This is a genomic window from Actomonas aquatica (assembly GCF_019679435.2).
Taxonomy (GTDB): domain Bacteria; phylum Verrucomicrobiota; class Verrucomicrobiia; order Opitutales; family Opitutaceae; genus Actomonas; species Actomonas aquatica.
Window position 1 is genome coordinate 1,210,322 of the sequence record NZ_CP139781.1, and the last position, 57,671, is coordinate 1,267,992.

The 57,671-nt window shown below is 63.6% G+C and carries 41 protein-coding genes (2 of these 41 running past the window's edge); 21 read left to right on the plus strand and 20 right to left on the minus strand.

Features of this window, described 5'->3' with window-relative positions:
- Positions 1–1,917, minus strand: the 5' portion of a protein-coding gene (locus K1X11_RS04590; protein ID WP_221031771.1) for a 7TM-DISM domain-containing protein. Its footprint begins 1,503 nt before the window's first position; 1,917 of the gene's 3,420 nt are visible here — the first part of the coding sequence; its start codon is at positions 1,915–1,917; its stop codon lies off the left edge, out of view.
- Positions 1,918–2,096: 179 nt separating this feature from the next.
- On the opposite strand from K1X11_RS04590, the gene K1X11_RS04595 reads away from it, so the two are divergent.
- The 6 genes from K1X11_RS04595 (at position 2,097) to K1X11_RS04620 (ending at position 18,494) form a co-directional block, all read left to right on the plus strand.
- Positions 2,097–4,517, plus strand: a complete 2,421-nt coding sequence (locus K1X11_RS04595) for a TonB-dependent receptor (RefSeq protein ID WP_221031772.1) — start codon at positions 2,097–2,099, stop codon at positions 4,515–4,517.
- 343 nt (positions 4,518–4,860) lie between these two features.
- Positions 4,861–11,733 (plus strand): YDG domain-containing protein, encoded by a 6,873-nt coding sequence (locus K1X11_RS04600; protein ID WP_221031773.1) that lies wholly within the window; start codon positions 4,861–4,863, stop codon positions 11,731–11,733.
- Positions 11,734–11,756: 23 nt separating this feature from the next.
- A complete protein-coding gene (locus K1X11_RS04605; protein ID WP_221031774.1) occupies positions 11,757–13,973 on the plus strand; it encodes a hypothetical protein in 2,217 nt (738 codons plus the stop codon).
- A 309-nt stretch (positions 13,974–14,282) separates the two neighbouring features.
- Positions 14,283–16,187: an ATP-binding protein gene (locus tag K1X11_RS04610; RefSeq protein ID WP_221031775.1), complete on the plus strand. Its 1,905-nt coding sequence runs from the start codon at positions 14,283–14,285 to the stop codon at positions 16,185–16,187.
- 109 nt (positions 16,188–16,296) lie between these two features.
- A complete protein-coding gene (locus tag K1X11_RS04615) occupies positions 16,297–17,340 on the plus strand; it encodes an ROK family protein (RefSeq protein WP_221031776.1) in 1,044 nt (347 codons plus the stop codon).
- Positions 17,341–17,426: 86 nt separating this feature from the next.
- Positions 17,427–18,494 carry a D-alanyl-D-alanine carboxypeptidase family protein gene (locus K1X11_RS04620; protein ID WP_324726094.1) on the plus strand — a complete coding sequence of 356 codons (1,068 nt, stop codon included), beginning with the start codon at positions 17,427–17,429 and terminating at the stop codon, positions 18,492–18,494.
- Between the two features lie 141 nt (positions 18,495–18,635).
- Here K1X11_RS04620 and K1X11_RS04625 read toward each other — a convergent pair whose 3' ends face one another.
- Both K1X11_RS04625 and K1X11_RS04630 read right to left on the minus strand, forming a co-directional pair.
- Positions 18,636–19,031 (minus strand): hypothetical protein, encoded by a 396-nt coding sequence (locus tag K1X11_RS04625; protein WP_221031778.1) that lies wholly within the window; start codon positions 19,029–19,031, stop codon positions 18,636–18,638.
- Positions 19,032–19,100: 69 nt separating this feature from the next.
- Positions 19,101–20,894 carry a right-handed parallel beta-helix repeat-containing protein gene (locus tag K1X11_RS04630; protein WP_221031779.1) on the minus strand — a complete coding sequence of 598 codons (1,794 nt, stop codon included), beginning with the start codon at positions 20,892–20,894 and terminating at the stop codon, positions 19,101–19,103.
- A 151-nt stretch (positions 20,895–21,045) separates the two neighbouring features.
- On the opposite strand from K1X11_RS04630, the gene K1X11_RS04635 reads away from it, so the two are divergent.
- On the plus strand, positions 21,046–21,537 hold the full coding sequence (locus K1X11_RS04635; protein ID WP_221031780.1) for an RDD family protein: 492 nt from the start codon (positions 21,046–21,048) through the stop codon (positions 21,535–21,537).
- Between the two features lie 85 nt (positions 21,538–21,622).
- On the opposite strand, the gene K1X11_RS04640 is transcribed toward K1X11_RS04635, so the two are convergent.
- Positions 21,623–23,554 carry a YjhG/YagF family D-xylonate dehydratase gene (locus tag K1X11_RS04640; protein ID WP_221031781.1) on the minus strand — a complete coding sequence of 644 codons (1,932 nt, stop codon included), beginning with the start codon at positions 23,552–23,554 and terminating at the stop codon, positions 21,623–21,625.
- A gap of 34 nt (positions 23,555–23,588) precedes the next feature.
- Entirely contained in the window at positions 23,589–24,428 is an 840-nt protein-coding gene (locus K1X11_RS04645) for a fumarylacetoacetate hydrolase family protein (protein WP_221031782.1), read from the minus strand.
- 263 nt (positions 24,429–24,691) lie between these two features.
- On the opposite strand from K1X11_RS04645, the gene K1X11_RS04650 reads away from it, so the two are divergent.
- The gene (locus K1X11_RS04650; RefSeq protein WP_221031783.1) at positions 24,692–25,132 is read left to right on the plus strand and encodes an ExbD/TolR family protein; all 441 of its coding nucleotides are present in this window, start codon (positions 24,692–24,694) and stop codon (positions 25,130–25,132) included.
- Positions 25,133–25,235: 103 nt separating this feature from the next.
- Here the strand turns inward: K1X11_RS04650 and bshA are convergent, their stop codons facing one another.
- The 6 genes from bshA to K1X11_RS04680 are packed head-to-tail and all read right to left on the minus strand — an operon-like array spanning position 25,236 to position 30,643.
- Positions 25,236–26,372: an N-acetyl-alpha-D-glucosaminyl L-malate synthase BshA gene (gene bshA / locus K1X11_RS04655; protein WP_221031784.1), complete on the minus strand. Its 1,137-nt coding sequence runs from the start codon at positions 26,370–26,372 to the stop codon at positions 25,236–25,238.
- A gap of 16 nt (positions 26,373–26,388) precedes the next feature.
- Positions 26,389–27,114: a PIG-L deacetylase family protein gene (locus K1X11_RS04660; protein ID WP_221031785.1), complete on the minus strand. Its 726-nt coding sequence runs from the start codon at positions 27,112–27,114 to the stop codon at positions 26,389–26,391.
- Entirely contained in the window at positions 27,095–27,874 is a 780-nt protein-coding gene (locus K1X11_RS04665; RefSeq protein WP_221031786.1) for a hypothetical protein, read from the minus strand. Before K1X11_RS04665 ends, K1X11_RS04660 begins: the two co-directional genes overlap by 20 nt.
- Positions 27,871–29,574 (minus strand): sodium:solute symporter family protein, encoded by a 1,704-nt coding sequence (locus K1X11_RS04670; protein WP_221031787.1) that lies wholly within the window; start codon positions 29,572–29,574, stop codon positions 27,871–27,873. Before K1X11_RS04670 ends, K1X11_RS04665 begins: the two co-directional genes overlap by 4 nt.
- Positions 29,571–29,738 (minus strand): hypothetical protein, encoded by a 168-nt coding sequence (locus tag K1X11_RS04675; RefSeq protein WP_221031788.1) that lies wholly within the window; start codon positions 29,736–29,738, stop codon positions 29,571–29,573. The genes K1X11_RS04670 and K1X11_RS04675 overlap by 4 nt, the downstream gene beginning before the upstream one ends.
- A gap of 35 nt (positions 29,739–29,773) precedes the next feature.
- Positions 29,774–30,643: a DUF2911 domain-containing protein gene (locus K1X11_RS04680; RefSeq protein ID WP_221031789.1), complete on the minus strand. Its 870-nt coding sequence runs from the start codon at positions 30,641–30,643 to the stop codon at positions 29,774–29,776.
- 228 nt (positions 30,644–30,871) lie between these two features.
- Here K1X11_RS04680 and cls point away from each other — a divergent pair, with 228 nt between their 5' ends.
- Positions 30,872–32,311 carry a cardiolipin synthase gene (gene cls / locus K1X11_RS04685; protein WP_221031790.1) on the plus strand — a complete coding sequence of 480 codons (1,440 nt, stop codon included), beginning with the start codon at positions 30,872–30,874 and terminating at the stop codon, positions 32,309–32,311.
- Between the two features lie 62 nt (positions 32,312–32,373).
- On the opposite strand, the gene K1X11_RS04690 is transcribed toward cls, so the two are convergent.
- From K1X11_RS04690 to K1X11_RS04700, 3 genes are all read right to left on the minus strand, one after another.
- Positions 32,374–33,522, minus strand: coding sequence for a fatty acid desaturase (locus K1X11_RS04690; protein ID WP_221031791.1), 1,149 nt, complete (start codon positions 33,520–33,522; stop codon positions 32,374–32,376).
- 271 nt (positions 33,523–33,793) lie between these two features.
- A complete protein-coding gene (gene cimA, locus K1X11_RS04695) occupies positions 33,794–35,368 on the minus strand; it encodes a citramalate synthase (RefSeq protein WP_221031792.1) in 1,575 nt (524 codons plus the stop codon).
- 241 nt (positions 35,369–35,609) lie between these two features.
- Positions 35,610–37,280 carry a divalent metal cation transporter gene (locus K1X11_RS04700; protein ID WP_221031793.1) on the minus strand — a complete coding sequence of 557 codons (1,671 nt, stop codon included), beginning with the start codon at positions 37,278–37,280 and terminating at the stop codon, positions 35,610–35,612.
- 470 nt (positions 37,281–37,750) lie between these two features.
- On the opposite strand from K1X11_RS04700, the gene K1X11_RS04705 reads away from it, so the two are divergent.
- Positions 37,751–38,809, plus strand: a complete 1,059-nt coding sequence (locus K1X11_RS04705; protein ID WP_221031794.1) for a hypothetical protein — start codon at positions 37,751–37,753, stop codon at positions 38,807–38,809.
- A gap of 11 nt (positions 38,810–38,820) precedes the next feature.
- On the opposite strand, the gene priA is transcribed toward K1X11_RS04705, so the two are convergent.
- Positions 38,821–41,058, minus strand: coding sequence for a replication restart helicase PriA (gene priA / locus K1X11_RS04710; RefSeq protein ID WP_221031795.1), 2,238 nt, complete (start codon positions 41,056–41,058; stop codon positions 38,821–38,823).
- Positions 41,059–41,163: 105 nt separating this feature from the next.
- Here priA and K1X11_RS04715 point away from each other — a divergent pair, with 105 nt between their 5' ends.
- From K1X11_RS04715 to nadA, 3 genes are read left to right on the plus strand one after another with little or no spacing between them, the layout of a single operon-like run.
- A complete protein-coding gene (locus K1X11_RS04715) occupies positions 41,164–41,643 on the plus strand; it encodes a Fur family transcriptional regulator (RefSeq protein ID WP_324726096.1) in 480 nt (159 codons plus the stop codon).
- 41 nt (positions 41,644–41,684) lie between these two features.
- Positions 41,685–42,050 (plus strand): TPR end-of-group domain-containing protein, encoded by a 366-nt coding sequence (locus K1X11_RS04720; protein WP_221031796.1) that lies wholly within the window; start codon positions 41,685–41,687, stop codon positions 42,048–42,050.
- Positions 42,051–42,107: 57 nt separating this feature from the next.
- A complete protein-coding gene (gene nadA, locus K1X11_RS04725; protein ID WP_221031797.1) occupies positions 42,108–43,091 on the plus strand; it encodes a quinolinate synthase NadA in 984 nt (327 codons plus the stop codon).
- A gap of 410 nt (positions 43,092–43,501) precedes the next feature.
- Here the strand turns inward: nadA and K1X11_RS04730 are convergent, their stop codons facing one another.
- Both K1X11_RS04730 and hemW read right to left on the minus strand, forming a co-directional pair.
- Positions 43,502–44,533 carry a M23 family metallopeptidase gene (locus tag K1X11_RS04730; protein WP_221031798.1) on the minus strand — a complete coding sequence of 344 codons (1,032 nt, stop codon included), beginning with the start codon at positions 44,531–44,533 and terminating at the stop codon, positions 43,502–43,504.
- 41 nt (positions 44,534–44,574) lie between these two features.
- On the minus strand, positions 44,575–45,750 hold the full coding sequence (hemW, locus tag K1X11_RS04735) for a radical SAM family heme chaperone HemW (RefSeq protein ID WP_221031799.1): 1,176 nt from the start codon (positions 45,748–45,750) through the stop codon (positions 44,575–44,577).
- Positions 45,751–45,813: 63 nt separating this feature from the next.
- Between hemW and K1X11_RS04740 the strand changes: the two genes are divergently transcribed.
- On the plus strand, positions 45,814–46,731 hold the full coding sequence (locus K1X11_RS04740; protein ID WP_221031800.1) for an IPT/TIG domain-containing protein: 918 nt from the start codon (positions 45,814–45,816) through the stop codon (positions 46,729–46,731).
- Between the two features lie 58 nt (positions 46,732–46,789).
- On the opposite strand, the gene K1X11_RS04745 is transcribed toward K1X11_RS04740, so the two are convergent.
- Both K1X11_RS04745 and K1X11_RS04750 read right to left on the minus strand, forming a co-directional pair.
- Entirely contained in the window at positions 46,790–47,713 is a 924-nt protein-coding gene (locus K1X11_RS04745; RefSeq protein ID WP_221031801.1) for an endonuclease/exonuclease/phosphatase family protein, read from the minus strand.
- Positions 47,710–48,954: a M48 family metallopeptidase gene (locus K1X11_RS04750; protein ID WP_221031802.1), complete on the minus strand. Its 1,245-nt coding sequence runs from the start codon at positions 48,952–48,954 to the stop codon at positions 47,710–47,712. Before K1X11_RS04750 ends, K1X11_RS04745 begins: the two co-directional genes overlap by 4 nt.
- A gap of 162 nt (positions 48,955–49,116) precedes the next feature.
- Here K1X11_RS04750 and K1X11_RS04755 point away from each other — a divergent pair, with 162 nt between their 5' ends.
- Both K1X11_RS04755 and K1X11_RS04760 read left to right on the plus strand, forming a co-directional pair.
- Entirely contained in the window at positions 49,117–50,403 is a 1,287-nt protein-coding gene (locus K1X11_RS04755) for an MFS transporter (RefSeq protein WP_225919546.1), read from the plus strand.
- Entirely contained in the window at positions 50,400–51,617 is a 1,218-nt protein-coding gene (locus K1X11_RS04760) for an aspartyl protease family protein (RefSeq protein ID WP_221031804.1), read from the plus strand. The genes K1X11_RS04755 and K1X11_RS04760 overlap by 4 nt, the downstream gene beginning before the upstream one ends.
- Here the strand turns inward: K1X11_RS04760 and K1X11_RS04765 are convergent, their stop codons facing one another.
- On the minus strand, positions 51,618–52,877 hold the full coding sequence (locus K1X11_RS04765) for an RsmB/NOP family class I SAM-dependent RNA methyltransferase (RefSeq protein ID WP_324726098.1): 1,260 nt from the start codon (positions 52,875–52,877) through the stop codon (positions 51,618–51,620).
- A 253-nt stretch (positions 52,878–53,130) separates the two neighbouring features.
- Between K1X11_RS04765 and greA the strand changes: the two genes are divergently transcribed.
- The 5 genes from greA to K1X11_RS04790 all read left to right on the plus strand — a co-directional run.
- Positions 53,131–54,909 (plus strand): transcription elongation factor GreA, encoded by a 1,779-nt coding sequence (gene greA / locus K1X11_RS04770; protein WP_225919547.1) that lies wholly within the window; start codon positions 53,131–53,133, stop codon positions 54,907–54,909.
- A gap of 132 nt (positions 54,910–55,041) precedes the next feature.
- Positions 55,042–55,983: an ArsR/SmtB family transcription factor gene (locus tag K1X11_RS04775; RefSeq protein ID WP_221031807.1), complete on the plus strand. Its 942-nt coding sequence runs from the start codon at positions 55,042–55,044 to the stop codon at positions 55,981–55,983.
- 327 nt (positions 55,984–56,310) lie between these two features.
- The gene (locus tag K1X11_RS04780; RefSeq protein ID WP_221031808.1) at positions 56,311–56,538 is read left to right on the plus strand and encodes a hypothetical protein; all 228 of its coding nucleotides are present in this window, start codon (positions 56,311–56,313) and stop codon (positions 56,536–56,538) included.
- A gap of 21 nt (positions 56,539–56,559) precedes the next feature.
- Complete coding sequence (locus K1X11_RS04785; RefSeq protein ID WP_221031809.1) at positions 56,560–57,051, plus strand: nuclear transport factor 2 family protein; 492 nt, start codon at positions 56,560–56,562, stop codon at positions 57,049–57,051.
- A 60-nt stretch (positions 57,052–57,111) separates the two neighbouring features.
- Positions 57,112–57,671 carry the 5' portion of a TetR/AcrR family transcriptional regulator gene (locus tag K1X11_RS04790; RefSeq protein ID WP_221031810.1) on the plus strand. Its footprint extends 22 nt past the window's final position, so the window shows 560 of its 582 coding nt (coding positions 1–560); the start codon lies at positions 57,112–57,114; its stop codon lies beyond the right edge, outside the window.

Genomic DNA, 57,671 nt, shown 5'->3' on the forward strand with positions numbered 1-57,671 from the left:
GCTTTCCAACGTGAGTTGGCTGCCGTGCAATCGCACCAGCTGCTGACTGATCGCGAGCCCCAACCCCGTGCCGCCATAGTTGCGGGAGATCGACCCGTCGGCCTGCACAAACGGCTGGAAAACCTCCGCCTGCTTGTCGGGCGCGATTCCGATACCCGTATCACTCACTCGGATGCGGATTTGGGTTCCCTCCGCTGTGGCTGATACCGTGACGGAGCCTTGATGGGTGAACTTGATCGCGTTTCCGACCAAGTTGAAGAGCACCTGCTGAACACGATCTTCGTCGGCGTGCACCATCATCGGAGCCGCCGGCAGCTCGCTCCGCAGCACGACGGGTTTCACCCCGATGGCCGTTTCCGTGAGCCGACAGGCCAGACGGATCGGGCCCCGCAAATCGAAGTCCCGCTGATTCAGACGCAGGTCCTGATTCTTCATCCGCGAAAAGTCGAGGATGTCGCCCACCAGATGAGACAGCCGTTGCGCGCTCGTGATGATGAGATCGAGGTTACGCCGCTGTTCGGCCGAACTCAGCGGCGCCGCATCGTCTTCCATCGTTTGGCACAGCCCGATGATTCCATGCAGCGGTGTGCGCAGTTCGTGCGAGGTATTGGCCAGAAAATCATCCTTCAGCTGCGACGCCCGCTGGAGCTCTCCCACCAAGGTATCCTGAATCTCCAGCTTCTCCGCCTGGATGCGTTCCTTCTCCAAGCGCAGCACCTTGTAACGACTGGTGAAACCAAAAGAGAAAAACAGTGCTTCGGCCCATCCGCCCGCCAGCGAATAGAAATCGAGTCCGTTGATCGGGGCCTCGCCGTAGGCAAGGCGGATGTTGTTGAACAACGCACTCAGTAGCATCGCCCCACCGCCCATCAACGCATACCGCGCCGGTTCATAGCCCTGCCGCGTCCGCAGCACCGACGCGGTCACCCCGACGGTCAACGCCAGCACCAAGCATAGCAAACTCGCTTGGATCTGCACCCCGTAGGGGAATAGCCACGACACCAACACGCCGCCCGCCAAGGCATAGGTGCCCCAGCGCAGCACCCGGTCCATACGCGGCAGAGCTTGCCGTGAATCGAGCACGGCCCGAAAAGCCTGGAGCAGAAACAGACTCGCCAACAACCACACCCGCGGCAGCTCGTTGTTCACCGGATAGGACCAATTCCCCCACAGATAGTAGTTCCCCCAGCCACTCACCATCAGGTAACCCATGATCGCCGAGAGCACCATCAAGGTGTAATGGAGGTGCCCCATCTCGCGCAGGACGATCGCTTGAAAAATACCGTAAGCCGCCAGGATCCCGAGCAGCCCGTAGGTGATCCCCCACAACGCGTGCTCCGATTGAATGCCTTGGAGAAATCCCGCCGGTTGATACAGCACCAGCGGCACCACCATCGCCCCACCGTGGGACTGCACCCGCAGGTAGAAGGTCCGCTCGGTCCCCGACGGCACCTCCACCGGGAACACAAAATGCGGATGCGCTATCGGCCGGTCCGACAGCGGCAACACATCCCCCACCCGCTGCACCGTATAACTTCCGTCGCGCTGCGGCTGGAAGAAATCGATCTGGTCCATGGTCGAAAACGGATAATCCAGCAGCCACTCCGTCCGCACTCCGCCCGGGTTCGAAAGACTGAACCGAATCCAATAAACCGCATTCGTGAACCCCCGACTCAGCAGACGCTTCGCCACGGGCTCAAAGCGCACCCGCTGCTCGGGCGACCTGACGTCTTCCAGGCTCAGCTGACCCTCGACATCGATCAGCACCTCACTATGCGGCCCCAGCAAAACCCCATCGGCGGCCGTGGTTAAATCCAGCGCTGGAGTTTGGGCCTGTCCGGCGACCGGCAAGAGCGACCAAAAGAATACAAACCAAACAAACGGCGCGCATCGCCGACAAAATCCGAGGAGGGGCATGAGTAGCGTAACGATGCTGCGAAAATTGGTGGCGGCTTAACGCAGGCAAGAAATTGCTCCGCAATGGCCAAAGGTTTGCGCAAAAACCGACCTCGTCGCGCACATTGCAATGTGATGGCGTGGAAATAGTTGGGGAACAACTTGCCACGCAATATCTGCACAGGAGGATCGCCCCCCGCATGAAATGGAAAACCGGTTTAGTCAGCCTCTGGATCGCGGGAGCCGCCCCCCTTGTCGGGCAATCGCTACCCGCGACCGAACTGGCTTCCCTTGAAGTGACCGCCCGCCAACACGGCCACTCCACCGCCACCCTGCCGGCCAGCCTGCAGTCCTTCGATGAGGCCTTTCTGCACGACTTTGGTCTCGACTCGCTGAGTCGCACGCTGGCCTTCGTGCCCGGCGCCTCCGTGCAGGAACAGAGTGCGCTCTTCCCGGGATTCTCGATCCGCGGCATCACCTCGGACGAAGGCGACGCCTTCTTCACGCCCCGGGTTTCGGTCTTCCAAGACGGTATCGCCATTTCGGATACCCGCGGCGCGCTGGTCGAGTTGTTCGACCTCCAGGGCGTCGAAGTGCTGAAAGGCCCGCAGAGCGTGCAGTTTGGCCGCTCCGCCAGTTCCGGCGCGATTCACCTGCTCCAAAACCAACCCGAGTTCGCCCACTCCGGCTCGCTGTCGGTCGGCGCTGGCCACCTCGACGCGATCGAAGTCACCGCCGTCGCCAACCTGGAACTCGTCCCCGATCAACTGACCAACCGCTTCGCCCTTCGTCGCGTTCGCCACGACGGCTACGTCGAAAATCTCGCCGGCGGTGACCTCTTCGCTCAAGACACGCTGGCGCTACGCAACTCCCTGCGTTGGCGACCCTCCGCCCGCTGGGACCTCACCCTCGTCGGCAACTACCAGAAGGACACGCCCTCCGCCGTCGCCTTCAAACAACTCCGCTTTCCCACCATCGAAGGTTTCACCGGTCCCTTCGGCGCGCCCCAACTCAACCGCGCCGAGGCCCTGCACAACTCTCGCGAGATCGCCAGCCTCGCCCTCACGGCCACCGGACAGCTCGGCGACGCCCTCACCCTCACCAGCATCACCGGCTGGCGTCGCTTCAACACCCGCCGCGAACTCGACGCCGATGGCTCCCAAGCCCTCGCCTTTGAACTCACCGACTTCGGCCATCACCGCCAATACAGCCAGGAGCTGCGCCTCGACTACGCGCCACCCGAAGTTCCATGGCGCGCCATGATCGGCGCCGAAGCCTACTGGAGTGAACGCCGCATCGAGGATGTCTTTCTCACCAACGAGCAGGAGTTCTGGCCCCTGCTGCGCCCACTCCTGCGCCGCAACCTCAGCGACCGCGTGCGCCTCGGCCTCATCGACGCCGGCGTGGCCCCCGACCTCGCCGCCGCACAGGCCACTGGTCTCGCCCAACTCGCCCTGCCCGCGGCCGAGGATGTTCCCATGATCGCCGCCGATGGCACGGTCCAGCGGGTGACTCACCTGCCGTTGAGCCTCGCCAACTTGCAATTTGCGCCGCCGCCCCTGAGCGGCTTCGCCGGCCTCGCCGGGCTGCCTCTCTCGAACAGCCTCCACCACGAAAGCTACGTCAACGAGAGTGACCGCGCCATCCGCGATCTCTTCGGCAGCTTCACTTGGGCCGCGCCGTCCGGGCTCGAGTTCGACCTCGGTGCCCGGTGGAGCGCGGAGGACATCGAAACCCGTTACCACGTCGATCCCGGCAACACCCCCAGCGTGCTCGGCTTCATCCCCATCGTCACCGAACAGCCGGCCTACCCCAACGCCTTCTTCCCGGTCCAATCCGAACAGACCGCAACCGAGACCGTCCACTCCGTCACCGGCCAAGCCAGCGTGTCCTACGCCTGGACCGACCGCCAACGCACCTACTTCACGGTCTCGCGCGGCGTGCGTCCGCCCGTGCTGCGCATCGACGAGAACGGCTTCACGCGCTTACAGCCCGAGCGACTCCAGCACTACGAACTGGGCTACAAGGGGCGTTTCTGGGACGAGCGCCTCCAGCTCGACGCCGCGCTCTTCGCCCTCACTTACGAGAATTTCCAAACCTTCGAAGTCGAGAACGCCCGCCGCCGCACGGTCGACGCCGGCCGGGCTCAATCTCGCGGGGTTGAACTGACCGCTCAGAGCCAGCTCACGCCGACGCTCTGGGGCATCCTGAGCTACGGCTACACCCGCTTCCGGTTCAACGACACCGGCACGGCCGGCGGCACTCAGCTCTTCGCCGGCAACACCTCCCGGCTCACGCCCGAGCAAACCGCCTCCGTCGGTCTGCGGTGGACGCGCCCCACGAGCTGGGGCACCTGGACTTTCAGTCCGGCTTGGACCTGGCAAAGCCGGGTCTATTTCGAAAACAGCAACGACCCCGCACTGATGCAATCTGCTTACGGCTTGGCCACCGCCCAGCTCTACTGGAACCGCGAGGCCTGGCAGGTCACCGCCTGGATCGAAAACGCCTTCGACGAGGCTTACCTACTCGACGCTGGCAACATCGGCAACGACCTCGGCGTGCCCACCTACGTGCCCGGCCCCGGCCGCCGCTTCGGCCTGCGGCTCACGCGGACGTTCTAAGCGTCCGCTCGAATGATGCATTTTGCCCACCGCCAAACTGCGCCCGATAGCCTAGGGTGTTTAACTCATTACGTTTAGGGCTAAGCACTTAGCCCATTTGTTCCCGATTTATACCCGGGATTCCAGTTGAGCGTCGCCGCCATTCCGCAGAGCTAGCGGGCAATAACGCGTTCTCTCGTGGCCACCTTCCGATCGCCGCAATCCCGGGCCGTCGTCCACGACGCAGCCTGGCCGGGACCAACCAACCGCCACGCACGACCCTCGCCACCTGCACTCTCCTCCCGGATCCACCGACTTCCGATCTGCCCCCCCCGCAATCCGCTTTCCCGACAACACCTTTCCGATGCACTTCTCTCTTACCGGTCTCCTCTCCTGCTTGCGCCGCCCGGCACTCCCGTTCATCGCCACCGCCGCGCTCTTCGCCACGATCCTCCCCGGTCGAGCCAACGCCCAAACAGACCCTTATGTCTTCGCTTATCAAACGGAATTCTACGTCGAGGGCGGTTACCAGGTGCTGATCTATGGATTCAACTTGGCCAACGCGACTTCGGTCCGGATCGGGGACTTCGAAGGCACGATTCTCACGGATTCCGACACCCCCAATTCCGATCAATATCTGAACTGCGTATTCTACTACGACAACGCCCCGGCCCACATCGAGTTTCCCTACTTTAACCAATACATCTATGTAGAGACCGAGACTGGTTCCGGCCAATCGTTCTACGCCATCTTCGCCATCCCCCTGCCACTAGATTCCCCCCCCGAAATCACGGTTTCCGGCAATGAAATCGAAATCCCCTCCGGCGACACCACCCCGTCGCTCGAGGACCATTCCGACTTCGGCGAACAGGCCGTTTCCAGCGGTTCCGTCGCGCGAACCTACAGCATTCGCAACGTTAGCTACTTCTCTATCACGTTGGACGGAACGCCCACCGTCGCCCTGAGCGGCGATCATTCGGGTGACTTTGAAGTGGTTGCTCAACCCTCGGATACCGAACTCTCCCGCAATGAGATCGTCTCCTTCACCGTCCTCTTCGATCCCTCCGAGGTTGGACTGAGAACCGCCACGATCTCCATCGATTACGGCGATGTTGACGGGACACCATTCTCCTTCGCGATCCAGGGCACCGGCACAGGTGCCTCAAACTCGGTCTCTTCAGTCACGACTCCCGCCGATGGCACTTACAAGGCTGGCGACACCCTCTCCTTCACCGTGAATTACAGCGGACCGGTCGATGTCACCGGCACGCCGTTGCTCGACTTCACCCTCGGCACCGCCGAACGCTCAGCCAGCTACACCGCCGGCTCCGGCACTGCCTCCCTTACCTTCACCTACACCATTGCCCAAGGCGACGACACCACCGCCGGCCTCTCTGTGTCGTCCTCCCTCGACCTGAACGACGGCTCCATCGCATCGAGCGGCGAAACCGCCACGGTCAGCCTCGACCTCCCCGCCACCGACCCGGCCTCAGTGGTCGTCGATACGATCGCCCCGTCGGCTCCCTCGGCCCCAATTCTGAACGGCGTCTCCGACTCCGGGCCTCCGCCGCCTGACGGCGTGACGAGCTTCACTTCACTCATCTTCACTGGCACGGCCGAGAGTGGCACCGTCGTGAAGCTTTATGATACCGACGGCACTACGGAGATCGGATCTGTTACTGCCTCCAACGGTTTCTGGTCGATCACCACGTCCCCCCTCAGCGAGGGAGACCACACCGTCACCGCGCGCGCCATCGATGCCGCGGGCAACGTATCCGCCGCATCCGGCTCGCGGACGGTTACCGTCGACCTCACTCCGCCGCAGCTGATCAGTGCAACGACCATCGAGCTAAACGTCGGAGCGGTTTCCCTCTATACCTTCAGAACCCCCGACCGCCGGACCACCTACACCATCGACGAAGCCTTGCCGGCAGGACTTTCTCTAACTGGCGCGAACGGTGCGTTGACCGGGACCCCTACCGCCGAAGGGACCTTTAACGTCACGGTCAATATGACGGACGGTGCGGGCCACTCAGGCAGCGAAACCGTCACCATCAACATCGGTCCTCCTGATACGGTGGCCCCTAGGGTTGTTTCGGTCGCGCTGGAAGGTGATCCCCAACCCGGCGCTCAGGAGATCACCTACAAAGTCGTATTTTCCGAGCCGGTTCTCAATGTGAACCTCGAAGACTTCGACATCGATCGCCTCTCCGGCTTCGCCGTTGGATTCATCACTCAAGCAATCGAAAACGACGACCACACTGAGGTGCTGGTGCGCGCGACTTTGAACGGCAACCTCTACGGCGAACACCCTGGCAACATGGTGCTGTCTTTCGACGAGGATCGACTCAACATCACTGACCGCTCAGGTAATCCCCTAGCCGATTACGACGAATCCACCGTCCCCAGCTTTACCAGCAACCTCACCGTCGAAACGACCACTGGCGAGGTCAGCCTGATTTTGGATGCAGATGACATTCCAGACTCTGCCCCCTTCCAGTTGAATACCGCGTCCCTCGGATTGCTGATCCCGCAGATCCCGCAGATCTACCCCGATAGGAATCCGGTTCGTCTCAAATTCACCTTCTCGGGGCTGAACCTGAATGAGCCAATGCATACCCCTCCCCCGCAGATGCAGTGGGCGAATATGCCGTTTACCTGCGACTTGCTGGTGCTGCCCAATGACAGTGCCGAATACAAGCGGGTTGTGACTTTCACAGGGACCTTCACCTTGGGAGCACAACCGATCTTAACTCCCGGGGACACTGGCATCTCATACTCCGCCAATCTCCTGAACTTCCAGGCAATTACCGCGTCGGAATCAAAGATCGGTAACGTCAATACGTTCCTTCTCACGTTCAAGTTGAACCTGGCGTCGGTCGGTATAGTGAACTCGCTGAACATCACGGAGTGGGCGCGGATCCGTTACCCCGTTTCGCCGATTCGTATCAATGAAGTCAAATACCGTGAAGACGGATCCGACCTCGTGGAATTTCTCGAATTTTACGACGGCGGAATCGGCAATACCACGACCCGCTACGTCGACTTCTACTTCGATTATTACCTCCCGGACGGCCCGATCGACATCGTCACCAACGACGAAGGCTATTTCGTGGTTGGCCAGAGCAGTGTCGCCAATGTGGATAATACGCTCTTCGACGTAGTATCTATCAACGGCAGCACTCTCCGGACGGTATTCTCCGCCGACAATCCCTCCGGAAACAACATCCTGCTCGAGTATGTCGGCGAACTCTATCCCCTGCCGGTAAGCCAGAGCTACAGCCTCCAGAAGGCCGCCTACACGAACGCAGTGGAAAGCTCTGGAGTCGATTTCTACCTCGCCCCTCCCACGCCTGGAGCTCCCAACTCAATCTTCGTAAGCGGAGATCAGTTCGGTTTGCCGGAAAACTCCACCACAGCATCCTTTGACGTGGATGCTTTTGGTGGGGACCCCGAGGACATTGAGGCCGGTGTCACCTACGCCATCACCGGCGGCGCAGACGCGGCCGCGTTCTCCATCAACACCACGACCGGTGTCGTCTCGCTCACGACGTCCCTCGACTTCGAGCAACCATCCGACGCCGATACCGACAACGTTTACGTGCTTGAAGTGACCGCCTCCCGTGCCGCACCGCTGAGCGATACCCACACCCAAACGATTAGCGTCACCGTCACCGACGTCGACGACACCGCTCCGGACGCGCCGTCGGATCTCGCTCTCACCGCCGCCAGCGACAGCGGCACCTCCGACACCGACCGTATCACCAACGACACGACACCGACCTTCACCGGCACCGCCGAGGCCGGTTCGACCGTTCGCCTCTACGATACCGATGGCACCACCGAACTCGGTTCCGCCACCGCCACCGATGGCACGTGGTCCATCACGGCGTCCGCCCTCACCGATGGGATCCACACGGTGTCCGCCACCGCGACGGATGCTGCCGGCAACACCTCCGATGCTTCGTCCGGTCTGAGCCTCACCATCGATACCGCCGGCCCCACGATCTCCAACCTCAGTCTCGCCAGCCTGACCTACGGCCAGGAGGTCAACTATGAGATCATGGCCGCCGGCGCGATCGGCTTTGGGGCGACTTCGGCTCTCCCCACCGGCACCAGCTTGAATCCGACCACCGGCGCCCTCTCCGGCGCCCCCACCGCCGTGGGTAACCTGACCTCGACCTTCGAGGTCAGTGACGCCGCCGGCAACACTGCCGAACGCTCCATCACCTTCACCGTCAATCCGGCGTCACTCTCCATCACCGGTCTGACCGCCGCCAACAAAACCTACGACGGCACCACTTCCACCACCCTCAGTGGCAGCGCCAGTTTGGTCGGTGTCATCGGCTCCGATGAAGTGCAGCTCGACGGCACCGCCGCCCTCGCCGACTTCGTTTCGCCTACTGTCGGCACGGCCAAAACCGTATCCGTCGCAGGCTTCACCCTCACCGGCATCGCCGCGGCCAACTACAGCCTGAACCAACCCACCGGTCTCACCGCCGACATCACCGTCCAGACGCTCACCGTCACGGGCATCGTCGCGGAAGACAAAGCCTACGACCGTTCGGTTACTGCCACCCTCGACGTCGACGCCGCTGAGTTGGTCGGCGTGATTGACTCCGACGAGGTTGAACTCCTCACCGGCAACGCCGAGGGGACCTTCGCCTCCTACCTGGTCGGCACCGACATCGCCGTGTCCATCGGCGGACTCGGCCTCACCGGCCCCGACGCGGGCAACTATGCCCTCACCCTGCCCTCCACGGTCGCCGACATCACCCCGGCCCCCGCGTGGTTCCAAGGTATCGTGGCGGAAAACAAGACCTACGACGGCTCTGAAATCGCTACCCTCAACACCTCCAACGGACTCATCTACGGCATCGCCACCGAAGATGGTTTTGACGTCTCCGTCGACGAAAGCGCGGTTACCGTGACCTTTGCCGACGCCAATATCGGCACCGACAAACCCGTCACCGTTTCCGGCTACGCTCTCACCGGTGCTGCCGCGGCCAACTACGCGCTCGAACAGCCGTCCGATCTCACCGCCGACATCACCCCGGCGGAACTCTCGATCACTGGCGTCACCGCCGCCAACAAGACCTACGACAGCACGACCGCCGTCACCCTCAACGCCGATACCCCCGCGCTTGTTGGCATCGTCGACGACGAAGACGTCACCCTTGCGGGCACCGCCGCCGGCGCATTCGCCGACGCCGACATCGGCACCGCCAAGCCGATCATCATCACCGGCTACAGCCTCGCCGGCGAAGACATCGCCAACTACGTCCTCAGCGAAACCGTCGTCACCGCCAACATCACTCCCGCCGAGATTTCACTCTCGGGATTGATCGCCACCAATCGTCCCTACGACGCCACCATCCACGCACCGATCGATGACACGGAACTGCAGCTCATCGGCGTGCAAGGCTCCGACGAAATCGGTCTCGATACCTCCGCCTTCACCGCCTCGTTCAACGATGCCGACGTGGGCGACGGCAAAGCCGTGATCCTCGACGGTCTCGCCCTCACCGGTTCGGCCGCCGGTAACTACACGCTCACCTACCCGTCCGATCTCGCCGCGAGCATTCTGCCGGCGCAGATCTCCGTGGAAGGCGTAGTCGCCCGCAACAAGGTTTACGATGGCAGCTCCGTCGCCTCCGCCGACTTCAGTTCCATCAGCCTGACCGGCATTATTGGCTCCGAGGACGTGCTGCTCAACTCCGCCAGTGCCACCGCCATCTTTGATGCGCCGATGGTGGGGGCCGATCGCACCGTCACCTTCTCCGGCCTGTTCCTGGATGGACGCGATTCACCTAACTACGTTCTCGTCTCTCCGGCCACCACCGCCGACATCACCCCGGCCACGCTAACCGTCTCCGGCGTCACCGCCACGACCAAGACCTACGACGCCACCACCACCGCGAGTCTCAGCTTTGAGACCGCAACGCTCAACGGCATCGTCCCGGGTGACGACGTTGCCCTGGTCACGTCATCCGCCACCGGCACCTTCGGCAGCGCCACCCTCGGCAGCGACCTCACCGTCTCTGTCACCGGCCTCTCCCTTATTGGCAGCGACGCCGGCAACTACCTGCTCACCGCGCCCACCGCCACCGCCAGCATCACCGCCGCCGAACTCACCCTTCCCGGTCTCGTGGTCGGCGACAAAACCTACGACGCCACCACCACCGCTTCGCTCGCCGGCTCCGACTTCGGCCTGACCGGCATCCAAGGCGACGATGATGTGCAACTCACCGACGGCACCGCCACCGCGACATTCGCCGATAAGCAGGTGGGCACCGGCAAACCCATCACCGTCAACGCCACCCTCACCGGCGCCGACGCGGCCAACTACACGCTCACCCTGCCCTCCGAGCTCACCGCCGACATCGCGCCGGCCGAACTCACCCTGCCCGGGCTGGCTATCACCGCCAAGACCTACGACGGCACTACGTCCGCCACCCTCGACAGCTCCGCGGGTAGCCTCACCGGCATCCAAGGCGATGACGACGTCGCGGCCGACTACAGCGGCGTCATCGCGACCTACGACACCGCCATCGTTGGCACCGCCAAATCCGTCGACCTCTCCGGTCTCGATCTCACTGGGACCGACGCCTCCAACTACACGCTCACCGCGCCTACGCTCACCGGCGACGTCACCGCTGCCCTGATCACCGTATCCGCCGATAAGATACGACGGCCCTACGGCGACCCGAACCCGTCCCTCACTTTCACCTACTCCGGCTTCGTGACCGGCGAGGACGAAAGTGTGGTCTCCGGTGAACCCGTGCTCGCGACCGATGCCACCCGCGTCAGCGCCATCGGTAGCTACGACATCACCATTGAGGTGACGCCCCTCTCCGCCACGAACTACGTCTTCACCGGCGAGGGATCTGGCCTCACCATCACCCCCGGTTACCACTTCGCCGATACCGATCGCGACTACACCATCGGTCTCTCCGAACTCCTGCGCGTCATCGAACTCTACAACTACCGCGAGGGCTCCCGTCGTCTCGGTGCCTATCGCTCCAACGACGACAACACCGATCGCTACGAGCAAGGCGACGGTGATCGAATACTACCACACACCGCGGACACCAACGCCGACGGCCAACTGAGCCTCCTGGAGCTCACCCGCGTTATCGAACTCTACAACACCCGCGACGGCGCCACTCGCACCGGCACCTACCACTACGTCGGCGACTCCGAAGACGGTTTCGCCCCCGGCCCGGACCGCGAATGAACCCTCGATCAGGAATCCTCATCATGAAACGCCTCTCCCTGCTCCCGTTCCTGCTCAGCGCGGTCCTGGCCTTCGCCGATACTTCGGTCGATCAACCCACCACGCCCACCGCTACCTTGGAACTCACCGCCGATTCGCCCAACACCTCCACCGGCGGCGGCACCCTCACCTTCACCGCCAGCGCGGCCGACTACCCGGCCGATACCACCGCCATCGCCTGGGCGGTCACCATCCCGGCCGGTTGGACTTACGCCGGCGGTGACAACGAGCCCAGCATCACGCCGACCCGCGGTGACCTCGTGCTCCTGGAATGGGCCTATATCAACATTCCGGATACGGACGCGGTCTTCACCTTCTCGGTCGATTACCCGGCCGACATCCTCGACGAAAGCACGATCACCGCCGAGGTGATCGTGCGCGCCGCCTCCGCCTCCGACTACGCCGTGCTCGACGTCGATCCGTTGTCCTTCGACCCCGCGCCTTATCTCGATCAGCCCATCAGCTTCCCGGCGATCGCCACCAAGCGCGCCAACGACGCCAGCTTCCAACTGAGCGCCACCTCGCCTTCCGGACTGCCCATCACCTACACCGTGGTCTCCGGTCCCGCGCTCATTTCCGGCAACACCGTCACCCTCACCGGCGCGACCGGCACCGTCGTCATCCGCGCCAACCAAGGTGGTGACCTCTACTACAAGCCCGCCACCACCGCCACGCAGTCCTTCGAAGTCGTGCAATCGGGCTCCTTGGTTTACTTTGGCCAATCCAGCGACGGCACCGAATTCGCCGCCGAGATCCCCGCCGGCGACAAAGCCGGCACCGTCCTCGGCTTCATCGAATCGATCGGCCAATACTACATCCTCACCTTCCGCGTGGCCGCCGATGACTCGATCATCGTGGTCGACCTGCAGATCGTGGACAACCCGGTCATCGACGCGACCACCCTCGCGCAATACTCCCTGCGCCGCCGCGCGGCCGGCGACGAACCGGCCGCCGACGAGCACACCTACACCTTCACCGGCACCCTCAACGGCAGCGTGCTCAACCTGCAAATCGCCGAGCTGGGCATCACCATGACCGCGCAGGTCGAACCCGCCGAAGGTCCTACCGCCAACCTCGCCGGCCTCTACGAGGCGTCCTCACTCAACTCCGCCAACGGCACCACCTCCTCCATCGTCGGCACCACCGGCAAGGTCTACGTGCTCGCCGTCACCCCGACCATCGTCACCGGTGGATCCGGCACCATCGCCAGCGCCGGCACCTTCGACTTTAGCACCAACGAATCTCTGCGCATCGTCGGTAACGTCGACGCCCCCAGCACCTCCGTCACGGGCACCTTGGTCTTCTCCGACGGCAGCGAAGATCCCTTCGCCGGTCTCTCCACCGAAACCGTGCGCACGGACCGCATGATCAACCTCTCTACCCGCGCCTACGTGAACGGCTCGCCGCTCATCACCGGCTTCGTCATCGGCGGTGATCAACCCAAACGCGTGCTCCTGCGCGCCGTCGGTCCCACCCTCGCCGACTACGGCATCGACAACCCGGTCGCCGATCCGCGCATCACCCTCTTCGACGCCGCCGGCTCCGAGCTCATGTCCTCCGACACCTGGTCCGATGACGCCAACGCCGCCATGGCCGCCACCGTCACCGGCGCCTTCCCGCTACCCGAGGGCAGCCTCGACGCCGCCCTCGTCACCGAACTCGCCCCGGGCGTCTACACCCTGCACGTCAACCACACCGGCGCGGGTGGCATCGCCATCGCCGAAATCTACGACGCGGCCGAGAATCCAAATTCTGAATACCAACGCCTCGTTAACATCTCCTCCCGCGGTGATGTCACCGGCGGCGAAGGCGTGCTCATCGGCGGGTTCATCGTCACCGGCAACAGCCCCAAGCGTGTCCTCGTCCGCGGCATCGGCCCCGGCCTCGCTGCCCAAGGCGTCTCCGGTGTGCTCATGGACCCGCAGGTAAAGGTCTACAACGCCGACCGCCAGGTCGTCGCCGCCAACGACAACTGGCAGACCGCTACCCCGGTCTTCGCCGGCCAACGCACCGCCACCGCGACCGAGATCACCACAGCCAACAGCACCCTCGGCGCCTTCGCCCTCGCAGACGGTGCATCCGACGCCGGGCTCATCGTCACCCTCGCCCCCGGCGCTTACACCGTGGAACTGAGCGCCAGCGCCGCCACCACCGACGCCCAAGGCAACGCCCTCATCGAAATCTACGAACTGCCCGAGTAAACCGCTCCGCCCCCCTGCGCTGTTGCCGCTCTTCCTTCAGCCCCGGTCGCCCCGTGCGCACCGGGGCTTTTTACGCTTAACCCGCCGAACTATTTTCTCTCACGCGATTTCATCACGCTCGGTAATGCGAAACACTTGAAGACAGCCTGCAAGTCGCCTTCATCTGCGACCACATTGCGCCGTCTCACAAAACTCTGGAGCCTTTGCTTAGCCCTTGCGACATCCTCGCTTGGCGCAACCACCGCAGCCACGACAGCAGTCCCTCCAGCGATTGCGGAACACCTCCAGAGCCTCGCGCCGACCGAGCAATTGCCCTACCTGCTGGAACAATCGTTGGAGGCTCAAGATGAGGACGTCGAGCTGGCGCGTGGTCTGATCGACCTCGCCGCCGAACGCGCGACCACCCCCACAGAACGTCTCAGCGTGATGCAACGTCAGCAGGCTTTCCTCATGCTGCGCGGCGACTACGAACGTGGTTTGGCGCTGGCCGAAGAAATCCTCTCTCTCACGCGCGAACTCAACCTCCCGCTCGAGACCTTTCGGACCCACATCGCATTGGGCCGGGCACTGCGTCTGATCGGCGACGCGCCTGCCGCCCTGCAAGCCCTGCACCGCGCGCTCGAGTTGGGCGAGGGTCTCTCGGAGGTGCAACGTGACATCGCTCGCACCTATTCATTGATGGCCTCGGTTTACCGCCGCCAATCCGACTTCGATGCTGCCGCCACCTGCTATGACAAAGCGCTGGCCATCGCGACCGAACATCACTTCGAGCGTTTCAAGTTCAGCCTCCTCGCCAACCAAAGTCTTCTGCTGATGGACCTCGGTCGTTTCGCCGAAGCGAAACAGACCCTGGAGGAGGTTTTGGCTTACCATCAGGACGCGGGCAACCGCATGGCCGCGGCGTCGGCGCGCTTCAACCTCGCTTCCATCGCCCACCACACCGACGACATCGCCTCTGCCGTGGAGGGATTTGAGGCCGTGCTGCAGGATTACCTGGAACTCGAATCCAAGGGCCGCGAGGCCAACACTCGGCTCGCCCTCGCCGAGATTCACTTGGAACAGCATAACCTGCCCGCCGCGATCGCCCAACTCGACGCCGCGCAGCCAGTCGTAGAGGCCAGCGGCGACCTCACCCATCAGGCCAAATATCAACGGCTGCGCGCCATCGCCCAGGCGGCGCAGGGCGACACCGCCGCTGCCATAACCTCCACCTACCGGTTTATCGAACTCAGTGACGCGCTCGCCGGTGCCGACGTGAAACGGGACATCGAGCGCCTGCGCGCCGAAAACGAAATCGCCCGCAAAGACACCGAGCTCGCCCAGGCCGAACGTGACCGCGCCATCGCCGCCTCGGCGCTGGATCACGCCGCCGCCGAACTCACCAAAACGCACACCCGCTACATCACGTTTTCGGTCATCATCCTCGCGCTCGGGCTCACCAGTTTGGGGGTTCTGACCACCCGTCGCCGCGCCGACCGCCGTATCCTGGCCGAAACCGAACTCGCCCGCGCCGCCGCTGAGAAGGCCAACGATCTCAAAACCCGGCTGCTCGCCATCGCTTCGCACGATCTCAAATCGCCGCTCTCCGCCATCACCCTCTGCGCCGACCAAGTCGTCAGTTTCCCCGACGACCACACCTACACGCAGGAGAACGTGCGGCGCATTCTGGAGCAAAGTCGGCGGATGTCCGAACTTATCACTGAACTGCTGGATCTCAGCGCAATCGAATCCGGCCACCTTGATCTCCAACGCCAGCCCTGCCGGCTCTCCATGTTGACGGCGACCACCGTAGCCACCCACCAAACCCAGGCCGATCAAAAAGGCATTCACCTCGAAAGACCGCGCCCCGCGCCGGAAAACGACCCCACGGTTTCGGTCGATCCAAACCGGATCGAACAGGTGCTGAATAACCTCGTGGGCAACGCCCTGAAGTTTTCCCCAGCCGGCGGCACGATCCGCATCGAGCAGTCGAAGAACGACCGATTCGTCAGCCTGTTCATCAAAGACAGCGGCCCGGGATTCACCGCCGAGGACCTGCAGCAGGCCTTCGCTCCGTTCTGCCCCCTTTCCGCCCGCGCCACCGGCGGTGAATCCAGCTCCGGTCTCGGCCTGCACATCGCCCGCGAGATCGCTCATCTCCACGGCGGCACGCTCGATATCGTTTCCGCCCCCGGCGCGAGCGCGATTCTGCGCCTCCAGCTCCCCCTGGCCTGAGTTTCAAAGGCGCTCGGTCTTGGGCAAAACCCGGGCAGACGCGGGGCTTGTTTTTTCGGCCAGCTTTTCCCCATTCTGACGGTTCGTCGAAATTTCTTCCTCCAAGCTCATGCCCAAACCCGACATCTACATCGGCACCGATAGCGGTGCGACCACGTCCAAGACCGGCGGTATCTACGCCGACGGCACCCCGATCTCGCACGAATTGCGCCAGAGTTCGACCAACTCCGTGGGCGGCACCGCTGCCGTCATCGCCGGTTGGGTTGAGGGCGTGAAGGGTTTTATGGCCGACAACGAGCTGTCCTGGGATCAGGTCCGCGGCGTCGGCCTCGCGCTCCCCGGCCCCTATCAGGATTACGGCATTCTCGATAAGTCCGCCAATCTCCCCGACAGCTTCATCGGCTGGAACTTCCTCGCCGAATACAAAGCCGCTCTCTCCGCCGAAGCCGGCCGCCCCATCCATGTCGCCACCGGCAACGACGGTGACCTCGGTGGTGTCGGCGAAGCTCACGCCGTGCGTGGCGACCGCGCAGTCGGCGTCGTCCTGCTCGCTCCTGGTTCCGGCCTGGGCTGCGCCTACGTTGGCGCCGACGGCCTGCACCTCGCCGGTGACAACTTTGCCGGTATGGAAGGCGGTCACATGCCCGCGGCATTGCACCTGCTCGGCAACCCGCCCGTCTACACCTGCGGCTGCGGCAAGGGCTGGGGCTGCATCGAGGCCTACACCACCATCTCCGGCCTGCCTCAGCTCCTCCGTGACACCCTCAAGCGTTACCCGGATCACGAGCTGGCCAAGTCCGACGCCCCGGAGAAGGAGAAGGTCCTCTCCCTGCGCACCCGCGCCCAGAAAGGCGACGAACTCGCTCTCGATATTTTCGACTTCCAGGCCAAGGCCCTTGGTCTGCACGCCGCCAATCTCATCATCGCGCTCGACCCCGCCTACGTGGTGATCGGTGGCGGCCTCATCGACCCCGAGTCGACCACCGCTGAGTTCCGCCAACGCTACCTCGACGGCATCCGCAACGCCGCCCTGCCTTACCTCTTCCCCCGCCAACGTGAGCACGTGCAGTTCGTCCCGGCGACCCTCGGCGAACTCTCGCAATGCATTGGCGCCGCGCTCGTCGCTCGTCAGACGCTGCCGGTCTCGGCTTAACCCGGGCCTTTCCCAAAAGCCCCTTTACAGACGGAAACGAAGCGCGCGAAGTGGACGCCCGTCACTTCATGCCTTCGTTTCCTCTGTTGCCTGCCGCTAAAACACTCCTGATCAGTCTGCTGCTGACCGTCGTCACGACGGTCTCAGCTCAGGTTTACAAGGGCGCGATCCTCTTGGATGCGTCCACCGGCGAGGTCTTGTTCGAGGACCGCTCCGACTACGTCGGTCCCCCCGCCAGTGTGACCAAACTCATGACCTATCTGGTCGTGCACGACATGCTGCGGGCCGGCGAACTTACGCTGCAAACGCCCGTCGAGGTCACCGCCGAGGACTCTCGCATGGGCGGCACGCAAGTTTGGCTCAAACACCGCGAGGTGTTCCCGGTCGACGAGCTGCTCTACGCCCTGCTCATCCAATCGGCCAACGACGCCGCTCACGCGCTCAGTCACGCGGCCGGAATCTCCCGCGAAGAATTTGTCGCCCGCATGAACGCCCGCGCCCAACAGCTCGGCATGACCGACACCATCTGGCGCTCGCCCCACGGTCTGCCGCCGAGTTCGCGTCGCCGCGATGAATCGGACCTGACCTCGCCGCGCGATCTCGCCAAACTCTCCCTCGCCCTCCTGCGTGAGACCGAGGTCCTGCGCTACACCTCCATCGAACGCCGTCCCTTCGGTCAGGGCGTGCGCGCCAAGCCGGTGATGATGGACAACCATAATAACCTCATCGGCAAAGTGCGTGGCGTGGATGGACTGAAAACGGGCTTCACCCGCGCCGCCGGCTTCTGCCTCGCCGCCACCGCCCAACGCGAAGGTCGCCGCATCATCGCGGTGATCATGGGCAGCCCCACCTCCAAAGAGCGCGACATCAAGATGGCCGAGCTCATCGAGGAAACCTTTGCCAAGATGCCCGCCGCCACCGGCCCCTTTCAGCCCTTGCCGCCGGAACCCATGCCGGTGAGTGCAGCCGCCCACCCGATTCAAATCGAAGCTGCACCGGAAGCGGCCGCAACTCCGGCTGCAGCCCCCGAAAAATCGGAAGAGATCGAGGTGCCGCACATCAGCATCACCCCGCTCGCGCCCGAGGAAGACGCCGCGCCGCCCGCCGAGATCGAGGACGACAAACCCACCGTCGAATTCCGCATCCCGAACTAGGGCCTCGGGACACGCCTAAGACCTAGCGCGAGCAAGCTCGCGGCCGACATTGAGTTTTCGTTGCCGCAAGGTAGGCTGCGAGCTTGCTCGCGCTAACCCTGCCTCTCGGCCGCGGCCGCCCCCCGCCGCCGCTTCGCGCGCTCAGCCCTTACGCTTCAAATGCAGGAACAGCTTCCCGTTGGCGTAATACTCGAGGTAGCTGGCCGACGTCTGAATACGATCGGTCCAGGTGTTGGCCGCACGGCCACTGTTTTCCTGCGCCACCAGCACCTCCTCGCCCGTGAACCACTTACGGTAACCGGCCCCCTTCTGCATCGAGATTTTCATCGTGAGCGTGTCGTTCCGATGGTCGGGCTGAAGCTTGATGAAGATATCATCGCCGCTCACACGCACGTCTTGCACCACGGCCTCGTCGAAGGCGATCGCCTCCCACGGTCCCCATGAGCGGGCGGTTTTGTGGTCGTCGGCTCGCAGCGCCGCAAAAGCGCCCAAAATGCAACCGAGGGTGAGGAGCGAGAGAAAGCGGAAGCGGTTCATGCCGCCAAACTGGCACGAACCGCCGTCGCGGCAAGCCGCCGCTGCGTCACAATTTGTAGCCGGGTCGCCTCAGCGCTCGACCGGATACGCCCCGATCTGTCCCTCCTCGGCGCCGATCAACTCCGCGATGCGCGCCGGGATCTCGCCACCGGCACCCGCCGCGGGGAAATCAGTCGAGAGCTCAAAACGCTTGAGGTGCAGGCCGTGGAAGAGCGGACCGAAATAGCCGTTCAACTCCTGGCCATGCGGATCCACCGCCGGCACCACCGCCTGCAGGTCCGCCAACGTGGCAAACTTCGCCTGCGCGTCTTCGTCGTCCGGCACCGGCGCCCACGTGTAGAGCTCGGTCGGTTCGTCGCCGAGGCGCACGTAAACGTTGTGATCAAAAGTAACCTGCGCGTCGGTCAGTTTACCGGCGAGCTTGGCTTCCTGCTGGACGCGCACCACGCCGTCTTCGACCGCACCGTCCGTCACGAAGAGGTTGTTGCGCACTTCGTGGTCGACGCGCTCATCGACGTCGGGACCGCTCGCCGGATGCCAGTCGAAGTGATCGCCGTCGGCGCTGCGGCTCGTGCGGGTGACGCGCATGGAAGAGTTCACGAACGTGTTGTTGAACACCTTGGCGCCGGAACTATTGAGCACCCAGGCGTCGCTGTTCACGAAGACGTTGCCCGCCACCGTGACGCCCTTGGAGATTTCGAAGAAGAAGCCGTTGTAGCCGTCCTCGATCCAGTTGTTGATGAACACGCCGTCGACGTTGCCCACGTCATACCAGATGCCGTTGGAGCCGGGGTTTTCGGTGAGCAGGTTGTCCCGCACGACGACGCGGCGCGTCTGGTTGAAAATCTTCACCGCGGCCGGGAAGTAACCCTGGATGCCCTCGACGTTGTTGCGGCGGAAAATGTTCTTCTCCAGCAGCGCGTCGTCGGAAGCCAGGATGAAGATGCCTTCGGTGCTGGTGTCGCTGATGAGGTTGTGGCGAAAGACCATGTTATCGCCGCGGAAGTAACCCGCTACGCGCGAGCAGTGCGTGATCGTGCAGTGCTCCAGCGTCGTGCCGATGACGTCGTTGCCGTGCTTTTCCTCGGGCGAGATCTCCTCGGGATCGTAGCCCTCGATCTCGATCGCACGGTAGGCGTATTGGGTCATGGTCAGGCCTCGCAGCACCGGGCCTTTGCCATCGCTCGACTTGCCGTGCACGTCCCCGATGGTGCGGGTGAGCGCGTTGTCGAAGGCGGTGATCTCCACGGTGTGCTCCGCCGGATCGACCGCGATGTAGATGTTACCGTTGTCGTAATCGACCGAGAAGGAGCCCTCCTCAACCTCGCCTTCCCAACCGACCGTCTTCAACGGTTTGCCGTCGACGAAAACCATGTCGTTGTTGAAGAGCCACTGCGGGGTCGTCGCACCGAAAGTCCCGCGCGTCCACCAACCCTGCGGCTTGAGCGGGAAGAGGTGCTCCCAAGCAATACGGTAGAGTCCGTTCCGCTGTTTCTCGGCCTGCTCGGCGTCGACCACGTAGGTGCCCTTCAAAATCGGTCGCTCGTCCTCGAACGCCTGCATCGTGATGCCCTGATTGAGCTGCAGGTTGCCCGTGCGATAAATGCCTCCGCGCAGGATGATGGCATCGCCCGTGACCACGCGACTGATCGCCGCTTCGATCGTCGTCGGTGCGTCGAGACTGTTGCCGGTCGCGTCGGCGTCGCCGTGCGGCGCCACATAATACACCGTGCCGGCGGTGCTCGGGATCGTATAGGTTTGCTGGATCGGGCCGTAGGGACCGCCAGAAGGCGCCGCAAAAACAGCCGTGGCGAGGACGCTCATCAAAGAAAGCGCCGCAGGAAGGAGTCGGGTCAGGGTCATGGGAGGAAAACGGGGGACGAGGGGTGGGCCCTAAGCGATGCCCGCTTTCCGCCCGCGCGCAACCGAACCCGCTCCGCAAACTATAGAACCACGGAGACTTGCCGCAGTCAGCGTTGACCCCGCCCCCTGCCCCGCTTGCGATGCCCCGCGAATGTCCGCCCTCACGCCCGCCAAGCCCACCCAGCGCGTCGCCGCCACCGCGATCAACGCCGTCATCATCGTCGCCTTCGCCGTCTTCGCGGAGTGGATTGCCGCCACCTCGACGGCGCCGACGGCCACCGCCCGGGCCTACGTGGCGTCACAGGCCCTCTTCGGGCTCTCGGCCATTTTCTGGCTCATCTGCGGGCAGGCTCGCAGCAGTCCCGGCCTGATGGCCATGAAACTGAAACTGGTGCAGGCCGAAACCCCCGGCACCCGTCCAACCCTGATCACCTGCCTGCTGCGCCCGCTGCCCTTCTTCATCGTGGTCGCGATCATCGTCGCACCAACCTCGCTGATCCCGCGCGCCATCGCCGCCTTTCACTTCATCCTGGTGCTGATCGGCGCCCTTTTCCTGGCGGCAAATTCCACCCCCATCTGGAGCGGCGACGACCGCCGCAGCCTGCTCGACAAGTGGCTCAAAGTCCGCGTCGTGCAGAAGTGAGGTGGGGTCGGACCGCCGGGCCGACCGCGTCGCATCCCCAACCGACTCCTCTAAAAACAGCGGGCCCGGCGGTCCCGCCCTACCGTCATTGGCGCCGCTTGCCGCGCTCCATCAGCTCCACGATCGCGTCGACGTCGTAAACGCAGCCGCCCCAGCTGCCGCCACTGGCGCTCTGCAGCGCGGCCCACAAACGCGTGTCCGCCGGCACGCGCGGATCAGGCTTCAACGCCGGATTGGTCGGCCGCGCCGCCAAGTCCTCCGCCGTCACACCGACCACATCGACCGTGCCCTCTAGCGCGCGTGTATCGATGCGAATCCGCAGGCGGTCGCCGTCCCTCACTTTGCCGATCGGCCCACCGGCCCACGCCTCCGGACTCACATGTCCGATACACGCGCCCGTCGACACGCCTGAAAAACGCCCATCCGTCACCAGCGCGATCTGGTCGCCGCCCTTCACGTGTTTGAGCGCCGAGGTCACCTGATAGGTTTCCGGCATCCCGGAGCCCGGACCGATGCCAATGAGAACCATGATGTCACCCGGCTGAACCGCGCCGGTTTTGATCGCTGCAATCGCCGCCGCCTCGCTCGGATACACCCGCGCCGGCCCCTCGTGGTCGTAAACTCCATCGGAATCCAAGCGTGTCGGTGAAATCGCCGTGCTCTTCACCAGCGCCCCCTCCGGCGCGAGATTGCCCCCCAGGAAGGTCACCGTGCTGGTGAGGCCACGCTGCTGCGCCCGTTCGGCATTCATGATCACGTGGTCGGGGTCGATCCCGTCAAACTCGGTCAGCTTCGCGCGCAGCCGCTGACGCCGTTCACTGCCTTCCCACCATGCCAAATTCTCCCCCAGTGTGCGGCCCGTGACCGTCGGCGCGTCGAGTTTGAGCAAACCCAAGTCGCGCAGATGCAGCATCATCTCCGGCACGCCACCGGCGAGGAACACTTGCACCGTCGCGTAGTGCTGCGGTCCGTTGGGCAACGCGTCCACCAAGCGCGGCACCTCACGGTTGATGCGGGACCAATCGGCCACGGTCGGGCGCGGCAACCCGGCCGCGTGCGCGATCGCCGGCACGTGCAGCACCAGGTTGGTCGATCCTCCCACCGCCGCGTGGCAGACCATCGCGTTGTGCAGCGAATCCCTCGTGAGCAGGTCGCGCGTCGTGGTGCCGGCCTGCTCCAAACCCATCAACGCCAGCGCCGACCGCCGTGCCATGTCGCGCCAGATCGGCGCGCCCGATGGACTCAGCGCCGAGTGCGGCAGGGCCAACCCCAGCGCTTCGGCCACGACCTGCGTCGTCGCCGCCGTGCCCATAAACTGACACCCGCCCCCCGGCGAACCACAGGCGCGACAACCCATCTCGGCCGCATGATCGAGCGTGATCTCGTCCCGCGCAAACCGCGCCGCCAGCGTCTGCACTTTGGCCGTATCTTCCGCTTCCTCCGCCAGCAGCGTCACACCGCCCGGCACCAGCACCGTCGGCAGATCCGGCGTGCCGGCCAACGCCATCAACATGGCCGGCAGACCTTTGTCGCAGGTCGCCACGCCGAGCACGCCGTGCCGCGTAGGCAGCGAACGGATCAGGCGGCGAAACACCACCGCGGCGTCATTGCGATACGGCAGGCTGTCGAGCATGCCGGCGGTGCCGTTGGTGCGGCCGTCGCACGGGTCACTCACGTAAGCCGCAAACGGAATCGCCCCCTGCGACGCGAAGACCTTGGCCGCCTCCTCCATGAGCAGACCGACCTCCCAGTGCCCCGTGTGGTAACCCAGCGCGATCGGCTGACCATCCGGCGCACGCAGCCCCCCCTGGGTGCTCAGCACCAGAAACTGTTTGCCGCGCAGCTTGGCCGGGTCCCAGCCCATGCCGGCATTCTGCGTCCAACCAAACAACTCGCCACTGGCCATCGCGCGCAATTGCTCGGCGCCGAGCGGCAGGCGTCCCGTCGGACCGGGCGCGGTGGTGCGCAGTTCGTAGATGGACGGATCGCCCGATTCAAAAACAGGTAGGGTCGCCATGGGGTATGGGGCGCGCCGGGTTGAACCGGCTGGTTTATTGCGTGATCGCGTTCACCAGCGTGCCCGCCGGTTCGATGGTGATGCGCACCTCATCGCCGACCTCGAGCGTGAACTCGTCCGGCGGCACGATACCCGTGCCGGTCATCAGAAACGCTCCGCAGGGGAAACTGTTGTCGCGGAACAACCACTCCGCCAGCGACGGCAACGGGCGTTTCAATTGATCGAGCTTCGTCGCGTCCGCAAAAACCGTTTCGCCACCGCGAACCAACTCGAGCCTGATCTCTGTCTCCGGTCCCGGCAGCGTATCCGACACGACGATACACGGCCCGATCGCCGCACTGCGGGCATAGGTCTTGGCCTGCGGCAGGTAGAGCGGATTCTCGCCCTCGATGTCGCGCGAGCTCATGTCGTTGCCGACCGTGAAGCCAAAAACCTTACCGGTTGCACTGATCGCGAGCGTCAACTCCGGCTCCGGCACATTCCACTTCGAGTCGGCGCGAATTTTCACCGCATCGCCCGGTGCAACCACCCGCTGCGGGGTCGCCTTAAAAAACAGCTCCGGTCGCGGCGCATCGTAAACCCGGTCGTAGAAATCACCGCCACCCGCGTCTTTCGACTCCTCCATGCGCGCCGTGCGGCTGCGGTAGTAGGTCACACCTGCCGCCCAGACCTCCTGGTTTTCGATGAGCTTGCTGGCCGGGCCGAGCGCCTCCACCACGACGCCCGCCGCAAACGCATCGCGCGTCGCGGCCACGGGATCGGTGGCGGTGAACAAAGCATCAAAGCCAAACTCGGCCGGAGCCTGTTTGAGCACACCTGCGTTCTCGATGACGAGAGCACCATCGGAGGGGTAAACACGATAGAGCGATGACATGGGGGCGGAGAGAAACCCATCGCCCAGCACAATACACCCTAAAAAGGAGCCGCCGCTGCGCTATGTTTTGAACGTTAGCTCAATCGAAAGTCTTGCATCACGCCGCTTGCGCCAACGCGGGACGTGTTCATGATTCCCAGTATACCCCAACGACCGGCACGCGGTCCCATCTGTCCGCCCTGCCGTCGCCCCCACGGTCCTGTCACCGTTTGTTCCGCTGGCCCTCTCTCGACTCAAGCGTTCCTCCCAAACTTGTCCGCGCCATGTATGGAACTCCTCCCCCCGATCTCGACGACGCCGCCACCAAACAGGCTCGCATCGAGATCATCCCGTTGATCGATGTGATCTTCTTTTTGCTGGCGACCTTCGTGCTGTTCACCCTCTCGCTCGACCGCACGCAGATCATTCCCCTCAACCTGCCCAAAGTCGAAACGCCTCCGGACCGAATCATCATCGAGCCCGCCGAGCCGGTCTACCTGCAGGTTTCCGATCGCGGCAACTACTACTGGGATCAGGAACTCATCTCCTTCCCCGAAGTGAAGCTGCGTCTCGCCCAGTATGCCACCGAGCACGACCCCAAGATCATGCTCACCTCCGACGACCGGGCCAACTACGGCGACGCCATCCGGCTCCTCGACGCCGTGCGCGCCGCCGGTATTGACCAAGTGTCGATGGAAACCCGCTTCCGTCGCACCGGCCAGTAGAACCGGCCTCACACCTCCGCGGTTGCATTCGCCCCAAATGTAGCCGCGGCCGTGTCGGCCGCGCCATTGGGACCGCCGACGCCCTCGTCGGCTTCACCCTCCGCTACTCCGCCAGCACACGTCGATACAGCGCTTCGTATTCCGGCACGATGCGCTCGGTCGAAAACAGGTCCCGCGCCCGCTGCCGCGCCTTTGCGCCCATCGCCTCCCGCAGGGCATCATCACTGAGCAACCGGTCCAACGCTCCCGCCACCGCCGCACTGTCGCCGGCCGGCACCAGCAAAGCAGAGCAGTCATGCTCCATCACTTCCGGGATGCCACCCACGCGCGTCGACACGCTCGGGCAGCCAAAGTTGGCCGCCTCCAAAATGCTTAGGCAAAAACTCTCTGAGTCGGACGTAAACACACCGACGTCCGCCGCCTGCAGGTAATCCTCCACCACCGACACGCTCTCGCGCAGCACGATGGTGTCCTGCAGCCCTAGCTGGCGCACGAGACCTTGGTGTTGCGTAAACGAACCACCGGCGAGGACCACGACCTTAAAACGCTCCCGGTTGGGCACCTGCGCCAGCGCCTTGAGCATCACATCGATCCGCTTCACCGGGCGCAGATTGGACAGGTGCAGCACCAACTTCTGCCCCGGCTTCACGCCCAGCTCCTTGCGCACCGCCTCGCGGCTGCGCGCCGCCGGCCGCGGATCGAAGAAGTTGTGAATGACATCGATCTCGCGCTGCACGCCAATGATGCGGTGGGTCTCTCGTCGCAGAAAATCGGATACCGCCGTCACCGCATCGGATTGCTCCAGCGCATAACCGATCGCCGGTGCGTAACCGGGGTCGCGCCCGAGTAGCGTCGTGTCGGTGCCGTGAAGGGTCGTGACCACCGCCGGACGTTTGCCCTCGGGCAACATCGAGCGCGCCAGAATCGCCGCCGTCGCATGCGGCACCGCGTAGTGCGCGTGCAGGATGTCCAAGTCGAACGTCTGGGCGACCTCCGCCAGCTTCACCGAAAGCGGCAGGGTGTAATCGGGGTATTTGAACAGCTCGTAGCTGCTGATTTCCACCGGATGGAAATACACCCGCTCGTTGCCCGGCTTCAGCCGAAACGGCCGCTCGTAGCTGATGAAATGCACCTCGTGTCCGCGCGCGGCGAGTTCATCGCCCAGACCCGACGCCAGAATGCCGCTGCCCCCCACCGAGGGGTAACAAATGATGCCGATGCGCAGCGGACGAGTATCCATAATCAAAGGACGCGCTTCAAAAGTGCCGACTGCCGCCACCGAGTGCGTCGAGATCGGTGAAGACGAGGGGTTCGTTGGGATAGAGCGCGATGGCGTGGCTGCCCCCGGCGTTCTGCCCGAGCAGGCTGGCGCGGGTGATCTGCAGCGAGCCGTAATCACGCGTTTTCATTTGCGACGCATGCGCTGCCATGGCCTCGCGCCAGATGGCCACATCCTCATCCGTCAGCGCGTAGAGCACGGGCGGACGACCGACCGGCGCGGCATCGGGCGATACGGCATAAAACAACAGGCGCTTGATGGCGTGGCGCGGTTGGTCGGCCAGTTGCTTCACTCCACCATAGCGGGCCAGCCGCGCCGCATCGCGAGTCATCCGACCGACCGCGACATGATCCGGATGTTGATCCTCTTCGACCGTGAGCGTGAGCACGGTCTCGGGCCGCACCCGGCGAATGATGGCCGCAAGTGTGCGTGCGCCTTCGCGGGTGTTTTCAATGTTGGCGTCGCCGCCGAGATCGAGCCATTCGAGCGTCGCACCCAGCGTAGCCGCCGCCGTCTCGGCTTCCTGCGTGCGAATCTCCGGCGTGCCGTTGGTGCCGGATTCTCCGCGCGAGCACACCACAAGATGCACCGGACGTCCCCGACGCGCTTCGGCCGCCACGATTCCGCCAGCCCCAAACTCGATGTCATCGGGGTGAGCGCCAAAAACGAGCAGCGGAGCGGGGTCAGACGGGGAGTTGGGCATACGCTTCACTGGAACGATCTATTTCGTCGCGCGCAACATAGGTGATCTCGGGCGCGTCCTCCTTGCGCAGGTAGGCCTGCTCCCCTGCCCCGGCAATGTAGTGCGTGCAGCCGAGCACCGATTGCATCCACGGCAGGCGCGAATCGCGCGCCGGGCTGATCTGGGACTTGGCGTAATCGCAGCGCGGCAACTCGAGCCACGCCGGACCGCCGCGATGCAGTTTCAATGCACCGTCGACCAGACGCGCCCGCACGGTTTCGCCCTCGTGCGGAACATCGACGTAATAGTCGTCGATCGCACAGGCAGCCTCGCGCACAGCAGCGTCGCCGGAGCGCACGACGCGCACGCCTTCGAGCAACCCCATGGCCCGGTAGAGCTCGAGGCAGAAGTCCGCCACATTGTCGGCCTGCACGGCGCGAAACGCCTCCACCGCTTCCGGCGGGGCAAACGCCCCCAAGGACCGCGCCATGTTCTCCTGCCAGTCGGCCGGAATGCGCTTCGCGTAGAGCGGGCTGTATTTGCGCTGCAGCTTGTTTTCGAAGGTGAAATTGAAGCTCTGGGGCTCGTCGGTCTTCAGATGCCGCAGCGTCGTCTGCGTCTCGCGCGGGTCATGGTCGGCGTCGTGGTAGAAAAATACGATCTCGCCGCCCAGTTCCTGTTGGAGCCGGCGCGCCGTCCATACCTTGGCGACCAGGAAGCGCCGCGGAAAAAAACCGCAGGGCTGTTGCCCAAAGGCGATCACGGGAGCGGCCTCACTCATGCGCGTTCGGCCGGTGCTTTACCGGGCAGGAAAGTTTGAAACGCCAGGCTCAAACCCACCGCCAGCGCGCAGCCGATGAAGTTATACCAGAGGTAGCTGATCTCGAGTTGGAAGAAGGAGACGATGACCAGCGCCTGCGCGATGATGGCCGCCCAAAACACCGCGGTGCCCCGCACGTGTTTGAGGAAGAACGCGACGAGGAAGACGCCGAGCACCACACCGTAGAAAATCGAGCCGAGGATGTTCACCGCCTCGATCAGGTTCTCCACGAGATTGGCGAACAGGGCGAAGGAGATGGCGACCACGCCCCACATCGCGGTGAACCACTTGGACGCCGTGAGGCTGTGTGCGTCATCAGCATCCGGTCGCAGCACGTGGCGGTAAAAGTCCACCGTGGTGGTGGAGCCGAGCGCGTTGAGTTCGGAGGCGGTCGACGAGAGTGCCGCACAAAAAATCACCGCGATGAGCAGACCTACGAGACCGTTGGGCAGTTGCTGGAGCACGAAGCTGATGAACACATAATCGGCATCGCTGGCGGCGAGTTCGGCGTCGGCTTCAACCAGCGCCGTTTTGGCTTCCGCGCGAATTGCTTCAGATTGCTCCCGGCTCGCGAGCATGGCGGCGCGGGTGACTTCGACTTGCGCGTCGTCACCGCTGTCGCGGGCGGACAGGAACTGCTCGATGGCGACCTTCTTCTCGGCCTGCGCCGCGTCGAAGCGAGCCTCGATATCGGCAAACACGTCCCCCTGCTCACCCGCCAACTGTTGCTGCCAGACAGCGTCGTTGAAGAAGACCGGCTGCCGGTCGAATTGATAGAAGACGAACACGAAGACACCGAGCAGCAGGATGAAGAACTGCATCGGGATCTTGAGCACGGCGTTGAACATCAGGCCCATGCGACTCTCGCGCAGGGAGCGGCCGGTGAGATAACGCTGCACCTGCGATTGATCGGTGCCGAAATAGGACAACGAGAGGAAGAGACCGCCGAAGATGCCCGACCACACGGTGTAGCGTTCGTTGATGTCGAAGTTCCAGTTGACCGCGTTGAGCTTGCCCATGGCACCGGCCACCGCGAGGGCGTCGTCGCCGGAAACATCGGACGGCAGTTTCGCCAATACCACGATGAAGGCGATTGCCATGCCGATGAGGATCACGGTCATCTGATAACGCTGCGTAAGGCTCACCGCCTCACTGCCACCGGTCACCGTGTAGACCACCACCAGAATACCCGTGCCGAGCACAGTGATCCCGAGCGGCCAATCCAGCACCGAGGAGACGATGATGGCCGGGGCGTAAATCGTGATGCCGGCGGCCAGACCCCGTTGCAGCAAAAAGAGCGCGGCGCCGAGCAGGCGGGTTTTACCGTCGAAGCGCTTCCCCAGGTATTCATAAGCTGTATACACCTTGAGGCGCCGGTAGATCGGCAGGAAGACGGCCGCCACAATGATGAGCGCGAGCGGCATACCGAAGTAGTTCTGCACAAACCCAAGCCCACTCTCGAAGCCCTGTCCGGGCGTGGAGAGGAAGGTGATCGCACTGGCCTGCGTGGCCATGACGGAGAGGCCGATGGTGCCCCAGCCGATGCGTTGATCGCCCTTCAAGTAGGTGTCGAGTCCGCCGACCTTGCGCGTGGCGAGCACGCCATAAACGGCGATGCTCAGAATGGCCCCGAAGAGAACGATGTAATCGAGGCCGCTCATGCGTAATGCAGGCTGAACAAGGTCATCGCCCCCACCAGCACGGCGAAGGTGACGAGAACCAAAAGGTAAACCCCGCGCCACGTGGGCACTCCGCGGAGGCCGGTGCGGGCTTCGAGCTCGGCGTCCTCATTGGGCGCAGCTCGGTGTTCGGCAAAAGTAGTCATGGGATCGGCTGGCGGGATCAGCTAAGCACGGAACCTCACTGCAGCTCGGCGAGCAGCGCGTCGTTCATGACCTTGTAACCACTGCCTGCCCCTTCCTGGGCGACGGCGAGACGCGTGGACGCTTCGGCGGCGGCGATGGCCTCGGCTTTGTTGCCGAGCTTAGCGTGAATCTTCGCCTTCAGGTGCAGCATCCAAAACGCGTTGGGCGTCTGTTTGAGCGCGAGGTCGATCCACTTGGCGGCCTTCTGCAGGTCCAAGTCGTGGTCGTAATAGAATCCCGCCGCTTGGAAATAGATGTAATCGCGCTGCTGCTGACCGGAGCTCATCACAGCCTCGATCTGCGGCACGAGCTTCTCCTTCACGTCGACCTGGATCGGCACCGCCACCTTGGTGTGTTCCCAGGTGAAGTTGAGCGTCGCCCGCTCATCGCGCAGGTCATTGAACCAGATGGCGAAGGTTTCGACGGGCTCGGTCAACTCCGTGGCCGGCACGGTCACCCGCACCACATCTTCCGTCGGATCGTAGTTAAACGCGCCCCATTGCTCGGCGACGCGGTTGAGGATCACCACCCACTCCTCTTTACCCGGGATGCTGAAGAGGCCGTAGGTGCCGGCCGGGACCGCCTGCCCGCCAAAAATGATCGGCGTATCAAAAGTGATGCGCGTCGCCGCGTTGGCCCCTGTGCGCCAGACTTCGCCGTAGGGCTGCAGCTCACCAAAAATCGTGCGGCCTTTCACGCTCGGCCGGGAGTAGACGATTTCAAATTCGGTCAACCCCACCCGTTGCCGCAACTCAGCCGCCGGACTCGCGGCGGGGAAATCAATGCGGTTGGGCTGAGCCACGACCCCACCGGCGATCAAACCGGCGCACAAGGTGGTGACGAGAAATCGGAAGGAAACTTTCATGCTGAGCTAAGCTGGACGGAGAGGGTTTTGAGCGATGCCTAAAGCAGGGATGCCAAAATCGCCACATCGCGAGAGCCCTCCTCACTTTCTTTTGTTCCCTCAAACCTTGTCGAATCTGCAGCTGCCCAAACGTTAACCGCCCTGAATGTCGTTATTTGCGCCGGAGTTGCGATCGCCCCGAGTCTGCATTCTGCTCTGCGCACCGATTCACCGTTCGCCCTCGATACCATGACGCCCGACGAAGTCTCCGAAGCCGTTACGACCAGCATCTGGTCGCACTTGCTCACCGTCGGCGGCTTCCTGCTCGCACTCTTCGCCATCGCCCGGCTCATCAGCGACCGGCGGCAACCGGGCAACACCATCGCCTGGCTGCTCGGCATCGTGCTCATCCCCTACGTGGGCGTGCCGCTCTATCTGCTGATCGGCGGCCGCAAAATCCAACAATTGGTCGCACGCAAACAACGCGTGTCCCCTCGCCTCGACGGTGCCCCGGCCGCGCGCGAATCCACCCAACACCTGCCCGTCGCCCGCGCCATGGTGGCCAATGGTGCCAGCGAACCGGTGAGCGGCAACCGCGTCCGCCTGCTCACCAACGGCGAGCAGGCCTTCGCCGATTTGCTCCAACTTATCGCCGAGGCCAAACACACCATCAACATCACCACCTTCATCCTCGGCCGCGAGGAGACCGGCCAAGCCATCATCGACGCCCTCGCCCGGCGCGCCCGCGACGGCATCAAGGTGCGCCTCCTGCTCGACGGGCTCGGCAGTTTTGTGGCGTCCCGGCGTTTCTGCGACCCGTTGCGCAAAGCCGGCGGCCAGGTTGTGACCTTCATGCCGGTCGCACCGCTCTCCACCCGCCACTCCGCCAATCTGCGCAACCACCGCAAGATCGCCGTGTTTGATGACTGCCGCGCGGTGGTCGGCGGACACAACCTCGCCCGCGACTACATGGGCCCGCAGCCTTGGGGAAAACGTTTTACCGACTTCGGCTGCATCATCGAGGGCCCCGCGGTCGGGCTCATCAACGAGGTCTTTTTCGCCGACTGGAGTCACGCTTCCGGCGAAGATCTGGAGGCCCTGCGTAGCTCCGAATCCGTTAGTTGCCCTGCTCCGGCCGGCGACGGCGAACTGCAGGTCATCGCCAGCGGTCCCGACGTCGAAGGCGACCCGCTCTATGAGGGCATCGTTTCGCTCGTGCAGGAAGCGGAGCACAGCGTGTGGATCATCACGCCCTACTTCATTCCCGACGAAGTCCTGCAACGCTCCCTGCTGGTCAAAGCCCGCGCCGGCAAGGACGTGACCCTCATCGTGCCAGAGCGCTCCAATCATCGCATCACCGACTACGCCCGCCGCCAATACCTGCGCGAGCTGCACCAAGCCGGCGCGCGCATCCTCCTCTACACTCCTGGTATGCTGCACGCCAAAGCCATGGTGGTGGACGACTGCATGGGCTTGTTTGGCTCGGCCAACTTCGACCTGCGCAGCCTCTTCGTGAACTTCGAGATCGGTGTCGGCGTCTACTCCGAGGAAGACGTGCGCGCCATTCGCAGTTGGGCGGGTGATCTGGTGCGCCACTGCCGCGAATGGACGCCCGGCCAGCCGCGCCCCTACCGGGTGCTCAGCAATATCGCCGAGGAACTCAGCCGCCTACTCGCGCCGTTACTGTAAAAAGAAAGCGGCGACCCGAGGGCCGCCGCTTGGAAAGTTTCGCTTACGGGTGATCGGACCGCTTAGGCCACCGCCGGCAGACGGTCGAGCAAGGCCACCGCTTGGCGGACTTCGCGACGCATCTCCTCGAGGGCGTGGCAGGCTTCCTGCCACTTCTCGTCGGTCTTGTGGGCGTAGTCCTTTTTCAGGGCGTCCACCTGCTCGCGGTAGTGCACCTTGAGCTCGTTCCAACGGGCATTGATCTCGGCCAGGCGCTCGGCGCTGGCGTGCAACAACTCGCGGGTGCGCTCGTTGATGCGATCAGCCGAGGTCTGGAGATGCTCCTGCACCCGGCGCTGCGCTTCGCTGAGCTGGGCGGAGATGATTTTGGAGTCATCCACGCGGCGCAGTTCGCTGGCCATGCCGAGTTTGTGCAGCACCCAGATGGTCCACTTGGTCGGATCAAACTGCCACCACTTCACACCGTTACGGTAATCGTGTTGAAACTCGTGGTGATAGTTGTGGTAACCCTCGCCAAAGGTGAAGAGCGCCATGATCCAGCTGTCGCGGGCGCTGGTGCGGCTCGAGTAAGGACGGTTGCCGACCGAGTGACACAGCGAGTTGATGAAAAAGGTCATGTGCTGCACGGCGGTCACGCGGGCCACACCGGCGAGCAGGAACGCGCCGAGCGCGCCCACCGGACCGTTGTAGAGCCACCCCAAGGCCGCCGGGAGCAGGAAGCCCGCGGTGACGGCGATGGTCACGTAATACTTGTCCTGCCACATCACGAGACGGTCCTTGCGCAGATCGTTCACGTTATCCCACGGCGGCTCCGGGTTGATCTTGAACAGGATCCAACCGATGTGGGCATGCCAGAAGCCCTTCGAGATATCGTAGGGATCGTCGTCGTGGTCGGTGTGCTTGTGGTGGCGACGGTGGTCGGACACCCAGGCCAGCGCGCAGTTTTCAAAGGCGGCCGCGCCAAAAACCAGCGTGAGGAAACGCACCGGCCAGGCGGCTTTGAAGGCCTTGTGGGCAAAGAGGCGATGGTAGCCGAGCGTGATGCTCAGGCCGGTCGCGATGAAGAAGGCGAGGAACAGCGCGACTTGGAACCAGTCGATGCCGACTTTCCAAAGGTAATACGGCACCGCCGTAATCGTCGCCAGCCCCGTTCCGATGAGGAAGGAGCTGTTGGTCCAGTTGATTTGAGTTCCAGGGATTCTGAAGGGCACAGTAAGACGACCGTGAAACGCCAAACGGCCCCCCGGCGAGAGCAAAAACTACTTAAACCGATCAGGAATGCTATCTCCCCCGACCGGGAACCGACGGCGCCTCCGTAGTAGCTGCGTTGGAGCGCAGCGACAACGTGGCCGTAGGATGGCCGTGGGACGACCGTAGAATGGCTGCCCACGGCCGACACTTTCACCTGCGAGCCGGGCCACGCTTTCCCCTGCGGCTCAAGCGCGGCTACTCAAGGGGCGCGGTGCGGTGCCCGGACTCGCCCTACCGGGACTCGGTCTGCACCAGCTTGTAGTTCACCGCGTCTTGCAGCGCCTCCCACGAGGCGTTGATGATGTTGTCACTCACGCCGACGGTGCCCCAAATCTCGCCGCCGTCGCCGGACTCGATGAGCACACGGGTGCGGCTGTTGGCGCCGAGGCCGCTCTCCAGGATGCGCACCTTGTAGTCCCGCAACTCCATCTCGCGCAGCTGCGGATAAGCGCCGTCGAGGGCCTGACGCAGCGCCTTGTCGAGGGCACCGACCGGACCGACACACTCGGCGACGGTGTGGACCGTCTCGCCATTTACCTTCACCTTCACGGTCGCTTCGGCCGTGAGATCGGCACCGTGGTGCTCCACCATCACCCGGTAGCTCACGACCTCGAAGTAGTCGCGGGTCTGGCCGAGCGAACGGGCGATGAGTAGCTTCAGCGAGGCGTCGGCGGCTTCAAATTCGTAGCCTTGGAATTCCAGTTCCTTCAGCTCCTCGATCAGGCGCTTCATACCGTCGCCCTTTTCGTCGAGTTCGAGGCCGAGTTCGCGCGCCTTCATCGCCACCGAGGAACGGCCGGCCATGTCGGACACCAGCACGCGGGTGCGGTTGCCGACCAAGGCTGGGTCGATGTGCTCGTAGGACGACTTCACTTTCTGGGCAGCGTTGGCGTGCAGACCGCCCTTGTGGGCGAAGGCCGAGGTGCCGACGTAGGGCGCCTTGGTGTCCGGGCGAAGGTTGGCCAGCTCATCGAAGTAGAGGGACAACTCGCGCAGCTCACCCAAGTTGGCGGCGCAGGGAGCCGTCTTGCCCATCTTGAGGAAGAGGCTCGGCATGATCGTCATGAGGTTGGCGTTGCCGGTGCGCTCGCCGTAGCCGTTGGCGGTGCCCTGCACGAGGCCTGCCCCGGCGGCCACGCCTGCGAGCGAGAGGGCTACACCGAGACCGCAGTCGTTGTGGCAGTGCACGCCGACCTTATCCCCGCCGAATTCGGCGACCACCTGCTGCACGATCGTCTGGAAGTCGTTCACCATGGAGCCGCCGTTGGTGTCGCAAAGGGTCAGGTTGCTGGCCCCGCCGCGCATCGCCGCAGCAAGGGTGCGGATCGCGTAATCCGGATCGGCGCGGTAACCGTCGAAAAAGTGCTCGGCGTCATAGATCACCTCGCGGCCCTGCGCGACGAGGTAGCGCACGGAGTCCTCGATCATGGCGAGGTTCTCTTCGAGGGTCGTGCGGATGATCTCCGTCACGTGCAGGTCCCAAGTTTTACCGACGAGAGTCATGACGGGCATGCCGCTGTCGAGCAGAGTGCGCAGTTGGGGGTCCTCATCGGCCTTGGCGCCGGCGCGACGGGTGGAACCAAAGGCGGCCAGCTTGGCGTGCTTGAGCTTCAGCTTCTGTGCCTCGGCAAAGAAGGTGATGTCCCGCGGGTTCGAGCCCGGGAAGCCGCCCTCGATGTAGTCCACCCCAAACGCGTCGAGCTTCTCGGCGATGAGGAGTTTGTCCGTCACCGAAAAGCTAATGCCCTCACCCTGCGTGCCGTCGCGGAGGGTGGTATCGTAGATCTTAACTGCGTTGTCGTTCATGAGGGGAGGATCAGGTTTGGAGGGTTGGCGGGGCCGGGCCAAAACAAAAAACCCCGAGCGGAAAGCCCGGGGTGTCAGGAGGATCGGCGAGGAGTGAAGAGTCCGCTAAGCCGCATCGACCTGCCCGGGCAAACGGGCAATCGTAATAATCGCGGCAATAATAATGGTGGCCTTCACGAGCCCTCACGCATGCAAACGCCCTCCCCCACTGTCGAGCGCAAAGGTCTGCCAATGATCCCGCTCAAGCCGTGTTGCGCTTCCGCAGGAAGCTGATGAGGCCGATGGCGAAGAGCGAGCCGAGGCCGACCAGCCCCCAGGTGCCGGCCGTGCCGCGGTTGCTGAGCGCCCAGACACTGGCCAAGGTCGCCGCACTCGTTGCGCCCGCCATGAGCAGGTTCACCACCAAGCGCACGCCCCCGCTCGGCCGATCTTTACCCAGCGCGCCTTTACTGTTCATGAGCAGCAGGAAGGTGAAGTAAGCAATCGGCAGCAGCGTCGTCGCGATGACCGAAGCCGGAATCGCCAGCGCCGCGCGCGAGGCACCCGTCCAGATGACCGGCGCGAAGAACCCGCTGATGCCCGGCATGAGTGTGCCAATGCGGAACACGGTCGGGTTCTCGTCGCGCTTAAACACCGCGCCGATGGCGAGGCCGTTCATGAGGATCAGGATGATGATGCTCGACCACGCCATCGCGATCACGCCCACCCCGAACACGAGATTCGCTCCCGCCTTACCCAGCACCGGTGCCAGCGCCGCCGAGAGTTGTCCGGCGTCACGCGAGGCCAGCATGGCCGCCATGCGGCGGTCGACCGGCGCGAGGGTTTCGCGAGCGGCCGCTTTGGCGTCGGCGTCGAGTGAGGCAAAAGACGCCCCGTCGCGCAGCTTGAGGAACTTGTCCACCGAGTCGCCATAAGCACGGACCATCGCCGGCCGCACACTGCCGTCGGGGGCGAGCACGTCGTCGGTCTTGGTGTAAAACGCGCTGCCTGCCGCGATCACCAAACAGCTTGTCGCGATGACAAACGGAATGAACAGACCGAGCGAAAGATCGAACATCGAGAGTTCGCGGTGCTTCCGCTGCCAGCCGCGACGCAGCAAGGTGTAGGGCAGCAGGAAGGTCATGTTGATGCCCACCGCCGTGCCGCCCGCTGCGATGATGATGTCGCGCTGCGAATTGGAAATGATCTCCCGCCACAAGCCCTCGTGCGCCCCCGTCGCGGCCGCGATTTCGGCCAGTTGCGGCGTCGGTTCGTGTAGTTGCGAGAGGTGCGGAATGAGACCCGCCATCACCGCGCCGACATCGATCTGCCCTCGCGCCACCAGCATGCCCACCACGAGGAAAAAGGAGAGCACCACCACCGCCACGAGCACCTTGAGCACGAGTTCAAACAGCCGGATACCTTTGCTGCCGGATTCGTAGCCCCAGACGATGCCCACGGAAGTCACCGCCAGGACGCCGCCGATGATCCATGGAGCCACTTCGCTGTCGGCCCAGCTGGGGGTGAGGTTCTGCAAAAAGGTCGAAGTCGCCAACGCAAACTGCGGCAGCGCAAACACCACGTTGGCCACGATCGTCGCCACCGCCCAAGCGATCGCCAACACCGGCGTGAGGTGACGGCTGACGGTCAACATCGGTCGCTCGCCGGTCGAAAGGGTCACGTAAGCGATCGCCGACAGCATGGTGATGCCACACAGCATGGCGAAGGGTTGAATCCACAGCAGGTGCGGTCCGGCCACGATGCCGATGAAGAGCGAACCGGCCAGACTGCCACCTCCGAGCGTGATCGCGCCCTGCAACCAGCCGGGACCGGAGAGTTTGGCGTAGGCGCCGAGTTTGCCAAAAAATCCGCTGTTGGCGGCTGCTTCGAGCGCCGCGTCTTCCGGACGCTCCACGTTGTAGTCGATTGCCATGGTGAGGGGTAGAATGGGGTAAGGGGTCGGGCGCGAGCACCCGCGGGGAAGCGCCTACCATTGCGAGGGGCGAGGGCGGCGCGAGGGCAAACGCTCTCTCCATGTTCAAAAAATTCATCGCCCGTTTCCGTTGGTGCGCTCCTCTGAAAACCCATCCTTTTGGACCTACACCACCGCCATTCGGGTAAAACAACAAGGCTTGGCCTCACCCGACCCACACGCCAAAGGAATTGCGCCATCGCCGCATGTCGACCGCGCCCCATCGCCCTTCAGCTTCAGCGCCCTCTCATCTCGTGCTCAAACGTGGCCACCTCCTGGCTATCGGAGCGGTGGCGGTGCTGCCTTGGTGCATTCTCCTCCTACTGCTGGCTCGGCCGACCGCCATCGCACCGGATTTGGGGAGTCGCCCCACCGTCCCAGTTTCAAGCAGACCTGCAACCGCTCCGTCGAACGTCGCTCCACAGATCGGAGTGTGGGGAGAGCTCGAACTCACCCGCATCGTCATCGAACCGCCCGATGAACTCATCAGCATCAACGCGGAGACACGCACCAGCGTAACTTGGCATTTTGTCGGCTACTCGGAGGACCAACTTATCGATCTGCTCAACAACGCCGCGCTACCCGTGAACCTCCAGGCGCGCCTGCTTGATCACCAAAGTTGGGAACGTCGGGCTGATCGCCTCCTGCTGCGTGTGCCCAAAGACTTGATACTCGCCCTGCCCATGGAGTCCCGCCGGGTGCTTTACGCCGCCCTGTCCCCCTTCGCCGAAAACGGCGGCCAATGGGCTCCGGCGAGCTTTCGCGCCAATTCCGCCGCCGACTGGTTCGCCGGCAGTGGGCTGACCGACCGTACGGTCAGCCTCGTGCAACCCCTACTCTACCGTCGCGGTGCCGCCCTGCTTTTCTCCGACCTCGATCTGATTCTCGCCGATATCAAAACCCAGCGACAACGCATGCTGCTTTTACGCACGCTCGCCCGCAGCACCGCGCAACTGGCCAAACTTCGCATCAGGCCCGATACCGACCTCTCCGCTGTGATCGACTATTGGTCGGTCGGCCAAGCTCGTCGCGCCATCGCCCCCTTGCTTAAATCGCTCCCGCGCGACGAGGACGGTTTTGCCATCGACCTTGTCCACCTGCTCCCCCCCGCCGCCCGACGGCTGGTCTACACCTACGACGCGCCCCCGCCTCCGGGCGAAGAATCGTTCCGCGATTGTCATTGGACCGCCCTCAACTTCGCCAACAACGAACTCGACGACCGCTATCGCGACATCGCCGCCGTGCGCGCCGCCTACGCCACCAACTACATCACGGTCACCGATGAACCTCGCCTCGGCGACATCTACCTTTTCCTCACCGAGGGAGGGACCGTGCTCCATGCTTCGGTCCACATCGCCGGGGACCTCGTGTTCACCAAAAACGGTGCCTGGGCCGCAGCCCCGTGGGTGCTCATGCGAATGTCCGACTTGGTCGACCTCTATCCGTCGGATGAACCGTTGGAGATTCGCCACCTGCGTCGTCGCGAGTAGGCGAACCCGCTCTACCCCAGATTCACCGGGTCCACGTCCATCACTTGGATGACGTCGTCCGGCCAACTGAATTCCCGGCGCAAACGATTCAGATCGGCGATCACGCGGGTCACGCCGTGAGTGAAATACCAGACCTGAAACCGGTAGTGGTCCTTCACCTTTTCGATCGGTGACGGCGACGGCCCACGCACCTCCAGGCGCTCACCCATCTCTTTTTCAACGTGCCGGGCCCACTGCTCGGCGAAGAACATCAGCTTCTCCGGATTCGGCCCGCGGAACGAGTGATGAATCAAGTGCCGATACGGCGGGTAACCAAAGTCTTTGCGCAACTTCAACTCGCCCTCGGCAAACCCATCGAAGTCAGCGTGCCGCGAAAACTGAATCGCCTCCGCCTGCGGCGTGAAGGTCTGCACCACGACGACTCCGGCCCGATCGCCCCGCCCCGCCCGTCCGGCCACCTGCACCAGCAACTGGAACGTCCGCTCCGTCGCCCGGAAATCCGGCATGTGCATCGAGATATCGGCATCGACCAATCCGACCAGCGTGACGTTGGGAAAATCCAACCCCTTCGCGATCATTTGGGTGCCGACCAGGATGTCGATCTGCCCCGCCCGGAAGGCCTGCAACACCTGCCGGAAGCGGTTCTTCTTCGACATCGTGTCGGTATCCATACGCTCGATACGAGCGCGCGGCAGCACCCGCTGCACCGCCTCCTCCACCCGCTGCGTGCCCGTGCCACGCCAACGGATCTCCGGCGAATCACACTCCGGACAACGCACCGGCGCGCCGCGTTCGTGGCCACACAGGTGACAGCGCAGCACCTCGTCCGCCCGGTGGTAGGTCATCGAGATGCTGCAATGCGGACACTCCTCCACGTGTCCGCAGGAGCGGCAGATCATCGACGACGAATACCCGCGCCGATTGAGAAAGAGGATCGTCTGCTCCTTGCGCTCAAAGCGGTCCCGCATCTCGCCGACCAGCTTCTGTGAGAGCGTCGTCATGCCGCGTGAGCGCATCACTTCGATGCGCATGTCGACCACGTCGATGAACGGCAGCTGCCGGTCGTCGATGCGTTGCGTCATGTGCAGGTGTTTGTAGCGACCAGCCTGGGCATTGGCATAACTCTCCAACGAGGGCGTGGCCGAACCCAGCACACAGAGCGCGTTGTTCAACTTGGCCCGCATCACCGCCACGTCGCGCCCGTGGTAGCGCGGCGTTTCGTCCTGTTTGTAGGCCGGCTCGTGTTCCTCATCGACCACGATCAGCCGCAGGTTCTGCACCGGCGCAAAGATCGCCGACCGCGCTCCGACCACGATACGCGCCCGCCCGGTCGCGAGCTCGTGCCAGCCGTCGACCCGCTCGCCTTCACTGAGCAACGAGTGCCACACCACCGCGTTTTGCCCCGGCGCGATCGCTTCGAGCCGACTGCGCAGGCGTGCCACCGTTTGCGGCGTAAGCGCCACTTCCGGCACCAGAAACACCACCCCGCCGCCGGTCTCCAGCGCCTCGTGGATGGCGCGCAGGTAAACCTCCGTCTTGCCGGATCCGGTCACGCCCTGCAGCAGGGTCACGCCAAAGGTGTCGCGTTCGATCTCGGCCTTGAGCGCCTCGTAGGCCGCCTGCTGCTGTTCATTGAGCAAGTGCGGCAGCGCCGCCACCAGCTCGCCTTCCGCAAAATCGTCGGAATACGCCACCCGGTTGACCCGCCGCGCCTCTTCGCGCACGGCCCCACGCTTCAGCAGCGCGTTGAGCGAGGACGCCCCCACCCCGAGTCGTTTGAGCACCAGCGGCTTCGAGACCGGCTTAAACTGCTGCACCAGGAACAGGTAGAGCTTGGCCTGTTGCGGGGCCTTTTTCTCCAGCGCGGCCACCTCCTCCGGGGTCAACTTTTCGCCCACCACCAGGAGTTTCTCCTGCTTGAGCGCGGCCGCCCGCCGCACTGCGCCGGGCAACATGGTTTCGATGATCCCGTCCAGCGGCGCCGCGTAATAGACCGCCATCCACTTGGCCAATTCCAGCAAATCCGCCGGCAGGGCCGGAAAGTCGTAAACGAGCTCCGCGATATGTTTCAGGCGATCGACCGGAAAGTCGTCCGGCGCCCCCACCATGCCCACGATACCGAGCACAAAGCGCCGCCCGATCGGCACGCGCACGAGGGATCCTTTCGCCACGGCAGGCGCGAGCCGCTCCGGCACTTTGTAGTGCAGCAGCTTGTCGAATCCGGCTATGGGATGCACCCCGACGATCATGAGTTGCCCTCCATGAGCGGAGCCGCGTCCGGGTGCAACCGTTCTCCCGTTTTCGCCGCCGCTTTGCGCCCCACAACCCGACGTTGACACTCTCGCCACCGAACCGTGACAGTCAGCGCTGTGAGCAACGACGCCGCGCGCGAAAAATTCAAAACCTACCTCGGCACCAAGGGACTACGCGTCACCAACCAACGCTTGGCCATTTTTGAGGCCGCCTTCGCGCAGACCGAGCACTGCACCGCCGAAGAGCTGCTCGACCACGCCCGCGCCATCGACGACTCCGTCTCCCGCGCCACCGTTTACCGCACCCTGCCGATCATGGTGGAGAGCGCCCTCCTGCGCGAAATCGATATCGGCAAGAACCTCAAATACTACCTGCCCAACGTCGAGGGCGGCACCGAGGTCTCCCAGGTCATTTGCCTCGATTGCGACAAGATCTTCGAGATCAACGCCCCTTTCCTCGAATGGTATGGCAACTCCGTCGCGTCCCGCGTCGGACTCCGCCCGGTCTCCCAGCGCCTGCAGGTGTCCGCCCGCTGCAACGCATTGCGTGACACCGGCGTCTGCAAACACCGCCCGGCCTGAGTCCGCGCCGCTCGCCCTCCGCGCTCCCATCGCCTCCCGCCATGGCCCGCAAAGAAGACCCGGAATGGGAAATCGGCTTTTTTGAGTCGGTCCTCAAGCGCGACCCGCGCTACATCGACGTGATCGCCATCCTCGGTGGCCTCTACACCAAAACCGGCCGCATCGCCGACGGTCTGCGCATGGACCGTCGCATGGTCAAACTCTGCCCCGAGGACGCCACCGCCCACTACAACCTCGCCTGCTCGCTCGCGCTCACCGACCGCCGCGCCGACGCCATCCGCACCCTGCGCCACGCCATTGAGCTAGGCTACGACGACTACGATTGGATGGAAAACGATCCGGACCTCTCCTGCCTCCAGGACTACCCGGAGTTTCGCGACATGATCACCTTCCTGAAGTCGAAATAAGCCGAATTCCCGACCGCCCCCGTTGCGCCGTTCCCGCGCCGCCTTCCTCTTTTTCCCATGCCCGCCGTCCTCGATTACGAACCTCTCATCGTCGCTCCGCGCACCAGCGCGCCGGCCTTGACCGCTATTCAGGAGGAAATCCTCCAACTCAAAAAGGAGCGCAACGCCGTCATCCTCGCTCACAATTACCAGGTCGAGGCGATCCAACAGGTGGCCGACTACGTGGGCGATTCCCTCGGGCTCTCGTATCAGGCGCAGGCCGCCGAGGCCGATGTCATCCTTTTCTGTGGTGTGCACTTCATGGCCGAGACCGCGAAGATCGTGAACCCCGGCCGCACCGTGCTCCTGCCCGACCTCGACGCCGGTTGCTCACTCTCCGATTCGTGCCCGGCCGATCGCCTCGCCGCCTACAAAGCCGAACACCCCGAAGTGTATGTGGTGGCTTACATCAACTGCTCGGCAGGCGTGAAAGCGTTGTCCGACGTGATCTGCACCAGCGGCAACGCCATGAAGATCGTCAGCCAGGTGCCGGCCGACCGCGAAATCCTCTTTGTGCCGGACCAAAACCTCGGCCAATGGGTCAGCCAGCAAACCGGCCGCCCGATGCAACTCTGGCCGGGCAGCTGTTACGCCCACGTGCAATTCACCACGGCGGCGATCGAGAAGATCCGCCTGCAATTCCCCGACGCTCCGGTCGTCGCCCACCCCGAGTGTGTGCAGGCCGTGCGCGATCTGGCGGACGAAGTGTGTTCCACCGAACTCATGGTGAAGTTCGCCAAGGAAACGCCCGCCGAACGCATCATCGTGGTGACCGAAAGCGGCATGCTCCACCGCCTGCAGAAAGAGGTGCCACACAAAACCTTCATTGCCGGCCCGACCAACACCTGCGCCTGCAACGATTGCCGCTTCATGAAGATGAACACGATCGAGAAGGTCCGTGACGCCCTGAAGCACATGACCCCGGCCATCGAAGTGCCCGAAGACATCCGCACCGCCGCCCTCACCCCGATCCAGCGCATGCTGGATTGGAGCAAGCGCTGAAGCGGAAACGCCGTCGCCACTCCGACGCCCGCGGGCGACAGGCTGGATTCGAACACAACATTGTAGGCGGCGAGCTTGCTCGCGCTAACGCTGCCTCTCCGCCCGCCACTCCACCGCACGCGGGCGACAAGCCCGCGGCTACATCCCCCGTCCTGGTGTAGCAGCGGCCGTCTCGGCCGCTCCACCCTCCCCCTCGGCCACGTGGTCAAACCACTCCGACGTTAGCGCGAGCAAGCTCGCGGCCTACACTCCGTAGTCGACCGCGACACTGTAGGCTGCGAGCTTGCTCGCGCTGCGTTGCCTCTCCGCCCGCCACCCCACCGCCCGCGGGCGACACGCCCGCGGCTACAGGCCCGTCATGGTGTAGCAGCGGCCGTCTCGGCCGCTCCGCTGCCCCTCGGCCCGCCTCCCTACCGGCGGATCCCGAACAACAACTGTAACGCGGTCTGCAGATCGCGGTCCGGTTGCGGTTTGCCGCTGCGGTAGCGCACCAGGTCCTTGCAGCGGCAGCTCTTCAACAAATCATCGTCGGTCCAAACCACCTGCGCTTCCAGACTACGGTAACCCTCCACCTCCGCCTGCTCCAGCGGGCGCCACGCAAAGGGCAGGCCGAAGCGGTCGAAGGTCACTTCCCAGCCGGCAACCGGCAGCGGCGTGGAATTCGTGACCTGCAGCGAGGGATAACGCAGCACAAAGTCCGGCGTGACCGTGGTCGCCACCCGCACCGTCACCGCCGGCTTCGACGCCCGCAGGAACTCATCAAAGGTATTCACTTCCTGGGCACGGAAGGCGTCGTAAAACGCCTTCGGATCAAACCCCACCAGGTTCATCCCGTTCCAGAGGCCGTGATCGTTGCGGCTGCCAAACTTTTTCCAGTCATACCAATCCTGGAACTGATCCGTCATTCGCACCCCCATTTCAAAATGCACGTGGGCGCGGTCCTTCGGGATCGTGTAACCACCCGCACTGCGTCCCATCACGCCGATCACTTGGGCCGTGTTCACCCGCCGCCCCACGGCGATGCCGCTGTCGACCGAGGCCAGATGCGCATACAGCGTGTAAATGGCCGGACTCACCGTGTCATGCTCGATCACCACATAGCGCCCGTAGGAACTGGCGCCGGCCCGTGGGTTGATGTGTCGCACCACCCCCTCGAGCACGGTGTAAACCAAATCGGTCGCCTCGCCGCGACGGTCCCGCTCGATCGGCATGAGGTCCAGCGCTTCATGAAACTGGTTTCCCGACGAGCGCACACAGCCAAAGAGTCCCGATTCCACCAGCCCCGAAACGGTGGGCTGGATATACGCCTCCAAGGGCTCGCCATTCGCGTAGGCATGATTGGCCGTCGGCCACGCCAGACGCAGTCGCTCCGCGTCGGTTTGCGCCGCCAACACGGCGGTGAGCATCGATAGGCCGAGCAAAATTCGTCCGAGACGTAGCATGCTATCCCACTAAGCGGCCTTTGCCATGGAGAGCAAATCCATCACGCACTCATCGCGTCCATGATCTCGCCGCCGACCGCATCGGCGACCAGTCGACCGCGGGTGGTCAGGCGCACGCGGCCGTCCGCACTGCGCTCCGCCAGCTCGCTGTCGATCAAACGGCCCAACACCCCGCGCGCCGCCGACCACGCTCCCGCCGGAAACCGTCGCGCCAGCGCCACCGGATCCACGCCCGCATTCATGCGCAGCCCAAATATCAACGCGTCCTCCGCGAGCAGCGCCGGCGTCAACTCGACGCGGTCGTCGCTCATGCGGGTGCCGACGGCCACCTCGTCCTGCCAACGTTGCAGGTCGCTCGGATTGGCGCCGCGCCAGCCCGCAAATTGCGAGGCCGCCGAGGGACCGAAGCCCACCCACTCGAACATCGACCACGTATTCAGGTTGTGCTGACACACGTGACCGGGCCGCGCGAAGTTGGACACTTCGTATTGGGCATACCCCGCCGCCGCCAACCGCTCCCACGTCAGTTCGTATAGCTTCGCTTCATGCTGTGGATCGAGCTTCACCTTCCCCTCCGAGAGCTTCACCCACAGTTTGGTGTCCTCCTCAAAGGTTAGGCAATAGGTGGAAATGTGATCGGGCGCCAGCGCCAGCCCCTCCTCCAGGTCGGCCAGCCAGGCCGCCTCGTCCTGCCCGGGCAACGCAAACATCAGATCGATGTTCACACTCGCGAAGCCCACCGCCCGGATGCGTTCATACGCGCGATGAATCTGCTCCAGCGTGTGCTGGCGACCCAGCGCATCGAGCAACGCGGGCTGAAAACTCTGCGCGCCCATCGAGATGCGCGTCACGCCCACATCCTTGAGTGCGCGCAGGCGGGCTTCGGTCACGCTGGCCGGCGCCATCTCCACGCTCCACTCCGCCGGAGACGTGCCGCCGCAGTAGTTTTGCACCAGCTCACCGAGCCGACCGAGATCACGTGGCGAGAGCAAACCGGGCGTGCCACCGCCCCAGAACACCGTGTCCACGCGCCGCGCACGCGGCACCAGTGTCATTTCCTTTTCAATACTCTGGAGGAAACCACGCACGCCATCTGCGGTCGGACTCGTCTGATAAAACGCACAGAAATCACAGGTGCTCGCGCAAAACGGCACGTGCACATAGAGGCCGAGCGGTGTCGCGCCGCCGGAGCTTTGTCCTCCGTCCGCGCGTGACATTTCGCTCATTGCCAACGCTGTTTGATTGTGTTGCGAATCGACCACTTTTTAATGCGAACGCACATGCAAAAGAACCGGATCCCCCACGCGAGACGAATCTGGCAATGGCTCGCCGCTGCTACCGTGTTGATCTTCTTCACCGGCTGCGAGGAGATGACCATCACCAACCTTACCCCGTCGGCCGTGCCGGTGAACCCGTCGCAGATCTATACGTTCTCGGCTCGGGTCACCCCCAAATCCCGCGGCTTCATGGAGGGCTCGCTCAACCCGCAAATCGTCATCGACGGCAACATCCACACCATGGATCCCAGCCCGCTCGGTGAGGACATCTACGAGTTCGACTACCAGATCCCGTCCGGTCGCACCGAGGTTTCCTACTACTACCTCGCCACCTTCGACGTGAAGTTCCAGGGCGTCGTGACGCCACGCGAGGCCTACACCGGCGTGATCAGAACCAAACTGCAGGGCCGCCTCGTCCTTTCCATGGTGGTCAACCGTGGTCCCGTCGGTGCCCGCATCGGCATCGTCGGCCAAGGCTTCACCCCACAGGACGTCGTCACCGTCAACGGCCAGCCCGCCCGCACGGTCTTCGATTCTTCCAACTCCCTCAGCTTCTTTGTCCCGTCCGTTCCGCCCGGTCGCAACTACCAGATCGTGGTGCAGAGCCCCACGGGCCAGCAACCGGTCGGCACCTTCCGCGTCGACGGCCTCGCTCTCGAGGTTTTCCCGGCTTCCCTCAATCTCGCCCAAGGTGAGACGCAAAACCTCACCTTCAACCTGCCCCAAGCCGCCCCCGCTGGCGGACTGCTGCTCGACGTCACCACCGACGCCCCGGACAGCGTGATCATGCCCGAGGTCGTGATTCCGGCCGGTTCCACCACTGTCACCGTGCCCGTGCGCGGCGGCCTGCCGGGCAGCGGCAGCCTCTTCCTCACCGGCTTCGGCGGCGGCGAAGTGGTCGTGCCGATTTCGGTGCGCTGAACTTCCCCATTGTTAATAGAGCGCCGCCCCTAGTTGGCGGCGCTTTTTTGTGCCCGTTTTAGAGCTCCCCCAGCTCCAGCATCACCTTGACCGGTCGATGATCGCTGGCGCGCAGGACCGGCGCCGAATCCAGGATCACGGCCTGCCCGTCCCGCACGGCCGATTCGAGCAGGGGCGAAACCATCACATAATCGACCCGCGTGTATTCGTCGTTGCGCCGATAGAGGTGCGTCCAGGTCTCGCCGCGGGAATCACTCGCCGGCACTTCGCGCGCGATCTCCAGTGGTCCTCGTTGCGAAAACGCCCGCAGCGGCCGCCCGGTCGGGCCTTCATTGAAGTCGCCCACGATCAGGAATCGCGCCGTCGCCGGTTCCGGCAACAGCTCGAGGATCCGATCGCGCACAGCCGTCGCTTCGCGTCCGCGGCGCATCTCCGCTTGCGGATCATCCCGCCGCTCTGTCAGCCGGCTCTTCAGGTGCACCACAAACAGCGTCACCTCGCCGGCCGCCGTGGCGAAACGCACTTCCAACAGACCGCGTTTTACCAGCTCGCGACCTTCAAAATATTTGAATGACAGGTCGCGGTGTTGCCCGACGTGAGTGAACGGCAGCCGACTCAGCACTGCCAATCGGCGGGTGCGGTCCGCCGCCTCCAGCACGTAGGCGTGCGGGTAATCCAGTCCGTCCGAGCGCAAATCACGTCGCAGCTCCCGCAGGAACGATTCATCGCCCACCTCCTGCAGCGCGAGCACGTCGGCATCCAGTTCGGCAATCACCCGCCGCAGCGCCGTCTTTTCGCGCTCCGGCTTGGGGTATTGGGTCATGAACGCGCCTTCGATCTGCCGATCCGTGAGGTTGTAATTGGCCACGTTATACGTCGCGACCGACACCTCCCGCGGCAGCCCCTCGGTCGCGCCGGAGACCGCTACCGCGATCAAACTCAGGACGAGCGCGAGAACCGGTCTGCCGCGGCGCCACCTCATGCCGGAGTCCGTGCCGCCATCGCCCGCTCCCGCTCCACGATCGTCGGGTGCGAATAATAAAACCCGCTGAACCACGGGTGCGGCGTCATGTTGCTCAGGTTTTTGCTCGCGAGCTTACGCAGCGCCCCGACCAGCGGCGTGTCGCTGCCCATGGCGTCCTGCGCGAAGGCATCGGCCTGGTATTCATGTTTCCGCGACAGCACGTTGCTGATCGGCGTGAACCAGAACGTCACCACGCCGCTGAGCAGCGCAAAGAGCAGCAGCGCCGGGGCGAGTTCGCCGCTCGGGAAACCAAACCCCGCCAAAAACCACGGTGCCTCCATGAGCCACGCCAGCGCCCCGAAGGACAAAAGCAACGTGACCAGGCCGATCACGAGGCGCTGCGGGATGTGCCCGCGCTTGTAGTGGCCCACCTCGTGCGCCAGCACCGCCTCCAGTTCCTCCGGCGTGAGTTGTTCGATGAGCGTATCGAAGAGCACAATACGGCGAAAACGGCCAAAGCCGGTGAAGTAAGCGTTGGAGTGCCCGGAGCGTTTGCTGCCGTCGATCACCTCAATGGTGGAAGCTTCGAAACCCGTGCGGTCGCCCAGCGCCATGAGCCGGTCGCGCAGCTCGCCCTCCGGCAACGGGGTGAGTTTATTGAAGAGCGGCAGGATGAGTTTCGGGTAAAGCACCAGCATGAGCAGCTGGAAGGCAAAGAGCAGTCCGGTCGCCCACAGCCACCAGTTGCTCCCCACCCAATCGACCAGCGCGAGCAGACCCCACAGCAGCGGGAATCCGATCACGAAGCCGAGGACGAGCCCCTTCACCTTGTCGGTCAGCCACAGCGAAACTGTGCTCTTGTTGAAGCCGAACTGCTCCTCCAAGCGAAACTGGCTCCACCAATCGAACGGCAGCCCCGGAATGCTCAGCAGCACGAACACGATGATCACATACAGCGCGTCGTCCCACTTCGCGGCCGGCGCCCACGCCCCCACCTGGGCGAAGAGCCACGGCAGAAATCCGCAGACGATCACCAGTGCGAGCACGCCGGTATCAAACAGGTTGGAGAGGTTGCCGAACCGGATCTTGGCCAGCGTGTAGTCCACCGACTTTCGGTAGGTCGCCTCGTCCATGATCGCGGCCACGGCGGGCGGCGCCTGCTCGGCGTGCCGACGCACTTCCTGACGATTGAGAAGGGAGAGCACCCATTCGGCGACGAGCCGCAGGAGAATGAGCGCGAGCGCGATCTGCAAAACCATGCGCCCAGCACAAGCAGTGACCGGCCCGGGGGGAAACCAAATTCCGCCAAGCGGTCTCGCCCCATCGCGAGTCGGGGCTTTCCTTTGCCGGCCAGCCTTGTCTTCTTTCCCCTTTTGTCGCCTGTGCCGTCCTCCGCCAAAGCATCGCCTCGTCCCCTCTCGTTGGGAGTCATCTTTCTGACTCTCTACATCGACCTGATCGGGTTCTCGATCATCTTCCCACTCGTCCCGGATATCCTGCAACACTACCTCGGCCTCGAGGGTTCGACCGGATTGCTGGGCTCCGCCGTCGCGGCCACCGAATGGATCGCCGGTCTCATCGGCAAGGACTCCAACTTCGCCGCCGTGCTGCTCGGCGGAGTGCTGAGTTCACTCTACGCCCTGCTCCAATTTGTCTTCGCGCCGTTCTGGGGCGCCATGTCCGACCAACGTGGACGCCGCCACGTGCTCACCCTGACCGTGGCTGGCACGGCCCTGAGTTACGTGCTCTGGGTGGTGAGTGGTTCGTTTTGGTTGTTTGTGTTTGCCCGCCTGCTGGGCGGCATCTTCGGCGGCAACATTTCTGTAGCCACCGCCGCCGTCGCCGACGTCACCACCCGCGAGGAACGCGCCAAGGCCATGGGCCTCGTCGGCGCCGCCTTCGGTCTCGGTCTGGTCACCGGTCCCGCCATTGGCGCAGCCACCGCCCAAATCAACCTGCTCGATCACGCCCCCGCGCTCGCTCGCTTTGGCCTGCATCCCTTTTCGGTGCCGGCGCTGCTCTCGCTGGTGCTCAGCGTGATCAACCTGCTGTGGATCCGCGCCCGGTTTGACGAGACGCTCAAGGCAGAGAACCGCACCGACGCCACGGCGAAGATTCGCCTGCGCCATCCGTTGCGTGCCGCCGCGGAGATCCACTCCCCCGCCGCGCGCCGCGTGAATTTCATCGGGTTCACCTTCGCGTTGGCGTTCTGCGCGATGGAGTTCTCGCTCACCTTCCTCGGCGCCGAACGCTTCGGATTCACTGCCGCGGGCAACGGCATCATGCTCGCCTACCTCGGTTTCTGGTCGATCCTCACCCAGGGCATGATCGTGCGGCGCCTGCTCAAAAAGCGCTCCGAAATCAGCGTGCTCACCACCGGCCTTATCCTGGCGACGGTGGGTTTCGCCCTCGTCGGCCTCTCGCCCAACGTGCCGACGCTCTACGTCGGTCTCGCCATCCTCGCGCTGGGCGCCGGCTTCGTGAATCCGGCTACCTCCGGCCTCATTTCGCTCTACAGTGATGCGAATGAACAAGGTCGCGCCCTCGGCGTGTTTCGTTCGCTGGGCTCACTCGCACGAGCCGTGACACCTATCGCCGCCGGCGTCGTCTTCTGGATCGTGAGTGGCACCGCCGTCTTCGGCGCTGCCGCCGCCCTCGCCCTCGGGGCCTGGTATATCGCCCGCACCCTGCCACCGCCGCAAAAATGAACCTTCGCCGCAACGTTTGCCGCTCGTTGTTCGGCAGTGCCCTCGCACTGCTGCTCACGAGTTGCCAAACGGGGCCGCAAACCGGTTCAACCGGGACGATCGAGCTCGCCGCCATGCCCGTCATCGCCGGGCCGATCGCGAAGACCCGGGTCGAGTTGCCCATGCAGTTGGTCGGCGGATTGGTTGTGGTCGAAACCCAAGGCGAAGACGGACCGTGGCGCTTCCTCATCGATAGCGGCGCGTCGCGCACGCTCGTTTCGCCGGAGTTCGCCATCCGCTACGTCAGCCGGCCGGTGGATCCCAATCCGCCCAAAGTCTGGCTGCGCGACGCCACCGGTCGGGCCGTGCCGGTCGAATCGGTCATGCTCGACCGCATCGATTTTGGTCCGGCCAATTTTCAAAACGTGCGCGCGCTCGTTTACGACTGCAGCGAGCTCTCCGACCACCTGGGCATGCAGATCGACGGCGTGCTCGGCTTCACCTTGTTCGGCAACGCGAAGCTCACCCTCGATTACCCGGGACGCAAAGTCGTGATGTCTTCGCTCCAAGATGACACGCCCTTGCGCGGCAGCATTCTGCCGGTCACGGTGCACAACGATGTGCCCTACGTGCAACTGTCGCTGGGGTCCCGCTCCCTCGTCACCCTCATCGACACAGGCAGCGACGGCGCGTTGAACCTCGACCCCGCCGGCCTCGACCTCGAGTTCGCCAGCCCGCCGCGCTCCGGCACGCTCATCGGCACCCTGCACGGCAATCACCGCCAGATCGTCGCCCGTCTCGACAAGAGCCTCTCCATCGGCGGCTACCAGCTCCCCCAGCCCATCGCCGATCTGAGCGGCCAGCTCACCTCCCTCGGCGGCGATGTGCTGAAACACTTCGAGGTCACCTTTGACCAGTCGACCAACCAGGTCGCCTTCTACTGTCCAAGCGAAAACATGGTGATCCCGAGTCCGCCCGTCGTAAGCGCCGGCCTGAGTTTCATCAAAGCCCGCGCCTATTGGCGTATCAACGGCGTCGCTCCCGAGTCTCCAGCCGAGGCCGCCGGTTTCCGGGTCGGCGACCTCGTCAGCCGCATCAACGGCGAGCCGGTCGAAACGTGGGATCTCGAACGCTTCCGCCAGCTCGTGGACGCCGGCGGCACCATTCAGTATTCGCTCATCAAGGGCCGCGACGAGGAAACCCTCGCCGCAGCCACCTACGTGCTGGTCCCGTAACTACACTCGGCGCAGGCGAAACGCCCCGGCGCCATCGTGCCCCGTTTCCCACGGCAGGCTCATCACCGACTCCTCCAGTTTGAAGGCTCCGTGGCTGCGTCGCACGAATGCGGCCACAACCTGCTCGTTCTCTTCCGGATCCACACTGCAGGTGCTGTAAACCAACCGACCGCCCGGCGCCACGCGCTCAGCAGCCGCCAGCAACATATCGAGCTGCTGAATGGCGTGTCGGCGAAAACTGTCCGGCTGCAACCGCCACTTCACATCCACCCGATGACGCATCACCCCGGTGTTTGAGCACGGCACGTCGAGCAACACCGCCGCGTAAGTCGTCGGCAAATTCTTCGCCGTCAGCACTCGCGCCGCGCCCTGCATCACGTTGCCCGCCACCACGGTGGCTTTCACGCCGCTCGGCGCCGCTTCGAGATTGCGCTGCAGTCGCGGCATGCGCCGCCCCGGCAGATCCATCGCCACGACTTGCCCCGACCCGCCAAGACGATCGGCGATGGCCAGACTCTTTCCCCCCGGCGCGGCACACAAATCGAGCACAGTCTCTCCGGGTTGCACCTGCAACAGGTCGACTGCGTGACGCGTCGCCGCGTCCTGCACCTGCATCTCGCCGCGCTCGATCCACGCCGCCAACTCCGGCCAGTGGCCGGGTTCGGCCGAGAAAAAGTCCGGCGCTCCTTCGATCGGCGTCAGCCACTCCGGCAGCTCCGCTTTGGCCGCAGCCTCCCCGCGCCAACGCACGAGGACCGGCGCCGCCGACTGATTCCAACGCAGGAACGCGACGGCGGCGTCCTGGTTAAATTTCATTTTCCAGCGCTGCACCAACCAGTCCGGATGCGAGCCCCACCGGGCCCAGTCCGCCATCGGCGCGTCTGCGGCCGGTTCAACATCGGCCGCCAGCGCCGCCGCGAGTTTGCGCACCACGGCATTGGCGAAACCCGCCTCCTTGGCCGTCGCGAGCCGCTTCACCTGCTCCACCAAGTGGTGGCAGACCCGCGCTTTCAGGCCTTCGTCGGCCCCGCCTTCCAGCAATTCAAAGCCGGCCACGGCCAGCCCCGCCCACACCGTCGGCCGCGGCGGCCGCGTCATTAGCGCATCAAGATGACCATCGATCCGGCCAAGGTGACGCACTGTGCCGACGAGCAGTGCCTGCACCCGCGCCCGCTCACCTGCCGGCATGTCCGCCGGCAGCGACTCCAGCAACCAATCCACCCGTTCCTCGTCCTCCCGCCACTTCACGAGAAGGCGCACGGCCCAAGTCCAAGAGGTGGCCGGAACGGCCGTAGGTTTGTCATTTGCTGTCATCTCTCGCACCATCCGCGGCCTCTCGCCCGCTGCCAAGCTCGAAGGGAGACGCCATGACGTGCCTGTTGACATGTCCCCTCTCGATCCTCTCCAATGTCCAATTCAGTCGAAAAAGTCCCTTGTTATGAATTTGGAAGCCGTATCAGCGCTAATCGCCAAAAAACCGTCGCTAAAAGCGTCCGTAGCCAAACTAGAATCCATGGAGCCCGAGGCTTATGTGGTTCATCGCAGTTGGGGCTTCGGGCAAATCAAGAGCTATGACGAGGCCACCGAGCGCCTGATCATCGACTTCCAGGACAAGCCGGGCCACGCGATGGATCCCGCCTTCTGCGTGAGCACGATGGATGTGTTGCCCGCCAACCACATCCTCGCCCGCAAGGAGACCGAGCCCGACACGATCAAGGACCTGATCGACAACAACCCGGCTCAGCTCGTCGTCGAGGCTCTGCAGGCCTACCCGTCCCAAGCCACCACCGCTATCGACCTCGAAATCACCCTCGCCCAAGCCGTCGGTGAATCGAAATTCAAAAAATGGTGGTCTGCCGCCAAGAAGGTCGTCGCCAAGGACCCGCGCATCGCCGTGCCGGCCAAAAAGACCGAGCTCTACGTCCTGCGTGAAACCCCGGTTTCCGCCAAAGACGAGCTCATCGAAGCCTTCCTTGGCACCCGCTCCGCCCGCCGCCGTATCGCTCTGGCGGAAAAGCTCATCACCGCCATCGACGAAAAGGACGAAGACTCCGAGGAGCTCACCAAGGTCCTGCACATCGTGACCGAGTCCGTGCGTGAGTCCAACCAGCTCGAACTCGCCGAGCGTCTTTACGGTGCTGCCATTCGTGACGATCTGGCCGGCCTCGCCGGTGTCGATGTCGCCACCCTCGAACCCTCTCAGGGCGAAATCATCGCCGATGTCCGCGACCTGCCGGAAATCGCCGACGCCATCCCGGTCGGTTTCCAGAGCCGTCTGCTTGAGCTCATCAAAGCGACTCACCCGATCGAAAGCCGCGACGTGGTCTTCAATCTCCTGAAGTCCTCCCAAGGCAAATTCACCACCGAGTGCATCAATTTCCTCGTTGAAAACGGCTACTCCGACGACCTCGCCGAAACCTTCAAGCGTTGGCAAGTGGAGCAAAACCTCCGCGCCCCGGTGCTGCTCTGGATCGTCAAGAACCGGAACTCCAAGAAGTTCGCCAGCCTCCTCAACGACCTCATCACGCCGCGTCTGCTGAGCGCTATCTTCTTCGCCATCGACTACGAGGCCCTGCAGGCCGCCTCCGCGCGCCGCATCCCGCTCGCCGACATCCTCAGCGACGACCCGGACCTCATTGCCGACCTGCTCTCCACGGCCGATCCGGAGACCGCCCGCGACCTCGCCAATACCCTCATGCTCAACCAGGGCTTCGAGGAACTCACCAAGAAGTCGCTGCTGGCCCGCTTCATCAAAATCTTCCCGGCCACCCAGTCTCTCGTCGCCGGCGACGCCGAGGCCAAGGAGGAAGCCCTCCTCGTCTCCCGCGAGAGCTACGAGCGCCGCCACGAGGAATACGACCTCATCGTCACCAAGAAGATTCCGGAGAACTCCAAGGCCATCGCCACCGCGCGTGAGCACGGCGACCTTAAGGAGAACTCCGAATACAAGATGGCGAAACAGGACCAATCCGTGCTCATGGCCCAGAAGGCCCAGCTCGAGAAGGACCTCGCCAACGCTCGTATCACCGACTTCTCCGAAGCCGCCACCGACATGATCGGCGTGGGCTCCATCGTTTCCCTCAAGAACCTCGGTAACGGCCAGACCCCGACCTACAAGGTCCTCGGCGCCTGGGATTCCGATCCGGACAACTTCATCATCGCTTACAAAACCCCGCTCGGCCAGGCCCTCCTCGGCAAGCGTGTCGGTGAGCAGGTGAAGGTGAAGATCGGCAACACCGAAGAGGACTACGAGATCACGGGCCTCAAACGCATCGTTGATCAGCAGGCCTAACTCCTGCCGACCATCCAATCTGACAAAACGCCGGTCGCTCGACCGGCGTTTTTTTGTATCCACCTGCCAATGGCTATCCTCCCCTGAAATAAGGCTTTCGTCCGCATCTGCTTCCCCGCTTAACTGCCTGCTGTGAACGGCACTTGGGACACCCTTAAGCTTCTCTCCGACCCCACCCGAGTGCGGTTGCTCTCGCTCCTGCGCACCGAGGAACTCTCCGTGAGTGAAATCGAAGAGATTCTCGGCATGGCCCAATCGCGCATTTCCTCGCAGCTCGCCCAGCTGCGTAACGCCGAGCTGGTGCGCGATCGGCGCGATGGCAAACGCGCCTACTACGCCCTGCATCCGCGCATCGCCCCCGCCGTGGCTCAACTCATCGATGCCGCCTGCTCCGCCGCCGCCAGCCACGAACCCGAACTCGCCGATGATCAGGCCAACCTCGAACGCGTGCTGCAAAAACGCCGCGCCCATCAGGAGCAGTATTTTAACCTCATCGCCGGCAAATTGGGCAAAAACTACTGCCCCGGCCGCTCTTGGGAAGCCATCGGTCACCTGGCTCTGCGCCTCGCCCCACAGATCGAAATCGCCGACCTCGGCGCCGGCGAAGGCCTCATCTCCCAACTCCTGGCTCGTCGTGCGGCCAAGGTCTGGTGCATCGACAATTCTCCGCGCATGGTCGAGGTCGGCACCGAACTCGCGAAGAAAAACGGTCTCGCCAACCTCACCTACAAACTTGGTGACATCGAGCACGTGCCTCTGCCCGACGCCTCTGTCGATCTCGCCATCCTGAGCCAGGCCTTGCACCACGCCCAGCACCCGCAGAACGCCATCAAGGAAGCCGCCCGCATCCTGCGTCCCGGCGGTCAATTGCTCTTGCTCGATCTGAAGGAACACACGTTCGAAAAAGCGCACGAGCTCTACGCCGACGTCTGGCTCGGCTTCAGCGAAAACGACCTGCACCGCTACTTGCGCCAGGCTGGATTCGACCAGGTGGAAGTCACCGTCGTCAGTCGGGAAGAAAAGGCGCCGTATTTCGAGACCCTGCTCGCCAGCGGCTTCAAACCGATCGACTAGCTCTACTTCGTTAGGTCGGTTTTCAGCCACGAATTTCACGGCCTCCCGGAAAGAATAATCCGCGGTAATCTGTGTGATCCGTGGCCCCTTTGCCCCTCCAACAAAGCAGAACAGGGACGACTCCGCGCTAGGTAGTCGCATAGGAGCGCAGCGAACAGACCGGGGAATCGCAGCCACGTTTTCACCTTCGGCTTAAGCGCAGCTAACCATCCAGCCCAGACGCAGCTTCCCCGTCACGGCGACATTTAGGGAATAAGGGGCAACCGCACCCACTCTAATGATCGACTGGTCGGAGTATAAGTCACCTCAAGGCCGGTCATTTCGTCGATGACCCGCTCCACATACACGTTCCGAGGCTTCCATGCCCTGCTGCTCCTGCTCAGCGCGCTGGTGCCGCATCCGATGCTCGCCCAACAGCTTCGGACTCAGCGCGAAAGCATCGGCCGCGTCGGGCAACACCACTTGCTCGAGGCCCAAACCACCGCCCTGCCCACCTGCTGCGCTCATACCAAGCCGACGCCAGCAGAGCATTCCCTGACCCAATCGGCGATTTAAGCCTCCCTCCTTTTCTTCATCATGAACCAAACCAAATCTCCCCCCGAAGCGCGGCCTCCGTTTCCGCCCTTCACCCACGAAACTGCCCTGGCGAAAATCGCCGCGGCCGAAAACGCTTGGAACACCCGCGACCCGCAAAAGGTGAGCCTCGCCTACACGCCCGACTGCGAGTGGCGCAATCGGGATCAATTCATCCACGGCCGGCAGGAGATTCAGAATTTCCTCTCCGCCAAATGGGCCAAGGAACACGACTACCGCCTGCGCAAACACCTCTGGTGCTTCAGCGGCAATCGCATCGCCGTGACCTTCGAATACGAATGGCACGATCAGGACGGCCAGTGGTATCGCTCCCACGGGAACGAGAACTGGGAGTTTGCCCCCAACGGCCTCATGCGCCGCCGCGTCGCCAGCATCAACGACCAGCCCATTGCCGCCAGTGAGCGTAAATTCTATTGGCAACGAGACGGCGAAACCGTCGTCCCAACCAATCAACCTCCGGCCAAAGCCGCCTGAGCGTCATAATTTTGCACTTGAACCGACCGGGCGGTCGGTTCAGACACCTAAACGTCTTCTATGGCCATTGAACCCAACAAGTCCCGCAAAGAACAGCTACTCGATGTAGCATCCTACCTGTTTTACGAACAGGGATACCATGCGACTGGCATCAAGCAGATCATTGAGAAAGCTGGTATCGCCAAGGGCACCTTTTTTTCTCACTTCCAATCCAAGGAGCAACTCGGCGTCGCTTGGTTGCATAAGCGCCACCATACTTGGAATAGCTGGCTCCAAGCTTACCTCTCTGATCAAGACCCCACTCCCATGGGGCAAATCTTGGGGATCTTTAACTTCGTCGAGCGGTGGATGCAGGACTGCGACTACCGCGGTTGCGCCTTTCTCAACGCGCTTTCCGAAATGCCCGACGCAACCAATCCGTTGCGAAAGGAAATTCTCGAACATAAGCAGGATCTCCTGAACCAGTTGGAACACTTGGTCAGCCGGTTGAAACCGGAAGAGTCCCCCGAGGCCCACCTCGCTTTGGCTCATTCCCTGTTGGTGCTCCTCTCTGGTTGCATCACCGAAATGCAGGTCTTTCGCGCGCTTTGGCCAATAGACGCCGCCCGTCGCGCCGCCTG

Excerpts from the sequence above, each read along its gene's own strand:
- K1X11_RS04595 (WP_221031772.1), top strand. The coding sequence starts at position 2,097 with ATGAAATGGAAAACCGGTTTAGTCAGCCTCTGGATCGCGGGAGCCGCC.
- K1X11_RS04600 (WP_221031773.1), top strand. The coding sequence starts at position 4,861 with ATGCACTTCTCTCTTACCGGTCTCCTCTCCTGCTTGCGCCGCCCGGCA.
- K1X11_RS04605 (WP_221031774.1), top strand. The coding sequence starts at position 11,757 with ATGAAACGCCTCTCCCTGCTCCCGTTCCTGCTCAGCGCGGTCCTGGCC.
- K1X11_RS04615 (WP_221031776.1), top strand. The coding sequence starts at position 16,297 with ATGCCCAAACCCGACATCTACATCGGCACCGATAGCGGTGCGACCACG.
- K1X11_RS04625 (WP_221031778.1), bottom strand. The coding sequence starts at position 19,031 with ATGAACCGCTTCCGCTTTCTCTCGCTCCTCACCCTCGGTTGCATTTTG.
- K1X11_RS04630 (WP_221031779.1), bottom strand. The coding sequence starts at position 20,894 with ATGACCCTGACCCGACTCCTTCCTGCGGCGCTTTCTTTGATGAGCGTC.
- K1X11_RS04635 (WP_221031780.1), top strand. The coding sequence starts at position 21,046 with ATGTCCGCCCTCACGCCCGCCAAGCCCACCCAGCGCGTCGCCGCCACC.
- K1X11_RS04640 (WP_221031781.1), bottom strand. The coding sequence starts at position 23,554 with ATGGCGACCCTACCTGTTTTTGAATCGGGCGATCCGTCCATCTACGAA.
- K1X11_RS04645 (WP_221031782.1), bottom strand. The coding sequence starts at position 24,428 with ATGTCATCGCTCTATCGTGTTTACCCCTCCGATGGTGCTCTCGTCATC.
- K1X11_RS04650 (WP_221031783.1), top strand. The coding sequence starts at position 24,692 with ATGTATGGAACTCCTCCCCCCGATCTCGACGACGCCGCCACCAAACAG.
- bshA (WP_221031784.1), bottom strand. The coding sequence starts at position 26,372 with ATGGATACTCGTCCGCTGCGCATCGGCATCATTTGTTACCCCTCGGTG.
- K1X11_RS04660 (WP_221031785.1), bottom strand. The coding sequence starts at position 27,114 with ATGCCCAACTCCCCGTCTGACCCCGCTCCGCTGCTCGTTTTTGGCGCT.
- K1X11_RS04665 (WP_221031786.1), bottom strand. The coding sequence starts at position 27,874 with ATGAGTGAGGCCGCTCCCGTGATCGCCTTTGGGCAACAGCCCTGCGGT.
- K1X11_RS04670 (WP_221031787.1), bottom strand. The coding sequence starts at position 29,574 with ATGAGCGGCCTCGATTACATCGTTCTCTTCGGGGCCATTCTGAGCATC.
- K1X11_RS04675 (WP_221031788.1), bottom strand. The coding sequence starts at position 29,738 with ATGACTACTTTTGCCGAACACCGAGCTGCGCCCAATGAGGACGCCGAG.
- K1X11_RS04680 (WP_221031789.1), bottom strand. The coding sequence starts at position 30,643 with ATGAAAGTTTCCTTCCGATTTCTCGTCACCACCTTGTGCGCCGGTTTG.
- cls (WP_221031790.1), top strand. The coding sequence starts at position 30,872 with ATGACGCCCGACGAAGTCTCCGAAGCCGTTACGACCAGCATCTGGTCG.
- cimA (WP_221031792.1), bottom strand. The coding sequence starts at position 35,368 with ATGAACGACAACGCAGTTAAGATCTACGATACCACCCTCCGCGACGGC.
- K1X11_RS04700 (WP_221031793.1), bottom strand. The coding sequence starts at position 37,280 with ATGGCAATCGACTACAACGTGGAGCGTCCGGAAGACGCGGCGCTCGAA.
- priA (WP_221031795.1), bottom strand. The coding sequence starts at position 41,058 with ATGATCGTCGGGGTGCATCCCATAGCCGGATTCGACAAGCTGCTGCAC.
- K1X11_RS04720 (WP_221031796.1), top strand. The coding sequence starts at position 41,685 with ATGGCCCGCAAAGAAGACCCGGAATGGGAAATCGGCTTTTTTGAGTCG.
- nadA (WP_221031797.1), top strand. The coding sequence starts at position 42,108 with ATGCCCGCCGTCCTCGATTACGAACCTCTCATCGTCGCTCCGCGCACC.
- K1X11_RS04730 (WP_221031798.1), bottom strand. The coding sequence starts at position 44,533 with ATGCTACGTCTCGGACGAATTTTGCTCGGCCTATCGATGCTCACCGCC.
- hemW (WP_221031799.1), bottom strand. The coding sequence starts at position 45,750 with ATGTCACGCGCGGACGGAGGACAAAGCTCCGGCGGCGCGACACCGCTC.
- K1X11_RS04740 (WP_221031800.1), top strand. The coding sequence starts at position 45,814 with ATGCAAAAGAACCGGATCCCCCACGCGAGACGAATCTGGCAATGGCTC.
- K1X11_RS04745 (WP_221031801.1), bottom strand. The coding sequence starts at position 47,713 with ATGAGGTGGCGCCGCGGCAGACCGGTTCTCGCGCTCGTCCTGAGTTTG.
- K1X11_RS04750 (WP_221031802.1), bottom strand. The coding sequence starts at position 48,954 with ATGGTTTTGCAGATCGCGCTCGCGCTCATTCTCCTGCGGCTCGTCGCC.
- K1X11_RS04760 (WP_221031804.1), top strand. The coding sequence starts at position 50,400 with ATGAACCTTCGCCGCAACGTTTGCCGCTCGTTGTTCGGCAGTGCCCTC.
- greA (WP_225919547.1), top strand. The coding sequence starts at position 53,131 with ATGGAGCCCGAGGCTTATGTGGTTCATCGCAGTTGGGGCTTCGGGCAA.
- K1X11_RS04780 (WP_221031808.1), top strand. The coding sequence starts at position 56,311 with ATGACCCGCTCCACATACACGTTCCGAGGCTTCCATGCCCTGCTGCTC.
- K1X11_RS04785 (WP_221031809.1), top strand. The coding sequence starts at position 56,560 with ATGAACCAAACCAAATCTCCCCCCGAAGCGCGGCCTCCGTTTCCGCCC.